Source organism: Solibacillus sp. FSL R7-0682, from assembly GCF_038005985.1.
Classification (GTDB): domain Bacteria; phylum Bacillota; class Bacilli; order Bacillales_A; family Planococcaceae; genus Solibacillus.
This window is the reverse complement of record NZ_JBBOUI010000001.1, coordinates 3,612,501-3,669,207: the sequence shown is the minus strand read 5'-3', so window position 1 is coordinate 3,669,207 and position 56,707 is coordinate 3,612,501. Positions and strand designations below refer to the sequence as shown.

The 56,707-nt window shown below is 36.6% G+C and carries 65 protein-coding genes, 1 other RNA gene, 2 pseudogenes and 1 riboswitch (1 of these 69 running past the window's edge); of the genes and pseudogenes, 45 read left to right on the top strand and 23 right to left on the bottom strand.

Annotated elements, in window-relative coordinates; translation table 11 throughout:
• Positions 1–22: the start of a site-specific integrase gene (locus MKZ17_RS18445; protein ID WP_340725184.1), read on the bottom strand. 359 nt of this gene lie to the left of the window's left edge; 22 of the gene's 381 nt are visible here — the first part of the coding sequence; its start codon is at positions 20–22; the stop codon falls past the left edge of the window.
• Positions 23–155: 133 nt separating this feature from the next.
• Here MKZ17_RS18445 and MKZ17_RS20655 point away from each other — a divergent pair.
• Both MKZ17_RS20655 and MKZ17_RS18440 read left to right on the top strand, forming a co-directional pair.
• Positions 156–224 (top strand): annotated as a pseudogene (locus MKZ17_RS20655) (M15 family metallopeptidase); the annotation flags it as partial.
• A gap of 84 nt (positions 225–308) precedes the next feature.
• A complete protein-coding gene (locus tag MKZ17_RS18440; RefSeq protein WP_340725183.1) occupies positions 309–545 on the top strand; it encodes a hypothetical protein in 237 nt (78 codons plus the stop codon).
• Between the two features lie 106 nt (positions 546–651).
• On the opposite strand, the gene catA is transcribed toward MKZ17_RS18440, so the two are convergent.
• From catA to MKZ17_RS18425, 3 genes are all read right to left on the bottom strand, one after another.
• On the bottom strand, positions 652–1,314 hold the full coding sequence (gene catA, locus MKZ17_RS18435; RefSeq protein WP_340725182.1) for a type A chloramphenicol O-acetyltransferase: 663 nt from the start codon (positions 1,312–1,314) through the stop codon (positions 652–654).
• 215 nt (positions 1,315–1,529) lie between these two features.
• On the bottom strand, positions 1,530–2,114 hold the full coding sequence (locus MKZ17_RS18430; RefSeq protein WP_340725181.1) for a hypothetical protein: 585 nt from the start codon (positions 2,112–2,114) through the stop codon (positions 1,530–1,532).
• Positions 2,115–2,424: 310 nt separating this feature from the next.
• Entirely contained in the window at positions 2,425–2,874 is a 450-nt protein-coding gene (locus MKZ17_RS18425; RefSeq protein ID WP_340725180.1) for a MarR family winged helix-turn-helix transcriptional regulator, read from the bottom strand.
• Positions 2,875–3,061: 187 nt separating this feature from the next.
• Between MKZ17_RS18425 and MKZ17_RS18420 the strand changes: the two genes are divergently transcribed.
• From MKZ17_RS18420 to MKZ17_RS18385, 8 genes and pseudogenes are all read left to right on the top strand, one after another.
• Entirely contained in the window at positions 3,062–3,916 is an 855-nt protein-coding gene (locus MKZ17_RS18420) for an alpha/beta fold hydrolase (RefSeq protein WP_340725179.1), read from the top strand.
• A gap of 282 nt (positions 3,917–4,198) precedes the next feature.
• Entirely contained in the window at positions 4,199–4,768 is a 570-nt protein-coding gene (locus MKZ17_RS18415; RefSeq protein WP_340725178.1) for a GNAT family N-acetyltransferase, read from the top strand.
• Positions 4,769–5,077: 309 nt separating this feature from the next.
• Complete coding sequence (locus MKZ17_RS18410) at positions 5,078–5,572, top strand: RNA polymerase sigma factor (RefSeq protein WP_340725177.1); 495 nt, start codon at positions 5,078–5,080, stop codon at positions 5,570–5,572.
• Complete coding sequence (locus MKZ17_RS18405) at positions 5,569–6,117, top strand: zf-HC2 domain-containing protein (protein ID WP_340725176.1); 549 nt, start codon at positions 5,569–5,571, stop codon at positions 6,115–6,117. The genes MKZ17_RS18410 and MKZ17_RS18405 overlap by 4 nt, the downstream gene beginning before the upstream one ends.
• A gap of 2 nt (positions 6,118–6,119) precedes the next feature.
• Entirely contained in the window at positions 6,120–6,806 is a 687-nt protein-coding gene (locus tag MKZ17_RS18400; RefSeq protein WP_340725175.1) for a YfjL-like protein, read from the top strand.
• Positions 6,807–7,580: 774 nt separating this feature from the next.
• Positions 7,581–8,138 (top strand): annotated as a pseudogene (locus MKZ17_RS18395) (recombinase family protein); the annotation flags it as partial.
• A gap of 260 nt (positions 8,139–8,398) precedes the next feature.
• On the top strand, positions 8,399–8,818 hold the full coding sequence (locus tag MKZ17_RS18390) for a MarR family winged helix-turn-helix transcriptional regulator (protein WP_340725173.1): 420 nt from the start codon (positions 8,399–8,401) through the stop codon (positions 8,816–8,818).
• A 19-nt stretch (positions 8,819–8,837) separates the two neighbouring features.
• The gene (locus MKZ17_RS18385; RefSeq protein WP_126992098.1) at positions 8,838–9,230 is read left to right on the top strand and encodes a rhodanese-like domain-containing protein; all 393 of its coding nucleotides are present in this window, start codon (positions 8,838–8,840) and stop codon (positions 9,228–9,230) included.
• Between the two features lie 265 nt (positions 9,231–9,495).
• Here MKZ17_RS18385 and MKZ17_RS18380 read toward each other — a convergent pair whose 3' ends face one another.
• A complete protein-coding gene (locus tag MKZ17_RS18380; protein WP_340725172.1) occupies positions 9,496–10,500 on the bottom strand; it encodes a VanZ family protein in 1,005 nt (334 codons plus the stop codon).
• Between the two features lie 220 nt (positions 10,501–10,720).
• Positions 10,721–11,059: a winged helix-turn-helix transcriptional regulator gene (locus MKZ17_RS18375; protein ID WP_126992084.1), complete on the bottom strand. Its 339-nt coding sequence runs from the start codon at positions 11,057–11,059 to the stop codon at positions 10,721–10,723.
• Between the two features lie 107 nt (positions 11,060–11,166).
• Between MKZ17_RS18375 and MKZ17_RS18370 the strand changes: the two genes are divergently transcribed.
• On the top strand, positions 11,167–11,550 hold the full coding sequence (locus tag MKZ17_RS18370) for a RidA family protein (protein WP_340725171.1): 384 nt from the start codon (positions 11,167–11,169) through the stop codon (positions 11,548–11,550).
• Between the two features lie 130 nt (positions 11,551–11,680).
• Positions 11,681–12,661 carry an alpha/beta fold hydrolase gene (locus MKZ17_RS18365; RefSeq protein WP_340725170.1) on the top strand — a complete coding sequence of 327 codons (981 nt, stop codon included), beginning with the start codon at positions 11,681–11,683 and terminating at the stop codon, positions 12,659–12,661.
• A 180-nt stretch (positions 12,662–12,841) separates the two neighbouring features.
• Here the strand turns inward: MKZ17_RS18365 and MKZ17_RS18360 are convergent, their stop codons facing one another.
• Both MKZ17_RS18360 and MKZ17_RS20650 read right to left on the bottom strand, forming a co-directional pair.
• Positions 12,842–13,003, bottom strand: coding sequence for a hypothetical protein (locus MKZ17_RS18360; protein WP_340725169.1), 162 nt, complete (start codon positions 13,001–13,003; stop codon positions 12,842–12,844).
• A 70-nt stretch (positions 13,004–13,073) separates the two neighbouring features.
• Complete coding sequence (locus MKZ17_RS20650) at positions 13,074–13,355, bottom strand: transposase family protein (RefSeq protein WP_126992089.1); 282 nt, start codon at positions 13,353–13,355, stop codon at positions 13,074–13,076.
• Positions 13,356–13,504: 149 nt separating this feature from the next.
• On the opposite strand from MKZ17_RS20650, the gene MKZ17_RS18355 reads away from it, so the two are divergent.
• Both MKZ17_RS18355 and MKZ17_RS18350 read left to right on the top strand, forming a co-directional pair.
• On the top strand, positions 13,505–14,935 hold the full coding sequence (locus MKZ17_RS18355) for a VanZ family protein (RefSeq protein ID WP_340725168.1): 1,431 nt from the start codon (positions 13,505–13,507) through the stop codon (positions 14,933–14,935).
• A 357-nt stretch (positions 14,936–15,292) separates the two neighbouring features.
• Positions 15,293–15,721 carry an NUDIX hydrolase gene (locus MKZ17_RS18350; protein WP_340725167.1) on the top strand — a complete coding sequence of 143 codons (429 nt, stop codon included), beginning with the start codon at positions 15,293–15,295 and terminating at the stop codon, positions 15,719–15,721.
• A 361-nt stretch (positions 15,722–16,082) separates the two neighbouring features.
• Here the strand turns inward: MKZ17_RS18350 and ssrS are convergent.
• The 6 genes from ssrS to MKZ17_RS18320 form a co-directional block, all read right to left on the bottom strand.
• A non-coding RNA gene (gene ssrS / locus MKZ17_RS18345) (6S RNA) lies at positions 16,083–16,274 on the bottom strand.
• Between the two features lie 68 nt (positions 16,275–16,342).
• Positions 16,343–17,074 carry a YfjL-like protein gene (locus tag MKZ17_RS18340; RefSeq protein WP_340725166.1) on the bottom strand — a complete coding sequence of 244 codons (732 nt, stop codon included), beginning with the start codon at positions 17,072–17,074 and terminating at the stop codon, positions 16,343–16,345.
• Positions 17,071–17,658, bottom strand: coding sequence for a zf-HC2 domain-containing protein (locus MKZ17_RS18335; RefSeq protein ID WP_340725165.1), 588 nt, complete (start codon positions 17,656–17,658; stop codon positions 17,071–17,073). Before MKZ17_RS18335 ends, MKZ17_RS18340 begins: the two co-directional genes overlap by 4 nt.
• A 4-nt stretch (positions 17,659–17,662) precedes the next feature.
• Positions 17,663–18,148 (bottom strand): RNA polymerase sigma factor, encoded by a 486-nt coding sequence (locus MKZ17_RS18330; protein WP_340725164.1) that lies wholly within the window; start codon positions 18,146–18,148, stop codon positions 17,663–17,665.
• Positions 18,149–18,264: 116 nt separating this feature from the next.
• Complete coding sequence (locus tag MKZ17_RS18325) at positions 18,265–18,897, bottom strand: YfbR-like 5'-deoxynucleotidase (RefSeq protein WP_340725581.1); 633 nt, start codon at positions 18,895–18,897, stop codon at positions 18,265–18,267.
• A 158-nt stretch (positions 18,898–19,055) separates the two neighbouring features.
• Positions 19,056–19,244 (bottom strand): putative motility protein, encoded by a 189-nt coding sequence (locus tag MKZ17_RS18320; protein ID WP_340725163.1) that lies wholly within the window; start codon positions 19,242–19,244, stop codon positions 19,056–19,058.
• A gap of 447 nt (positions 19,245–19,691) precedes the next feature.
• Here MKZ17_RS18320 and MKZ17_RS18315 point away from each other — a divergent pair, with 447 nt between their 5' ends.
• The 7 genes from MKZ17_RS18315 (at position 19,692) to MKZ17_RS18285 (ending at position 26,711) form a co-directional block, all read left to right on the top strand.
• The gene (locus MKZ17_RS18315) at positions 19,692–20,468 is read left to right on the top strand and encodes a LysM peptidoglycan-binding and 3D domain-containing protein (protein WP_340725162.1); all 777 of its coding nucleotides are present in this window, start codon (positions 19,692–19,694) and stop codon (positions 20,466–20,468) included.
• Positions 20,469–20,567: 99 nt separating this feature from the next.
• The gene (locus tag MKZ17_RS18310) at positions 20,568–21,110 is read left to right on the top strand and encodes a superoxide dismutase family protein (RefSeq protein ID WP_340725161.1); all 543 of its coding nucleotides are present in this window, start codon (positions 20,568–20,570) and stop codon (positions 21,108–21,110) included.
• A gap of 297 nt (positions 21,111–21,407) precedes the next feature.
• Positions 21,408–22,418 (top strand): TAXI family TRAP transporter solute-binding subunit, encoded by a 1,011-nt coding sequence (locus MKZ17_RS18305; RefSeq protein WP_340725160.1) that lies wholly within the window; start codon positions 21,408–21,410, stop codon positions 22,416–22,418.
• Between the two features lie 46 nt (positions 22,419–22,464).
• Positions 22,465–23,013, top strand: coding sequence for a DUF1850 domain-containing protein (locus tag MKZ17_RS18300; protein WP_340725159.1), 549 nt, complete (start codon positions 22,465–22,467; stop codon positions 23,011–23,013).
• Complete coding sequence (locus MKZ17_RS18295; RefSeq protein WP_340725158.1) at positions 23,006–25,021, top strand: TRAP transporter permease; 2,016 nt, start codon at positions 23,006–23,008, stop codon at positions 25,019–25,021. The genes MKZ17_RS18300 and MKZ17_RS18295 overlap by 8 nt, the downstream gene beginning before the upstream one ends.
• Positions 25,022–25,301: 280 nt before the next feature.
• Positions 25,302–25,439, top strand: coding sequence for a hypothetical protein (locus MKZ17_RS18290; RefSeq protein WP_340725157.1), 138 nt, complete (start codon positions 25,302–25,304; stop codon positions 25,437–25,439).
• A 159-nt stretch (positions 25,440–25,598) separates the two neighbouring features.
• Positions 25,599–26,711: an amidohydrolase gene (locus tag MKZ17_RS18285; protein WP_340725156.1), complete on the top strand. Its 1,113-nt coding sequence runs from the start codon at positions 25,599–25,601 to the stop codon at positions 26,709–26,711.
• A gap of 236 nt (positions 26,712–26,947) precedes the next feature.
• On the opposite strand, the gene MKZ17_RS18280 is transcribed toward MKZ17_RS18285, so the two are convergent.
• Complete coding sequence (locus MKZ17_RS18280; protein ID WP_340725155.1) at positions 26,948–27,655, bottom strand: Fe-S oxidoreductase; 708 nt, start codon at positions 27,653–27,655, stop codon at positions 26,948–26,950.
• A 114-nt stretch (positions 27,656–27,769) separates the two neighbouring features.
• Between MKZ17_RS18280 and MKZ17_RS18275 the strand changes: the two genes are divergently transcribed.
• From MKZ17_RS18275 to MKZ17_RS18210, 14 genes are all read left to right on the top strand, one after another.
• Positions 27,770–28,198, top strand: a complete 429-nt coding sequence (locus tag MKZ17_RS18275; RefSeq protein WP_340725154.1) for a DUF4395 domain-containing protein — start codon at positions 27,770–27,772, stop codon at positions 28,196–28,198.
• Between the two features lie 514 nt (positions 28,199–28,712).
• Entirely contained in the window at positions 28,713–29,027 is a 315-nt protein-coding gene (gene trxA / locus MKZ17_RS18270) for a thioredoxin (protein ID WP_340725153.1), read from the top strand.
• Positions 29,028–29,096: 69 nt separating this feature from the next.
• Positions 29,097–29,690, top strand: coding sequence for a class I SAM-dependent methyltransferase (locus tag MKZ17_RS18265; protein ID WP_340725152.1), 594 nt, complete (start codon positions 29,097–29,099; stop codon positions 29,688–29,690).
• Positions 29,691–29,924: 234 nt separating this feature from the next.
• Entirely contained in the window at positions 29,925–30,188 is a 264-nt protein-coding gene (locus MKZ17_RS18260) for a metal-sensitive transcriptional regulator (RefSeq protein WP_340725151.1), read from the top strand.
• A gap of 50 nt (positions 30,189–30,238) precedes the next feature.
• Positions 30,239–30,715, top strand: a complete 477-nt coding sequence (locus MKZ17_RS18255) for a DsrE/DsrF/DrsH-like family protein (protein ID WP_340725150.1) — start codon at positions 30,239–30,241, stop codon at positions 30,713–30,715.
• Positions 30,716–30,725: 10 nt separating this feature from the next.
• Positions 30,726–31,067: a rhodanese-like domain-containing protein gene (locus MKZ17_RS18250; protein WP_340725149.1), complete on the top strand. Its 342-nt coding sequence runs from the start codon at positions 30,726–30,728 to the stop codon at positions 31,065–31,067.
• A gap of 12 nt (positions 31,068–31,079) precedes the next feature.
• Positions 31,080–31,376: a rhodanese-like domain-containing protein gene (locus MKZ17_RS18245; protein ID WP_340725148.1), complete on the top strand. Its 297-nt coding sequence runs from the start codon at positions 31,080–31,082 to the stop codon at positions 31,374–31,376.
• 33 nt (positions 31,377–31,409) lie between these two features.
• Positions 31,410–31,970, top strand: a complete 561-nt coding sequence (locus MKZ17_RS18240; protein WP_340725147.1) for a sulfurtransferase TusA family protein — start codon at positions 31,410–31,412, stop codon at positions 31,968–31,970.
• 1 nt (position 31,971) lies between these two features.
• The gene (locus MKZ17_RS18235; RefSeq protein WP_340725146.1) at positions 31,972–32,367 is read left to right on the top strand and encodes a DsrE/DsrF/DrsH-like family protein; all 396 of its coding nucleotides are present in this window, start codon (positions 31,972–31,974) and stop codon (positions 32,365–32,367) included.
• 121 nt (positions 32,368–32,488) lie between these two features.
• Positions 32,489–33,616, top strand: a complete 1,128-nt coding sequence (locus MKZ17_RS18230) for an MBL fold metallo-hydrolase (protein ID WP_340725145.1) — start codon at positions 32,489–32,491, stop codon at positions 33,614–33,616.
• 225 nt (positions 33,617–33,841) lie between these two features.
• Positions 33,842–34,069: a sulfurtransferase TusA family protein gene (locus tag MKZ17_RS18225; protein WP_340725144.1), complete on the top strand. Its 228-nt coding sequence runs from the start codon at positions 33,842–33,844 to the stop codon at positions 34,067–34,069.
• Positions 34,070–34,131: 62 nt separating this feature from the next.
• Positions 34,132–34,914 carry a sulfite exporter TauE/SafE family protein gene (locus MKZ17_RS18220; protein ID WP_340725143.1) on the top strand — a complete coding sequence of 261 codons (783 nt, stop codon included), beginning with the start codon at positions 34,132–34,134 and terminating at the stop codon, positions 34,912–34,914.
• 74 nt (positions 34,915–34,988) lie between these two features.
• Positions 34,989–35,669: a DsbA family oxidoreductase gene (locus tag MKZ17_RS18215; protein ID WP_340725142.1), complete on the top strand. Its 681-nt coding sequence runs from the start codon at positions 34,989–34,991 to the stop codon at positions 35,667–35,669.
• A gap of 165 nt (positions 35,670–35,834) precedes the next feature.
• The gene (locus MKZ17_RS18210) at positions 35,835–36,785 is read left to right on the top strand and encodes a c-type cytochrome (protein ID WP_340725141.1); all 951 of its coding nucleotides are present in this window, start codon (positions 35,835–35,837) and stop codon (positions 36,783–36,785) included.
• A 50-nt stretch (positions 36,786–36,835) separates the two neighbouring features.
• On the opposite strand, the gene MKZ17_RS18205 is transcribed toward MKZ17_RS18210, so the two are convergent.
• The 4 genes from MKZ17_RS18205 to MKZ17_RS18190 form a co-directional block, all read right to left on the bottom strand.
• Positions 36,836–37,525, bottom strand: coding sequence for a response regulator transcription factor (locus tag MKZ17_RS18205; RefSeq protein ID WP_340725140.1), 690 nt, complete (start codon positions 37,523–37,525; stop codon positions 36,836–36,838).
• 166 nt (positions 37,526–37,691) lie between these two features.
• A complete protein-coding gene (locus tag MKZ17_RS18200) occupies positions 37,692–38,654 on the bottom strand; it encodes a DMT family transporter (RefSeq protein WP_340725139.1) in 963 nt (320 codons plus the stop codon).
• 88 nt (positions 38,655–38,742) lie between these two features.
• Positions 38,743–39,969, bottom strand: a complete 1,227-nt coding sequence (gene pepT / locus MKZ17_RS18195) for a peptidase T (RefSeq protein ID WP_340725138.1) — start codon at positions 39,967–39,969, stop codon at positions 38,743–38,745.
• Between the two features lie 99 nt (positions 39,970–40,068).
• Positions 40,069–40,749 (bottom strand): lysoplasmalogenase, encoded by a 681-nt coding sequence (locus MKZ17_RS18190; RefSeq protein ID WP_340725137.1) that lies wholly within the window; start codon positions 40,747–40,749, stop codon positions 40,069–40,071.
• An 88-nt stretch (positions 40,750–40,837) separates the two neighbouring features.
• Between MKZ17_RS18190 and MKZ17_RS18185 the strand changes: the two genes are divergently transcribed.
• Positions 40,838–42,517 (top strand): hypothetical protein, encoded by a 1,680-nt coding sequence (locus tag MKZ17_RS18185; protein WP_340725136.1) that lies wholly within the window; start codon positions 40,838–40,840, stop codon positions 42,515–42,517.
• A gap of 131 nt (positions 42,518–42,648) precedes the next feature.
• Here the strand turns inward: MKZ17_RS18185 and MKZ17_RS18180 are convergent, their stop codons facing one another.
• Entirely contained in the window at positions 42,649–43,071 is a 423-nt protein-coding gene (locus MKZ17_RS18180) for a hypothetical protein (protein ID WP_340725135.1), read from the bottom strand.
• A gap of 202 nt (positions 43,072–43,273) precedes the next feature.
• On the opposite strand from MKZ17_RS18180, the gene MKZ17_RS18175 reads away from it, so the two are divergent.
• Entirely contained in the window at positions 43,274–43,726 is a 453-nt protein-coding gene (locus MKZ17_RS18175; protein ID WP_340725134.1) for a GNAT family N-acetyltransferase, read from the top strand.
• 110 nt (positions 43,727–43,836) lie between these two features.
• Here the strand turns inward: MKZ17_RS18175 and MKZ17_RS18170 are convergent, their stop codons facing one another.
• Both MKZ17_RS18170 and MKZ17_RS18165 read right to left on the bottom strand, forming a co-directional pair.
• Entirely contained in the window at positions 43,837–44,571 is a 735-nt protein-coding gene (locus MKZ17_RS18170; protein WP_340725133.1) for an NADPH-dependent oxidoreductase, read from the bottom strand.
• An 85-nt stretch (positions 44,572–44,656) separates the two neighbouring features.
• Positions 44,657–46,183 (bottom strand): DASS family sodium-coupled anion symporter, encoded by a 1,527-nt coding sequence (locus MKZ17_RS18165; protein ID WP_340725132.1) that lies wholly within the window; start codon positions 46,181–46,183, stop codon positions 44,657–44,659.
• 408 nt (positions 46,184–46,591) lie between these two features.
• Positions 46,592–46,708, top strand: a riboswitch (SAM riboswitch).
• A gap of 119 nt (positions 46,709–46,827) precedes the next feature.
• Here MKZ17_RS18165 and MKZ17_RS18160 point away from each other — a divergent pair.
• The 3 genes from MKZ17_RS18160 (at position 46,828) to MKZ17_RS18150 (ending at position 50,031) form a co-directional block, all read left to right on the top strand.
• Complete coding sequence (locus MKZ17_RS18160) at positions 46,828–48,132, top strand: O-acetylhomoserine aminocarboxypropyltransferase/cysteine synthase family protein (protein ID WP_340725131.1); 1,305 nt, start codon at positions 46,828–46,830, stop codon at positions 48,130–48,132.
• A 174-nt stretch (positions 48,133–48,306) separates the two neighbouring features.
• On the top strand, positions 48,307–48,705 hold the full coding sequence (locus MKZ17_RS18155; RefSeq protein ID WP_340725130.1) for a hypothetical protein: 399 nt from the start codon (positions 48,307–48,309) through the stop codon (positions 48,703–48,705).
• A gap of 339 nt (positions 48,706–49,044) precedes the next feature.
• Complete coding sequence (locus tag MKZ17_RS18150; protein WP_340725129.1) at positions 49,045–50,031, top strand: homoserine dehydrogenase; 987 nt, start codon at positions 49,045–49,047, stop codon at positions 50,029–50,031.
• 67 nt (positions 50,032–50,098) lie between these two features.
• On the opposite strand, the gene MKZ17_RS18145 is transcribed toward MKZ17_RS18150, so the two are convergent.
• Complete coding sequence (locus MKZ17_RS18145; RefSeq protein ID WP_340725128.1) at positions 50,099–50,329, bottom strand: DNA-binding protein; 231 nt, start codon at positions 50,327–50,329, stop codon at positions 50,099–50,101.
• Between the two features lie 174 nt (positions 50,330–50,503).
• Between MKZ17_RS18145 and MKZ17_RS18140 the strand changes: the two genes are divergently transcribed.
• The 5 genes from MKZ17_RS18140 (at position 50,504) to MKZ17_RS18120 (ending at position 56,697) form a co-directional block, all read left to right on the top strand.
• On the top strand, positions 50,504–51,370 hold the full coding sequence (locus MKZ17_RS18140) for an EamA family transporter (protein WP_340725127.1): 867 nt from the start codon (positions 50,504–50,506) through the stop codon (positions 51,368–51,370).
• A 240-nt stretch (positions 51,371–51,610) separates the two neighbouring features.
• Complete coding sequence (locus tag MKZ17_RS18135) at positions 51,611–52,297, top strand: response regulator transcription factor (RefSeq protein WP_340725126.1); 687 nt, start codon at positions 51,611–51,613, stop codon at positions 52,295–52,297.
• A 140-nt stretch (positions 52,298–52,437) separates the two neighbouring features.
• Positions 52,438–54,627 carry a HAMP domain-containing sensor histidine kinase gene (locus tag MKZ17_RS18130; RefSeq protein ID WP_340725125.1) on the top strand — a complete coding sequence of 730 codons (2,190 nt, stop codon included), beginning with the start codon at positions 52,438–52,440 and terminating at the stop codon, positions 54,625–54,627.
• 154 nt (positions 54,628–54,781) lie between these two features.
• On the top strand, positions 54,782–55,852 hold the full coding sequence (locus MKZ17_RS18125; protein ID WP_340725124.1) for a metallophosphoesterase: 1,071 nt from the start codon (positions 54,782–54,784) through the stop codon (positions 55,850–55,852).
• A gap of 20 nt (positions 55,853–55,872) precedes the next feature.
• Complete coding sequence (locus MKZ17_RS18120; protein WP_340725123.1) at positions 55,873–56,697, top strand: undecaprenyl-diphosphate phosphatase; 825 nt, start codon at positions 55,873–55,875, stop codon at positions 56,695–56,697.
• Positions 56,698–56,707: the final 10 nt, after the last annotated feature.

The window sequence follows — 56,707 nt, the reverse complement described above, 5'->3', positions numbered from 1 at the left end:
ATAACCTTAATTCATCCATCATATCGTAGCCCAGAACGGCAAAAGTATCTGTATGCACAAGGACGTACAAGATCAGGGCAAATTGTAACTTGGACGCTTGTCAGTAATCACAGTGGTCGTTTGGCATGGGATATTGCATGTAGCCCCCGAGATCACTGTATGATATTACAACGTTAAATAAAGTCGGTGCTATTGCTCGTAAATTAGGCATTACATGGGGCGGTGTTTGGTCAAAGAACGTTGACCGTCCTCATTTTGAAGTAAAAGCAAACTGGAAAGCTCCTGCAGGTTACAAATTAGAGGGGCAAGTGATTGTACCATCTAACAGTAAATTAAAGGTGCAGTTAATTGTAAAAGATGAAACGAAGGAGGCTGAAATTGTGGCAAAAGAAACATACGAAAAAGATGCAGCACCAACAACATGGGCTGAGGATGCTGTGGAGTGGGCGAAGGAAAATGGTGTATCAGATGGTACCTATCTAAAACGGCCAGCTACACGCGAAGAAGTGATTACGATGATTTATAAAGCTCAAAATAAAAAATAGACTTAAGCCCATTACCTATTGGTAGTGGGCTTTTTATGTGTTCCAAAAATTCATTTGGGAACGTTTATTAGGTTGGTTTTGTATACTTTATAATACGTTCTATTAATTAAAAATGTACGTTTAGCCATTCATTGCAGTTGTCAGCCAATTGTTGCATTTCTTTAAAGAAATGGCTAGCGTGGTATCCATCGCAAACGGAATGATGAACTTGTAGTGAAATAGGTAACAATACTTTATCTTCTTGATTAAAATACTTACCACCTGTAATGATTGGTAACAAGTAAGTACCATCATTAAAGATATTTAAGTTAAACCCTGTGAAGCTAGTCCACGGAATACAGGAAATAGGGACTAAGTTTTGAGGTGCCTGTTTTTTCGGACTTAACTCTTTCACTTCACCATATTGTTTCATATCTTCTTGGTAACTTTTGTGGAATGAATTAAAATCCAAATTAAAATCTGTCCATAAATCAGAAAACGTTTTATCATCATTATGAAATATAGTATAGCTAGGATTCATCTGTTCCCAATAACCAAGTCTTCCCTCTTCGTCAAAACAAGTTCGAAATTCAACGTGAGAATTAACAACCTTCATAACCATATAGATAAAAGTAGGATAGAATTTAATATCCTCTACACGAGTTCTCTCTAATAGCTTTGTAATATCTATATTTGCAGTCATACTGAACGTACATCTAGTATGATTTAAAAAATGTTCAAAATAAGGCTTTCTTTCCCAAGTATTTAAGTCAATAATATTAAATTCCATATTCTTATATGCCTCCTAAATTTTTTTAGAAAATTTAAGAGGCAAGCTTCACTGTCCTCTTCATTACTTAATCACCCTCAAACAATCTAATTTACAATTATAATATATCAAAATTGCTACCATTAGTTGAATAAAAACATCCCCAAAGCGATGTTTGGGAACGATATTTGAAATGTTTGTTCAACTAAAGCCCCCGTTAGTAAAAAAATTATTTTTTAATTACTATCGTTGACACTAAATTCAACCTGTGCTTTTATTTTATATTTTTTCATTTCCCCCGTTTCCTCGTTAGCTATAACACCAAAGTCTGCAATGCCATTTACAACATAATGTCCCTCTGGAAATTCCTGATTCATAATTTGTTTCATAAACCCTATATATTCTTTTTTGTCCTGTGAACCATACCCGCCACTTCCCCTATATTCTTCACGGAGTGGTTCCCCTTTAATTAGTTTCGTGCTTAATAACGGTTCTTCCATACGGTATCCAATCTCATAATTTCTCGTAGTCTCAATCATTGGAAAAGAGAATGGCGAAGCTGAATGAAAAATTTCAATTTCTTCTTTATCGCCTGTATATTCTAATTCCGCATAAAATTTTATAGGTTCATTCCTACTGTATTCTGCATTTTCTGTCACAAGTCGATATACAAAGTCTTCTTCGATGACCTCAGCTTTTGTTTCTAAGATTTGGGTATTAGACGGTTCATTATCAACCTTCTCGTTATTGTTTTGTTGGCAACCAAACAACCCTATTGATAAAAACATAATAGGCAAAATCAATTTAATATTTTTTAACATAATCAACTTTCTCCTTTGTAAACTTAGACGGGGTTCAGCCGACAAAACGCGGATATTATACGCTAAGCAATAACCAAAAATGAACGTTTATGAAATAGTCTCGATATCTGGTGAAATTATGATGAATATAGCTTAATTTCATAACCAAAATATATACTACAATCAAACTGCCAAAAAATATAACATAATCCCTTTTTGGTTATTGATTTATTAAACCCTTATATATTAAGGTTTTTTGCCTTAACGTACAAAATGTGCGTTTTGACGGTACTACCCCTCTTAGGTATAAAGTGGATTTTTTTATATGCATCTATTTCTTACCTTCTCCATTCAGCTGATGTAATAGGCGCATGATTGTTTCGTTTATTTCATCCAGTTCCTTTTTACTCATGCCAGTAGCACCGAATAGAGATTGAGGAACACAAGATGCCTTTTCCTGGAGTGCTTGGCCAGCTTGCGTAATATGAATATTCATGACGCGTTCATCGACAGTGTCACGTCGACGCTCGATGAGACCAGCAGCTTCCATACGTTTGAGTAATGGAGTAAGTGTACCTGTATCCAGATTAAGTATTTCCCCCAGCTCTTTAATTGTTCTTTGTGGCTTTTCCCATAACGTAACTAAAACTAAATACTGAGGATAAGTAAGCTGAAGTTCATCTAGATAAGGGCGATAAAGCCGTAAGATAGCCCTCGAACAAGCGTACAAGGAGAAGCATAAATGATCTTCTAAGTTTAAATTTTGTGAATTCGTATCCATTTGTTACACCTCTATTGGTTAGTATTTCTCTCATTATAAATTTAACATACCATCAAAAAATAAAAAAGAATTTTGCACAATTTAATTGTTGACAACATATTTACAGGAGAGTAAGATGAATTCATAAAATAAGTTTTGCACAATACAATTTGGCAAAACTTAAATATAATAATTGGAGGAATTTATAATGAGTAAACTTACTGTAGGATTTGAAAATGGTACACCAATCGAGCTTCACATTGAGGATGTAGGAACTGGAAAACCGGTCGTGTTAATTCATGGTTGGCCACTTAGCGGAAGATCTTGGGAAAAACAAGTACCTGCATTGGTAGAGGTTGGATACCGCGTCATTACGTATGATCGTCGTGGATTCGGGCAATCTTCACAGCCATGGAATGGATATGAATACGATACATTTGCGGCAGACTTACACAAAATTTTGGAGCATCTAGACCTTCGTGATGTCACATTAGTTGGATTTTCAATGGGTGGCGGTGAAGTTTCTCGTTACATTGGTACTTACGGAATAGAACGTGTATCAAGAGCTGTATTGGCAGGGGCTGTACCTCCGTACCTTTACAAAACGGCGGATAATCCAAAAGGCGGATTTGATGATGCAACAATTAAAGTTTTACAAGATGGAGTAAAGGCAGATAGAATTGCCTTCTTAGATAACTTCACAACGAACTTCTTTGCTTCAGGGGACAGAACGGATTTAGTGAGTGAAGCATTCCGACTATATAATCGTGACATTGCAGCATTTGCTTCACCAAAGGGTACACTTGACTGTATCGCTGCATTTAGTAAAACCGATTTCCGTGCTGATTTAGATAAGTTCAATGTACCAACACTGATTATTCACGGTGATTCAGATGCAATCGTGCCATTAGAAGTCAGTGGGAAAAAAGCACATGAACGCATCCCGAACAGTCAGCTTGTGGTCATTAAAGGCGGACCACATGGATTTAATGCGACACATGCCGAAGAGTTCAATGCTGAACTAATTCAGTTTTTGAAATCTACTGAATCAGTTTCTCTATAATATATTCATATATAAATAATGAAGGCACCAAATTCCGTGCTTTCATTTTTATCATTATCGGTTTTCACGTGCAAAACCTACTAAGTGGAGATGGATGTAAAGGGACCTGATTTTATCAGGAGAAATTGTGATTTTGAATTTGAGTTGAGGATAGAGATAATTTCAAATGTTTTGGGGTATCAATCTAAAGATTCAGATTTGCAAAACTGTTCAGGAAAAATAAATTATGTTAGGATAAATTGGTAAGTTAAGAATAAATTGTTATATGAATTGGAGAGAGTCATGAGTAATTTTAATCTTTTATTAGTTAAAAACAGTCAAATAGAAGGGGAACGTATCTTATTACGGCCAGTTTCGTTTAATGATGCTGAAGATATGTTTGACTATACATCTGATGAAGAAACCACGCGTTTTTTATACAGTCCACATAAAGATTTGGAACAAACTCAAAGTATGATTGCAAATTATTTTGTCAAAGAGCCTATCGGTAAATATGCAATTGTCTTAAAAGATAGCAATAAAATGATAGGTGCTATTGAGTTTAGAGTGGATGACTGGAATAAAAGTGGGGATCTTGGTTTTACATTAAATAGAAAGTATTGGGGCAATGGCTATATGACTGAAGCTGGAAAACTAATACTAGATTTAGCTTTCAAAGAATTAGGGTTGGAGCGTGTACATGCAGCACATGATGTTATTAATAGTGCTTCTGCTAAAGTATTGCTTCGCTTAGGTATGCAACGTGAAGGGACCCTTCGTAAAAGCGAAATGATCAAAGGTGTATTAGCAGATAGCGCGTACTATTCGATTTTAAAAGATGAATATTTGAATGCTGGGAAAAAAGAACAATAATCGCTATTTGTTTTGGCAATTCCATTTACTAATGCATTTTTAGAAATCTACTTGTCAGATGAATTGTAATTTCAATAAGGAAGGTGTCCATTTGGGCACCTTCCTTATTTATTGGATAAGACAATCCAATTAAATATTTTTATTAACGATATTTTAAATAGTATAGGTTGGCAACTAGTCATACTTGAATATACAGCGAAATATTAGAACAATTTTGACATAAGTAATAGATAAATATTTTTCAAAAAAATGTAACGAAACAGATAACCAAGGTATTAATATTAAGAACAGCAAGAGAGAGAGGGCGTTATGAAGAAGCTTGAAGAAGAATACGAAAAAATTCATCCGAAAATCTATACGTTTTTTTATGCTAAGACAGGGAATCAGGCAACAGCTCAAGACCTTTGCCACGATACCTTTTATGAGGCATGTAAAAACATCGCATCATTTAATGGACATTCTACCTTGTCGACTTGGGTGTTCTCTATTGCGAATAATTTATTAAAAAAGTATTACCGAAAAAATAAGTATCAGCAAAGCTTAATGCAAAAACTTGCAGCTCTTCCAGATAACGAAATCCATTCACTGGAAGAGGTGGCAGAAATTAATGAAGACACAAAAATACTCTTACATCATATTTCGAAATTGGATGATGCCTCTAGGGAAATCATATTGCTACGCATATACGGAGAACTGAGTTTTGCAGAAATCGCCATTTTGATCGGCAAATCAGAGAATTATACGCGCGTGACATTTCATCGGTTGAAATTAAAGATTCAAAAATTAATGGAGGAGACTTTATGAAAAAAGAATGTGCGGTTGTGCAAGACCTTTTGCCTTTATACGAAGAAGACTTGTTGCAGCTAGAGACAAAACAATTTATCGAGGAACACTTGAAAAGTTGCCAAAAATGCCGCCAAATCGCAGAACAATCACAAATTCCTCTTCCCACGGAAGTAAACGTAAGCGGTGTTTCTAACAAAATGATTCGAAATATTACGTTGAAATTGGCGACTATACAGATTTTCTTTGTATCCATTGCTTTGATATTGGCTATCGGCACGACCATTATGAAAGACAATAGCGGCTTTATCCTGACCTATGCCCTTTTGGGTGCGGTTACGTATCTATTTTACCGATCGGCGCTCGTTGCCATCCTGCTTGCAGGAATACCGAATTTCATATGGAATTGCCTGTCATATATGACAGATTGGTTCGGCGAATTCTATGCTGAAAGTTTTTCGGAAGCTCTTCTAACAGCACTGATGTCCTTAGTTATCCACCTGCTGTTTACTTTTATTGGAATCATTATTGGCTTTTGTATACTTAAAGCAAGAGAGGAAAATTAAATATGAAAAAGAAAAGAACATACAGTGTGATTGCAATTTTATTAATTGCAGCCGTAGTATTCGCTTACATGCAAATCAGCGGAAATACAATCGACAAGAACAAAGCAAAGGAGAGCCTGGAAAATTTTTTAGAACAAACTTATCCGGACATGGACTACAAAATCAAGCGGTCTGTAGGATATGGATGGTCCGATGGCACTTATGAGTTTAAAGTGGTAAAAAAGGACCCGACTGCAGTTGAAACCACTTATACCTTCTATGTCTCCGCTTTCGAACCGTATGAAGTTTTTAGTGATACAATCCATGAATCCAAGATAGACAAAGCGGCATCCGAAAAGCTAAACGCGGAGGCAGAGCAGTATATTCTAACGCTCCTTCAGAAAAAAGTGCAGCAAGTCGATTCAGTTGATACAAATGTGGAAGTATACAACCAAATTGACGAGGAATGGACGCCGCAGTTGAAAACACCAAGGCCGATTCACATTATGCTGGAAATTGAAAAAGGCAATTTAGCGAAAGAACAAATGTTGCAACAGAGCCAGGAAATACAGAAGCAATTGAATAGTGAATCCATCAATTATATTTTAGCAGAAATAGAGTATAAAAGCGTCATGAATGGTGAAGAAATTTATGATTACTACATTAGATTTACACCGGAACAAGAATTAACAATAAAAGATGTTAATTAATACTTTATCAAAATAGATTGTGTATTGAATTTGACCTAGTTTAATACTTTTGAAATCTAATTTAATTGCTAAAAAAGCATATATTCCACAATCGGGCGCGATTGTGGAACAATTTAGATAGGAAATGATCAAACTTTTTTATAAAAATTGAACAATACTTCACAAAGAAAGAGCCCATTTTGATCAATCTTTTTTTCAAAATAGGTTCTTCTTATTTATCATAAAATACCGGTTTATGAGGTATTTTTGATCAAACTGATCAAACTTTCTTTCAAATCAACAGTATTATATACCTTGACTACTATCGATAATAAATCAGAGGAGAATAGATGAAACAATCTTTTAATGATAATAAGTGGATTATTCCTATTTCATTATTGATTGTATTACAGCCGAGACCATCTACTTCGAATTAAAATGGCCAAATCTTAGTACAACAATAAAATACCTTACATATAAGGTGGTTTCCTCGTTAAGAAGCCTCTTCTGGTTGTGCGATTTCAAATTCACCTTCTGCATACTCTTGCTCCGCATAATGGGGTAGCGTCATAAAAATGCGGATTTACAACGTTAAGCTATGAGAAACCGCACAAAACACTTGATACAACAACGATAAGAAACAAGCGTCTTATAAACGATTGTTTTTGAGACGGTTTTCATTTCAGTAATTTTAACCCGTATTACTTGCCAAATACTGTTTCAAAACTTTGCTCAAAATCTATGTTTCAAAAAGCTCCCTTTGTGATATAGATTTGTATATCAAGGGGGGAAACAATGGCTTCTTATACTTATGGCTATGCACGAGTGAGTACACGACAGCAGGAATTGAATCGACAGCTAGATTTGTTGAAGCAGTACAATTGCCACGAGATTTTAACGGAGAAATTATCTGGAACGAAAACAGATCGTCCGGAATTAAATCGGCTAAAGGATAAATTGCGACCAGGAGACATGGTAATCGTAGAAAGCTTTTCTCGATTAGGGAGAAGTACGAAGGATTTAATTGAATTAGTTGCGTATTTCGAAGAACGAGAAATTAAACTACTGAGCGTTAAAGAAAACTTTGATACTTCGACACCACAAGGGAAATTAATGATGACGGTTTTCCAAGCATTCAGCCAGTTTGAACGTGATTTAATTGTCCAGCGAACGAAGGAAGGGCTAATCAGCGCTAGAGCAAGAGGGCGTCAAGGTGGGCGTCCGAAAGTAAATGGACGTGAGCTGAAAAAAGCCATCAATTTATATAAATCTGAACAGTATAGTGTGAGTGAAATTATTGAAATGACAGGGATTAGTCGTGCTACAATTTATCGCTATTTAAAACAAGAGCAGCTCAACAGTTAACGTTGTGCATGCTCTTGTTTTGTTTGCGTTTTTCCTTAACGTTGTAAATCCGCATTTTTCTGACGGGACCCCTATACGCCCAAACTTTGATTTGGGAACGTTAAGTTTATTTTGTATGCTTTATAAAGTTAAAAGGTACATTATTTCATTGAAAATTAAATATAAAAACAAACAACTTGAAATTTAAAAATTAATCAGTTAAACTGATTATATATTTAGGTGATTATTTTTAGGGGTGAATAATTTAAATGGAAAAATGGAATCAATCTTATGGTTTTTTACTCGGAAAGGTTCTTCAGCGAATGGAAACTAAATTCGCCGAGGGGCTTGTCCCATATCACATTAATGCTAGACAATATGGAGTTCTTTTATTTATTAACGGAAACCCTTACTCATCACAAAAAGATATTTCTGAAAATCTACAAATTGATCGGACAACAATGGTAAGTCACATTGATCATTTAGAAACTTTAGGCTTTGTAGAGAGGACAAGGAATCCTAATGATAGAAGGTCCTACAGCCTTATGATTACATCAAAAGGAAAGGATTTATTGGATTCGCGTTGGGAATTTTTAAACGATATTGAATTAGAAGTTTTAGCCCCTTTAAATAATCAAGAAAGACAATTGCTAAAGGATTTTCTCATTAAAATTTGGACTACACTTTAAAACTGGAGGTAACACAATTATGAATGCACTTGATTATTTTAATGCCCGTTTGGAAGCAACTATTAGCCCTATGGATTATTTGAGATTGACACAAATAGATCCAGATAAATATTTTTTGCTGGATGTAAGAAACGGCCCACTTCATGTAAGAAGTTTAAAAATTAAGGATGCTAATGTCATACCCGAACAAGAACTGCAAGCTCGTTTAAATGAAATACCAAAAGACAAGGAAATTATTGTTTACTGTTGGGATGTCTGGTGTAACACCGCTGCCAAGGTAGCAAAGTTTTTATTAGAACGTGGATATATGGTAAAAGAGCTAACGGGGGGTATTGCAGCGTGGAAAGAAATGAACTTTCCTGTTTCAGATTCCTCTCAAGAGGTTAACATGTCTGATAGCTGTGGGTGTTAACTCTGGTGCAAAGGGAATCTAATTAAATAAAAAACAGCTAACACTTTGTAGTAGTCTTAACTGCTGGATTGAACGTTCTCTATGTGGCATTGAACTGCACCTCATTTGTTAGACATACTAACAAGGAGGTGCGGTTTTTCTATGGGGAAAATGAGCGCAGAAGATAAATTAGCAGCGGTTCATACATAAATGGTCACCGCCACAATTAAAGGCTCAATTCCTAATTCTCTGGAATCAAGTCTATTTTTTTATATGATGAGATTTTTTAGAATAGTGATTTTATCTTTTCTTTTATACTGTTAATAACCTTTTGACCAACGTTCTCTTCTGTAAGTGTCATGTCCCATATTACGGCATGAGTTATTGAATCTGCACTGTCACTATTTATTTTTATTGTTAAATTATTCACTTCATTAAGAGGGACTTCAAACGACTCTATGCCATTTTTTCCCCTTGTAGTGGTTAACCCTACCGAATAAATTACTTCTCCATCGCTGATGAACTCTATTTCAATACTCTTTGTGCTTGTAGCGTTCAAAACATCGTCAGGTATTGCAACATAACCTGTCATATATTTATATTTGCTATCTAATAGATACACGAATTCATTGGTTTTTGTATGCTCTCTATCAATTAAATTTAGTTGTGGGGCTACTTCGTTTTGGCCAATTGTAAAAGTGGACAAGTTTTCATCCCATTGGATAGACTCATCTTCTTGTACCAGGTCATTCAGGGCAATAATTTTCCCTTCGCCTTTTTCTAAATATTGATTAATACCGCCAACAATTATTATTGTTCCAAGGGCAAGCACCATGGAAAGTAATACGATTTTGATAACTCCTTTTAGATTATCTCGGTTATGAGTGACGATTCGCTGTGCTGCAAACCCTACTGCAGCACCCAATGAATTTATAATAATATCATTTATATCAAAAGCTCCTAAATGTGTAAGCATTTGAATCGTTTCAAGAATTGTTATTGATACTATAAAAACGACGATAAAGCGTTTAAAACTACAACGAAACAGGAGTGGAATAATCACGCCAAAAGGGATAAACGCTAAAAAATTCCCGTACTCAAAAAACCAGATTTGAAAGCCTTTTCCTATTGGATAATGCAATGGGATTCCTTCAGGTATTAGATTGTATCGTAAGCTAGAGTCTGTCCCCAGTAGACCTCTATTAAAACCTAGATATAAGAAATAGAGGATCAAAGCTGTATATAATGTTAACAGCACAATTGTGATTTTACGTAAATTTACTTGTTTCATAAAATGTCCTTTCTTTTCTTTGATGTAAAAGATTGCATCTTACCATTTTAAGTATGAAGTTTCAATAGGTCTTCCACTCTCCAGCAAACCTTATGGATTCCTTGCCTTGCATAAAAAATCGTTGGCATGATACTTAACAGTAAATAAGAGAAAGAATTTCTAGTAATGAAATTCGTTCTCAATTTTAAAATCTATATGATGAAACGCATAAAAAGTTTAACTAATTTTTTTGATTTTTTAAACCCCATTCACATAACTGTTCCAAAGCCGGTAATAGGGATTGTGCTTTTTGTGTAAGACTGTACTCTACTTTAGGTGGGACTTGCGGATATTCTTTTCGTACAATCATGCCGTCTGCTTCCAACTCTTTAAGCTGTGAACTTAATATTTTGAAGGTAATGGTCCCCAATTTTCTTTGCAATTCATTAAAGCGGACTGTTTCGTTTTCTGCCAAAATATAAATAATTAGCATTTTCCACTTACCACCAATAATTGATAATGTATAGCCAAAAGGTGTCTCTCGAACGTTGCCCTTCTCTACATAGTCAGACATCCCCATCTTTTTACACTATCCTTTCTAATAGTACCTATCAAAAAAGTGCGTACTATTTTTTTATTTATGACTATTTTATATTTAACCTATTCTCAAGTAAAGGAATGGTAAAAATGAAAAAAATTAAAACAGTCAACCACGATCTTTGGGATCACGGCATTTCCCAGGGGTTCAGCGTAGATGGAACAGTCTATATTTCCGGGCAGTTTTCTCATGATTCGGAAGGAGTCTTTGTCGGTGAAGGAGATATTGAAGCGCAAACTCGACAAACACTGGCAAATCTAGACCGTGTATTAGAAGGGTTTAATATTACAAGATCGAACCTTGCCTATTTGGAAATTTATTTAACGAATGCACAAGAGGATACAGGGCCAGCTATCCAAATTTTTAAAGAATATATGGGACAGCATCGCCCAGCCGGCAGCCTGATCGGTGTAAACCACTTGGCTTCTCCTGAGCAATTAATTGAAATTAGCGCTATTGCGTACACGGATTAGTTGAGTGTGAATTCACTACTTTTGTAAGTACCTTAATTTATAAACGGAGAACAAAAACACCTCAAAAGAAAACCTTGATACAGCAAGCATTTCCTCTGTATCAAGGAAATAAATGATGTCAATGGGAGTTGTGAAAGTAATTAAAGTTAAAAAGAAGTTTAGATTTTGGAAGGTTATCAAGACTATTTTATTAGCTACAGTAGCAGTGGTTATTATTTGGGTCATTTACAGCAATATAATGGCTGTGTATGAACAAAGAAAATATCCAGCAATAGGGGAATTAGTCGAAGTAAATGGCAAAAATATGCACATTTATACAAAGGGCCAAGGAGACAATACAATTGTTTTATTAAGCGGTCTTGCAACCCCAGCACCAGCACTGGATTTTGAGCCATTGATAAATGAATTGTCAAAGACTAATAAAGTAGTAGTCGTAGAACCCTTCGGATATGGTTGGAGTGATCTAACAGACAAAGAACGAACAGTTGAGAACATAGTAGAGGAAACAAGGGCTGCACTAAAAAAGTCGAACATAAAAGGTCCATATATATTGATGCCTCACTCAATTTCCGGTATATATAGTTTGTATTATGCGAATAACTATTCCGAGGAAGTTAAAGCCATCATAGGAATAGATCCAACCTTACCACAGATGTCGGAATATTTTGGTGATGACGTTTTTCCTACTATGCCTAAATATACGGAATATATGGCACCAATAGGTATTGCTCGATTATTGGCATATGTAACGCCAGATAATATTCTGCCATTATCTGAAAAGGGCACATATACAGAGGTAAACTTAAAAATGGCAAAATCTATAGTTGCTGCGAAATACATAAATAAAGCTGTAGTTAAAGAGACGAACGAGATAAAGAATAACTTTGATTTAACAACAAATATGACATTCCCTTCTGACTTACCAGTGATGATTTTTACTCCAAAAGAGCAATATGTAGAGGGGAAGTCAAAAATAGATTTTTATAATACGCAATTACAAAATATAAAAAATAATAAATTAGTAGTTCTAGAAGGTCAGCATTATTTACATTGGACTCATTATAAGGAAATGAGCGAAAATCTGAATGAATTCGTAGAGGGGTTAAAGTAGATTAGAATAATGGAAAGGGAAAAGCTAGAGATTACATCAGCGCATGTGCGACGTTATTGGCTGAAATCCGATAGTAAAAACGGTCAAGTTGGCGTGGATTATTGTGATTACCGTATCGTTTAGAACTTAAATTTAAGCATCTCTCACCAGGTAAATGTCGAAAAGCACGGTAAAGACGCTCTAAGTAAGTTGTAGAAACGTTTGAAGATCGATTTCTGAAAAGGCTGCTCTAAATAGCTGAACGAATGCATAGACAGGTTGTGTACCCTGATAAGCAATTAAAGTAGATTGTAAAACTTGATGTTCTTTTTCAGTTAACTGTTCATAGAAACGCCAAAACAAAGTATTATTCTTTTATTTCCAACTTTTTTCGTAGTAGAAACCAGTGTATCCTTTTTTAATTTTAGTTGCTCTACAGTTTTTCTAACAGTGGAGTAACTCCCTTTATAACCTTTTTTCGATTTCTTTTATTACGCTGATAGGCTGGTGCAGCAGTTATTTCCGTAAAAATAATCGTGCTACACATAGCATTCAAGCAAAACCATTTCTGCAAGCGCAGATGCAGAAAGACTTTTTTTCCTGAAATAGGTAAGTCGCGAATTTTTCGTTTCGTGCTACTATGTCGACGCGTGCTGAGTTCTTGGCATTTAGGACAACAAGCGGATTTGGATCGTGAATGGAAATAAAAAAGCATGTGAGAATACGGTACACGTCTTTTTCAGATCCTATACCCGGGTAGTGATGTATGTAAGCATTCACTGACTATGTGTAAGAACCTAATTTAGCTTGCGAAATACAGTTATATATAATAATTTGTTTACACCTTATAAGGGGAATGCATCAATGGACGTAACAAGTATAATAAGGGGTCTTTTTCCTTGGATTATAACAGCGTGTTGTATTTTTGGAATAATTGGCTTTTCATTCTTAATTTATCAGAAAAAAAGAGGTCATTTACACAAACAAAAAATATATTCTTTTATCACGCTTTTATTGTTGATTTGCTGGTTTACTATTGTGTTAGGTATAACAACATTGAGCCGAGGCGCCAATTATGAAAGTATGACCAATCTTAATCTGTATAGCGGTTATATTAATGCTTGGAATAATTGGTCTTTGACAGAATTTCAACTAATTATTTTTAATATTATAATGTTTGTTCCGTTAGGAATTTTATTACCATTTTACAATAAAAAATTTAACAGTTTTACCCCAGCACTAATAGTATCATTAGGAGTTACACTTTTGATTGAATGTATTCAATTTGTAACGCAAAAAGGTATTTTTGAATTAGATGATATATTTCATAACACATTAGGAGGTATTATTGGGTTCTATTTAATTATTGGTATTAGAGATTTTGTTCAACAAAGAAAATTGAAATCATTGATTAAAGCAATAGCACTCCCTACGATTTTTAGTATCATTTTATTAATACCGTTTACTTTCTATTCGATTAAAGAATTTGGGAACATGCCGATTCTTCCTGCTGAAAGACAAGATATGGAACATGTAACAGTTGAATCAAAATTAAATTTTTCGGATGAACCGTCAAGTGCAGCAATTTACCAAAACATAAGTGCAAATGATTTAGAGAATGGGAAGAAAATAGCTACTATTTTGAGTAATGAATATGGATTAACTCAAAAAGGAAAAATATACACAGAGAGTCGCAATCGAATTTTTAAATTCGAGGACGAATCATACAATATATACCAATTGAATTATGTCTTAACAGCTGGAACATGGACGCTTACAAATTTCGCTTCTGAAGAGCTAGAAATTTCACCAGCATTTGAGAAAACACAAAAAGAATTATTCGAAAAATGGATGAAAACAAGTAAATTGTTGCCGGATGATGTTAATTATTCTCTTCAGGGTAAAGAATTACGTTGGGATGTAATAACACCTGAATCAATCAAAAATTATAATCAAGATTTTTCGATGGGTCTTGTCATGATTACACCATCTAAAACGAAGATACCAAGTACAATCTTTTACTCAATAAACGAAAATAATTTTATAAAGAATGTCGATATTATTTCCCCTAAAAAAGCATATGAAGAGATAATAAATGGGAATTTTGAAATTTACCCAGCTTTAAGTAAAGGTGATAGTTTAAATATAACTGGGGTCGATATTTCATATGTTTATGATACAAAAGGTTATTATCAACCAGTATATAATTTTGAAGTTCATCTAAATAATGAAGATTACTTCATTAATATTCAAATACCTGCAATGATGAAATCTTTAACTAACTTGCTTCGTTAGTTGAATAAGAAGGGGGAGAATGGAGTTCTCCCTCGCAACTTAACCTGCTGCGTTAATTGAAGTATTACATTCCCAAACCGTCGTTTGGGAGTATTGCTGATCCATAACCTTGTCATGGCATTTGTTATTCCACAATCTGGGCGCGATTCTTCAATAAGAAGATAGCGTTGTTCCGTTATAGGGCCAGATTGATTCTTTTATAAATGTTACCAATAGAAGGTTTGATAAGGTTTGTAATTTAAATTACGGACAATACAGCTGATTAAGGGAACAGAATGCTGCAAAATTTAAAGGATAAATCCTTAGAATAAAGAATTTATTTAATGTAGTAGTAACTCGAATGTGAGGTGAATAAAAATGAAAGTTCAATTTTATGATATAGGTTCAGTAAATGAAGAGGATTTAAAATTTGTAGTTATAAGTGCTATTTATAAGGATCAGTGGATATATGTAAGATATAAAGATCGAAAATCCTGGGAAATTCCCGGTGGACATAGAGAACCTGGAGAACTAATTATTGAAACCGCTAAAAGAGAGTTATTTGAAGAGACAGGATGTGAAAAAGTTGATTTAGTTCCAATTTGCGACTATTCAATGGATGATTCTGTTAGTATGATTTTTGGAAGGTTATACTTTTCGAAGGTAAAGGAAATGGGCCGATTGCCAATATCAGAAATTGATGAAGTGAAATTATTCGATAATCTCCCTAATAACCTTACTTATTTAGAGATTCAACCAAAATTATTTGAAAAGACACTTACTTTCCTTGAAGATGTTTGCAATTAAAGTAACAGGTATTTAAGGTAATATGCCCCTGAATACCGCATTTGGTGCATTTTCATTATTCAACAATAGGGCGCATTTCTTTAATAAGGAAGCGAAGACGATTCGTTAGGGGACTTGACGCTCGAAGATTTAGGATTAAATGATTTATTAAATGAAGAAAATCCGGTGAGGGAAAAGGATAAAAAAGAAGATATTGTTGCAGCTTTAAATGAATTTGATTTTACCTTATAGATAAAATTTAGCACTAAGTGTAAAAAATTTTAACACCAATTTAACACCAACATCGATTTAAGTATAAAAAAAACACCCTCACCATTTCTAGTGAGGGTGCCCATAAACCATTGCTGGTATGCGCTTTATGTAAGCAGCCACATTGCCGTAGTTATTATAGAAAGTTTTAAACCACCACTCCTCAAAGTGGGTGTTCGCAAAAGTATTCCTGTCTATCCCAAGGTCAAAAGAGCTCGGGCACGCCATTCCAACTTCGATGTAAAACTCCCTGTATAAGTATAAAGGTTAAAACTTAATATTCGTACGTACAACGTAGCCTTATTGTTATAATATATTATCTGTTTTTCTTATGCAATAAAGCTTGTTTGAAGAAAAAAGTCAAATTATATGCTACTCCAAAATCGTTTTAATCGTAATTTCAGTCTTCCGCCCAAACGTCACATAGTACTTCGTTTCATAATATATTGGAGCATAACCAACCTTTTTCCCGTCACTATTATTAAATTTCTCATTCATCACAATCGTTACGTTACTGTAATTCAGTGATTCCTTATTTAATCGCTGTTGAATTTCCTTTGTGAGCTGTAAAAATTGTTCCTTCGTTTCCCCATTGTAATAAGCGGTATCAATATAGAGAAATGGTGCGATTGGTACAGGGACTTCTGGTTGCCACGTTGGCGTTTCTTTCGTGAAACCAATTGGTACACTAATAGTATAGCTCGCACTTACCGAAATCGGTAAACCTTTTAATAGTTTATTTACATAATCAGAGCCTTCTTTATTCCATAGTTCAGTCGTTTCAGTATCGGTAGAATCTGCGTGTAATGTCACGTATTCTACACTTGTTGGAAAAAGTCCATTTCCAACTTCCAATGTGTACGCCCAATTTTGCGCATGCTCCTCACTGTAATACATTAAGTCAAAGGCATATGTGCCATTTTTAAAATTGTAATGACCGTCTTGTAGTGTGTAGTTGCCTTCAGGATATTGAATTTTTAAATAATCCTGCGCAGAATTTTTTGCAATCATTTTCGAAATAAAATTGCCATTAAAACTTACGTAAAAAAATAAGACAACAACAAGGATGAGTGCTGCTGGCACGATATATAGCCATTTTTTCATAGGTGCTGCTCCTTTCTAAATGCCTTTAATAATAAGGCAACGACAATCAAGCCTAAAACCGCAAAAACTGTATGAAGAATACCAGTGAAAATCCCACCTAAAAGGGTATTGAAAAGCATTTCGATTGTCGAGTTAAAATACTGCATTTGTTCGATATACCAAGCTGAAACGGAGTGATAGGAATAAATTGTTTCGTAAATGGTCCAAATAAATATAGGAATAAAAGCGAGTAATATTGTAAGCCATACGCTTCGGTAAAAATAGTACGCAACAGCGCCTAATATAAAATACGATAAAATAAAGGCAAAGCTTTCATTTAGCATAGATGTGTTAATTGCGAAAATAAATGATAGTAACACAAATAATAGCTGATAAATTGTTAGCTTCACTTGTGCAGAACGCATCATTGCGTCAGCTGACTTATGTTTGGGTATGGAGGGAAATACTTCTAGCTCAATATTTGTAAGCCGATTACATTTTTCACAGCTTGCTATATGTGCCTCTATCCATTTCTTTGTTTCGTCTTGTACTAAATTTTCCTCAAATAAAGGTAATAAATCCTCTACAATTTTACACTCTTTCACCTTGTCATTCCTCCTCCCGCTGTAACTTCATTTTTTGGCGATGAAATGTGACACGAACGTAATTTTCGCTTTTTCCAATGAGCTGGCCGATTTCACTAAACTGAAGTTCACCTAAAAGGCGTAGTAACATAATGTCCTTTACCGGTGGTTCAAGTAGTTGAATTTTTTCAAGAAGTTTTTTAGCCTCGAGCTTCCATTCAACGAGCTGCTCGGTAGAATGGAAAACGCTTGAAGGTTTCTCGCCAAGCTTTTCAAGCAATGATTTTTCATACTTTTTTGAACGATAATACTTTTTTAATAAATGGTTGGCAATGCTAAAGAGCCAAGTAGCGAGCGAAGAATCGCCTCTATATGTGTGAATCGATTTCGCTGCCTCGAAAAAGACATCCTGAGTTAAGTCTTCGGCGGTGGTCGAATTAGATGTTTTAATATAAAAGAACGCAAATAATTTTGGCTGTATTTCTCGATAAATTTGCGCTAACTGTTCCAATCGATCACCACCATTTTAGTTATTCTATATGTATAGTACCTTGAAAAAGTTTTTCGTTACAAAAAAAGACAAAATAAAAAAGCCTTCCGTAATGGTGGGAAGTCTTCCTGTTATCATCAGTTATGTTGCGATAGTACATTTGTTGTTAATTCGGCAATATTAATCACGGTTTTTTCAGTAACGACATCTGCTAATATTTCGTGGCGGAAATAGTCGACGCTTACGGGTAAATTAATATGAAGCAATTTACTAAGTGCCGTCTCATACATATGCACGAATTCACTGTCGGTGTTCCCACGCTTTAATTCGGCAAAAGACTCATAAAATTGATCGAGTTTGTCGGCGAATTCCAAGAGTCGGCCTTCAATCGTTCCGTCCTTTCCTTCCTTCATCCGTTCAAGAAAAATTTGTTGCAGATCAGATGGTATTTCTTCACGTATAAATTTTTCCATCATTTTTTCTTCGACATGCGCAAGCATTTGCTTTAATTCTACACTTGCATGTTTGACTGGAGTCTTAATGTCTCCGATAAATACTTCTGCAAAGTCATGGTTAATCGTTTTTTCATATAATGATTTCCAATCAATCGTACTGCCAGCACGTTCTTCAAGAGTTGCAAAAAACATCGCATATTGGGACACTTTCCATGAATGGGCAGCAACATTGTGCTCCTCAAACTTAAAGCGACCAGGGCAACGAATAATTCGTTCTAAATCATTTAAGCTTGTAAAAAATGTATGAATGCCGATAAAAAATCACTCCTTTAATTATCCACCATATTTTCATTCTACTATTTGTTATACCCGAAAAATGACTTTTTAACAGTTCTTAACGGAAGTTTAACAGTAACTTCATATTAAAGAAAACACGAGTTGCGTTAAGTGCGAAGGGCAACTCGTGATTTCTTTTAAACTTGTACGTCGATTGTCTGTCCTTTGTAAGGATGTGCTGCTGGAGCTGCTTGCTGCTGAGGTAAGTCTTCCATCATTTGGACAACACCTGCTGCGCCAGTATTCATTGCTTTGTCTAAAATACTCATTTGCAAAGTTTGTTGAAGAGATGCAAGTTGCGCTGACATCATTGCATTAATTTCCATAATTATCCCTCCTTTCCTTCTATATCGGCCATTGAGGTTACAATTCGATATCGATTGAGATTGTCTTGTAATACTTACGAAAACTATTTCCCATTTATATTATGTAAATTTACTGTATTTACACTATAAATTATGAAATTTTGATAATTACAATTCAATTTATGTTATTTCTATCCAATATTTTTGCAATATTCTTGTAATGAAGCATACATAAGTACGTCACCTTCCTGCAATATGACTCAGGTAAAGTGAGGGCATAGCTAAAAGATTGATATACGGCTAGCACGCAATTCAGAAATAGTGCTCTTAAAGAGGAAGGCTGCTTAAAAGCGACGCATCGTGCGATAATGGCTGACTAATCCACCATTTGTGGAACTAAGTATAAAGCCGAAGACCAAATTCCGCTGAACCGGAATTAATTATAGAAACAATCGGAGGAAAACGGATATGAAGAATAATAAAATAATAGCTTTAACGGCTGCTTTATCAATTACAGCAACAGGTTTTGTTGCAACAAATGCTTCAGCGGAAAAATATACAATTCAACCTGGTGATACACTATATAAGATAAGTAAGAAGTTTGATACAACAGTAGAATCATTAAAAGAAATCAACCATTTAACAAGTGATTTAATTTTTGCAGACGATATGTTAGAAGTAAGCTCGAACGGGAAATTTTATATTATTGAGCCAGGCGATACATTATCTACAATCGCAGCAGCTCACAATGTAACAGTGAAGCAATTGCAGGCTTGGAATGGTATAAATACTGACTTAATTTATGCAGGTGAAACGTTATTAGTTTCAGGACCATCAAAGGAAGTCATTGTTGCAACCGAAAAAAAAGAGCAAACAACTACAACGCAACAAGCAACGAATTCAGCAAATACCACGCCAACGTCAGCTCCTACAACACAAGCTACAAGTAATGTGGCAAAAAAGATAACGGTAGAAGCAACAGCTTATACAGCATATTGTTCGGGTTGCTCTGGTGTTACAACGGATGGCACGAATTTACGTGAAAATCCTGATTTGAAAATTATATCTGTAGATCCTAATGTCATCCCACTAGGCTCAAAGGTATGGGTTGAAGGCTACGGAGAAGCCATTGCTGCAGATACAGGAGGGTCCATTAAAGGCAATAAAATTGATGTCTTTATCCCAAGTGATAAAGCTGCCAATGAGTGGGGACGTCGTACTGTGACAGTCAAAATTTTAAATTAAACGGATTTTAATCAACCGCTTAGTATAGACTGAGCGGTTTTTTAATGGACGTATAAATTCCTTTGCTCTTTGGAAATACTTTCGTTAAGGAGGGAATTTATGCGAAAGATAATTGTTATAATGACGAGTGTTCTTTTATTAAGTGGCTGCAATTGGTTTCAAAAAGAATCCTTGCCTGTAAGTGCCCCAGAGACGTTAGCTGCGAAAGCACTAATGTATAACACAAATAAAGAGCTTATAGGGGAGGTCACATTCCAAGAAACCGAAAAGGGTGTTGAGCTTGCTGCCGTAGTGAACAATTTAACACCGGGTGTACATGGAATTCATATTCATGAGGTAGGAAAATGTGATCCACCAGATTTCACTTCAGCAGGAGCCCATTTTAATCCAACTAATAAGAAACACGGTGTTGAAAATCCTTTAGGTCCTCATGTTGGTGATTTACCGAATATTACGGTGGATGATAATGGACAAGTAGAGTTGAATTTTGTAACGGCTGACTTCACATTGAAAAAAGGAGAGAAAAACTCACTTTTTGATGAGGATGGAAGTTCCCTTGTCATACATGAAAAGGCAGATGATTATAAAACAGATCCTGCAGGTAACTCTGGTGCGCGCATTGCATGTGGGGTAATCGAATAAACTGTGCTCAATATTGAGTACAGTTTTTTTATATTCATATACTAAATTCCACTTTTAGTTCACCATCAACAAAATAATATAATTTGCTTTATTTATTCCACAAAATCAATTAATACCTTCGGATATTATTATTTCAAATAAATTACATATAGAATAAATTGTATTTTTACAGATTATTTAAGCGTAAAATAGAATATAAAAAACTATTATATTTTACTTAATTTTCAATATTATTTGACTTTTAAATATTGATGTATGTAAAATAAACCCATACCTAACGGTGAGGGGGATTTATTCATGTTCAAATCAAAAAATAGGCTTTTCTTGATGCTAATAAGTGTATTGATCTTAGTTCTAGCTGCATGTGGTACCGACGACGAGACGGCATCAACTGATGAAGAATCAACAAATGGTTCTGATACTAATTCAGCGTTAGACTTTGGCAATGTTAAGTTAATGAGTGTGTTAACAGGTGGGACACAAGGTACTTACTATCCATTAGGTGGTACATTTGCAGATTTAATCACATCTGAAACAGGAGTTAAAACGACTGCTGAGGTGTCACAGGCTTCAGCTGCTAATATGACAGCGTTAGCAGAGGGTAATGGAGAAGTGGCATTCGTACAAACGGATATTGCTTACTACGCAACAAATGGAACGATGATGTTTGACGGGAAAGCAATCGATTCTGTTGTCGCATTAGGTGCGTTATATCCTGAAACAGTTCAATTAGTAACATTAGCGGACTCAGGTATTAAATCGTTTGCCGATTTAAAAGGTAAAAAGGTTTCAGTAGGTGCACCAGGTTCTGGTACTTACGCAAATGCTGAGCAATTATTAGAAATCCACGGTTTAACAATGGATGATATAAAAGCACAAAACTTAGACTTTGGTGAATCAACAGACGGTATTCAATCTGGTCAAATTGATGCAGCGTTTATTACGGCTGGTTACCCAACTGGTGCAGTAGAGGCATTAAATGCAACAAATGGTGTTTATATCGTGCCAGTTGAAGCAGATAAAGCAAAAGAACTAATCGAGAAATATCCATACTATGCAGTGGATAACATTCCTTCAGGTACATACGGCTTAGAAGCAGATGTACCAGCTGTATCTGTAGGTGCGATGTTAGCGGTTAAGAAAGATCTTCCAGATGACTTAGTTTATGCCATGACAAAAGCAATTTACGACAACACAGATAAAATCGGTCATGCAAAAGGTTCATTTATTAAAGCTGAGACTGGCTTAGACGGAATCGGTATTGAGGTACACCCAGGTGCACAACGATACTTTGATGAAGTGAAGTAGTAACTAAAGCAAGGGCCTCTGTTGCAATTCGCTTCAGAGGTCTTTTTTGATAGAAAGGATTATTGGATCTTTCAAATTAGGTGATGTAATGAAAAAAGGTTGTTTTTTTTTTCCTATATTAGTGGGTATTGTATTATACTTTACGCCTTTTCAACAAAGTATAACATTTACTGAAACACGAACCGAGCAACCATCCCGTTATTTTGTTCCGTTAAAGGGTGAAGATGAGTTTCAACTTATTTTTACGCATTCAATCCATTTAACAGATGTTATTGAAAGCTACAAGGTTTTATCTACTAATGAATTGCAATTGTTATCGATGGAATATTCAGATGTAGCGATTGGAATGCCAAGCTATGCTGAACAAGGGCAGACTTTACAATATGAAAATGGCGTCTATACATTACGTTATGAGGATGCAAAAATTAAGGAATTTACGCTACATATTGGTGATGTTGATTATAAGCTGAATGTATTTTATAAAGGTGAAATCATTTCGTTAAAGGAGCAGCTAACACGTGGGAAATCCTATGTCGTGCAAGTTCAAAATCTATCATTCTACCAAAAAATGAAAGGAGTCCAATTATATGAGTGAAAAAATGGGAGCAACAAGCTCTGAAGAGTTACATGAAAGTCTTTCGGTAGAAGAACAGCAAAAGCTACTTGAAAAATTTGATATTGAATCGAATCAACGTAGTCCGCAGAGCATAATGAAATACGTCGTTTATTTTGGGTTATTAGCATTTGCATTATTTCAATTGTATACGGCTATTTATGGACAATTTCCGGCACAAATTCAGCGTACTGTTCACTTAGGGTTTGCGTTAACCTTTGTGTTCTTATTATTCCCTGCAAGTCGAAAACTGTCCAAAAAGAAAATACCGATTTACGATTATGCTTTAGCACTTATCGCGATTTTTGTCGGAAGTTATTGGGTAATTCACTATGATCGTCTCGTTAAAAGTTTAGGAAGCTTAGAGACGTTAGATTTTTATGTTGGATTATTTGCTATCATATTAGTTTTAGAGGCAGCGCGTCGAGCGGTAGGTCTACCGATTACAATTATTGCCTCCTTATTTTTACTATATGCCTTTTTCGGACCGTATTTACCGGATTTTTTAATGCATCGTGGTCAAAGTGTGGACGCTATTGTTAATTTGATGTTTTTCTCAACGGATGGTATTTTAGGTACGCCACTAGCCGTTTCAGCCACGTATATTTTCGCCTTCTTATTATTTGGGGCATTTTTAGTTAAGACAGGTGTAGGGGAATACTTTAACGATTTAGCGATTTCAGTGGCTGGTAAATTAGTTGGAGGTCCTGCGAAAGTAGCAATTTTCTCTTCGGCATTACAAGGGACGATTTCTGGAAGCTCAGTTGCAAATGTTGTAACATCAGGGTCTTATACAATTCCTCTGATGAAGCGTCTTGGCTATGAGAAAAACTTTGCAGGTGCAGTTGAAGCATCTTCGTCGACGGGTGGTCAGTTAATGCCACCAATTATGGGAGCTGCAGCCTTCTTAATGGTTGAATTTATAGGTCGTGGTGTCACGTATTGGGATATTGCTAAAGCAGCAGCTATTCCAGCGTTGCTATATTTTGCAGGGATTTGGATTATGACACACTTTGAAGCGAAGCGATTAGGCTTACGTGGTTTAAAGGATGAAGAAATGCCTGATCGTAAATACATTTTTAAAAAGATTTATTTATTAATTCCGATTGCGTTAATTATCATTATTATGATGTTTGGTGTACCGGTAATTCACTCGGCATTATACGGAATATTAGCTTGTATCGTCGTTGGATTTATTAACCCAGATGTACGCTTTGGCTTAAAAGAAATTATCGATGCAATGGTTGATGGAGCACGTACAGCGTTAGCGGTTGCTGTCGCTACTGCTTGTGCGGGTATTATCGTCGGAGTTGTTGTAAAAACTGGATTAGGTTTATCACTAGCAAACAGTTTAGTAAAGCTTGCTGGTGGTAGCATTATTATTACTCTATTCTTCGTAATGATCGCATCTCTTATTTTAGGGATGGGGGCACCAACTACTGCAAACTACGTTATTACGTCTACAATTGCAGCGCCAGCGATTATTACACTACTTGCGCCAGATGTACCGATGAGTGCAGCACCAATTGTTGTGTTATTATCAGCTCACTTCTTCGTATTCTATTTCGGCATTATTGCGGATATCACGCCGCCAGTTGCGCTTGCCGCCTTTTCTGCTGCGGCCATTTCAGGAGGGGACCCGATTCGAACGGGTGTACACTCAGCAAAGTTGGCGATTGCAGCGTTTATTATTCCGTATATGATTGTTTTCTCGCCAGCATTACTTATGATTGACGTAACGTTATGGCAAGTCAGTTGGGTTGTCTTTACGGCAATACTAGGTATGATCGCGATTGGCGCCGGCGTAATTGGTTATTGGTACCGTCCGATTAACTGGATTGAACGTATTATTTTAATCGCAGCTGGTATTGCGATGATTTACCCAGAATCGATTTCAGATACAATTGGATTAGTTGTATTTGGTGTAATGTGGGTGCTACAAATGATGTCAAAAAATAAAGCCAGTGATTCGAAAATAGCTACTTCTTAAAAATAGATCAGTACGTGAGAAAGTGACGTACTGATTTTTTTATTTCTCTTTCGTAATGAGAAAGATGCTTAAGTCAGGAGTTAAAGTGTCCAAAAAGGGGTAATTGATTTGTGTAAGTGAATAGCTACTATTCGTATGAAAGGGTTCTAATGCATCTTGAAATTAGATAGGTTTTATACTTATTATGCATAAATAGGATATATCAATTGATTCAAATTAAAATCACTCGTATGATAGTAGTAATTAAAAATTCTGAAAATTAAAGGAGAGTGAAATTGATATGACATCAATTTTAAAGTCAATGTTAGCAACGTATATTTTGGATGAAGAAATGGATTTAGATGTGACAGAACAAATGGAAGAAGAAGTAGAAGAACTGCGTAATCAGTATCCGATTGGATTCTTTTCAAGTTTATAAGGAGTGTTAAATTGTATATGTTGAAAATGACATGGTGGAAAACGGCGTAAGTACCCGAGGATGGGCTTAGGCCGTTTTATTTTGTTTAGGCAACTATAATGATTAAAACTTGTTATGTAAGGTATAATAAAGTATCAAATAAAACTCGAGGTGCAGTACATGTTAGCGGTAAAGTCGACGGAAGAAATGATTTATGAATGGTTTCACTATTTTCATAGTTATCCAGAGGTAAGCTGGAAAGAACACAATACAACACAGAAAATTGCCGACATTTTAGATGCGATGCAGGTACGATACAAACGTTTTGAGGATGTTACAGGTCTTGTAGCTGAAATAGGTGAAGGTGACGAGGTCATTGCGGTTCGTGCCGACATTGATGCACTTTGGCAAGAAGTCGACGGTGTTATGCAGGCGAATCACTCATGCGGGCATGATGCGAATATGTCGATGGTGTTAGGTGCACTTGCTCAGTTAAAAAATGAGCCATTAAATAAACGTATTCGATTTATTTTCCAACCTGCTGAAGAAACAGGCGGGGGCGCACTTGCAATGATTGAACGAGGGGTAATGCAAGATGTTACGTACTTATTTGGTGTTCATTTACGACCGATTGAGGAGTTGCCTCTTGGGAAGGTGGCACCAGCCATTTACCACGGCTCAGCAGCATTTTTAAGTGGTACAATTACAGGTGTTGATGCTCACGGTGCACGTCCACATCAAGGAAATAATGCGATTGACGTTGTCGTTGCTATTCAGCAAATGTTGAAAAATATTTATATTGATCCATCTGAAGTGTATTCAGCAAAAATGACGAAGATCGTGGCGGATGGGGGAAGCGTTAATATTATCCCAGGTAATGCGAGCTTCTCAATCGATGTCCGTGCACAAAAAAATGAAGTATTAGCCCTTGTGCAGAGCTATATAGATAAAGGATTAAAGCAAATAGGTCAGCTATTTTCAATCGATGTTAATTGGACATGGGTAGATGTTACACCAGGCGCGGAAGTCTCTATAGATGCGGCGAGTGTAGCACATCGTTCGATTGTCGAAGCGCTTGGCGAGGAGGCATTAGCTTCTCCTGTTGTTACGCCGGGAAGTGATGATTTCCATTTTTACACGATAAAAAACCCTCAGCTAAAGGCGACAATGATTGGCGTAGGGGCGAATTTAGCGCCAGGTTTACATCACCCGAAAATGACATTTGATCATCGAGCATTAATCGACGGTTCAAAGGTCGTCGCGACTACATTAAAAAATATGGCGGGTAAATAATAAAAAGCGATGCTGCTTGTGTGATGCGGCATCGCTTTTTATTATGTTATCCAACATCGACTGCCCGTAAAGGCCCGATTGGTGAAGACTACCACTCAGTGGCAAAAGGCACCACTGAGTGAAGTTTCACTTTATCCCGCATAAACGGGCAGTAAAAAATGAGAGCTTGACTGCCCGTAAAGGCCCGATTGGTGAAGACTACCACTCAGTGGCAAAAAGCACCACTGAATGAAGTTTCACTTTATCGGACAAAATCCGCAGGGCATTAATCCGGGGATGTCTTTTGAGAAGCAGCAGCTTTTACGAACGGGGCTGTTAATAAGCTGAGATGGATTTTTCCCACCAGTATAGTTAAAAAACAGCGATTTATCAGAGAAATAACGCCATATATTTTTGTCCTCGAGCATTTCTAAATCCTCAAAGGCTCGATCTGCTAGCGCTGGATTTTCCAACAACGTATGGTAGTGCCAAAGCATGTAACCAAAAATATTTTCCCATAAAGTAAGAGGAGAAATAGTTGTTGTTTTGCGAAGCTGTGTAATAATGATGGAGGCTTTATATAATAGATCTGCCATAACACGCTCGCGCTCCTCATCCTCTACATAACGAAAGTCATTTGCATTTATATACATACCAAGCGTATGAATGCCAAATTCGTTAATGATGGCAAAGCGAATATCTTCAGGCTTTCCATCCCAAACCTCATCATAGGTTGCAAGCATATAAAATTGCATTGCTACAAACATCCCGTAACGGCGGCCGAAATGCGAAATAGCTGCGGCCTCAGTAGCGGCATTCGTAACACCCATCATTAAATTTCGGAAATCAGTTAAATAAAAATCCTTATGCAAATTGGCAAGTGTAAACAGCGGACGATCCGGCTCTTCTGTGAAAATACTGTAGGAATTTAGTTGTCGAATTTGATCATAGGAAAGTGCAGGCATTACTATCACCTTTTCTTAAAAAATAATTATTTTCTTTTACTATAACATTTCTCTTCACAAACGAGGTGAAAAACGCTAAAATAAACAAAACATATAAGAAAGGTTGGTATTTGTATGTCAAGACCGATTTCGATTCCCCGTCCACTTGTACGTGTGAATCAATGGACGATTTTTAGTTCTGTTGTTTTAACGTGGCTAACAGGGTACTACTTAATTTTAGCAATTCCTCTAATCGCTAATTTACTAGGCATATTCACGGGGTTTAATCCAATTATGCGATTTGCTAAATTATTTTTAAAAAAAGAGATGAAAGAATATATTCCTGAAGATTCTCAGCAACAAACATTTAATGCAACGATTGCATCAAGTTGTTTAGCTGGCGGATTAATCGGTTATATAATGAACTGGCCGATACTTGCGTATAGCTTTACGATTATGGTGGCAGTTGCTTCCTTTGTTGCGATACTAGGCTTCTGTATTGGTTGCTTTATTCATTTTCAGTGGAAGCAGTTTATGTATCGACGTTCGTTAAAAAATTCTTAAAAATATTAGTGAAAGTTATTGACATTGATACTGATAATCATTATCATTATAAATATAGCAAGAACTTATTTGTAATTCAGTACAAATAAGACTGAACTAACCATCTTTTCTCCAGGAGCTGGTTAGCGCAGGATAGCGTTCTAAACCCCCTCATTTAGAATGTAAGTTTGACGATGGAAGTCAGACAAAGAATTTTTTCACCCTTTATATTTTTCTTCTAAGTTATTCTTCCTTTTGGAAGGCCCGTTATTGGGAGCTGCCCGAAAAGTCAGATTAAAATCTGGTTTTAAGGCAGCTTTTTTACATAGTTCTTATTTTCTAATCCTTCTATTCTAGACTGTTTTGAACAGCTTTAAGCATTTTTCAAGTGGTCGAATTTTACGAGAAAACATATAGATTGACAATATACCTATAGGGGTATATTCTATAAAGAACCGAATTATCGGTCCAGTAAGTGAACATACTTTATGTTATTAAGTAGAACAATATTAATATTTTTTGGAGGTTATTTATTATGGCAATTGTACATGCAACAGATCAAACATTTGAAAAAGAAATTATGAACGGCGTCGTTTTAGTAGACTTTTGGGCAGCTTGGTGTGGCCCTTGTAAAATGATTGCACCTGTTTTAGAGCAAGTAGATGCAGAAATCGGAAACGAAGTGAAAATCGTAAAGGTTGATGTAGATGAAAACCAAGTGACAGCAGCACAGTATCAAATTATGTCGATCCCGTCATTACTTGTATTTGTAGACGGAGAAGTAAAAGGGAAAACAGCGGGCTTCATGCCAAAAGAAGCCTTAATCGATTTCATTCGTCAATATAAATAAGAAAAAGAGCCGTATACAAAAAAGTATATGGCTCTTCTTATCTAACTCAAAAAAGAAGGGGGCTACGATATGAATCCATGGGATCAAAAGTTTAAAGAAGAAAAGTTCATTTATGGCACCGAGCCAAATCGCTTTTTAAAAGAGCAAGTAAGTGTTTTAAAAGAAGTTACAAGTATCGCATGCTATGCAGAAGGTGAGGGACGTAATGCGGTTTTTTTAGCACAAAAAGGGAAACAAGTAACAGCATTTGACTATTCGAAAGAAGGTTTACAAAAGACGCTAAAGCTAGCGGCTGCGAATGATGTTCACGTAGAAACACAATTAACCGATTTGATAGAAGATGAACTAGAGCTTAACCAATTTGATGGAGCAGTTATGATTTTTGGACATTTTTCAAAGCAACATCAATACGAAGTTTTAGATAAAATTATTGCTTCTATAAAGTCTGGCGGGGTATTTTTACTTGAAGTGTATGAGGATGGGCAATTAAATTATGAGACAGGTGGTCCACGTTCACTTGACTATTTATATAATGAACAACAATTAGCAGATTGGGCAAATAATTTTGAGCGGTTACACTTTTATAGTGGCGAAGTCGAACGAATTGAAGGCATCGGTCATACAGGGGTATGTAAAGTATTGCAACTAATTATAAAAAAATAAGAAAGAGCGATAACTTATAATTCAACTAGAGGCTTTGACAAGTATAAAAGCCTCAGCTTTTTTGGCTATAGAGAATTTATTTTTTTAAAAAAAATTTATTGTTGACATATACCCCTATGGGTAGTAATATTGGTATCAGATAACACATACTAGTTATCTAACAAAAAGAATTATATACCTCTAACGGTAGGATTATTGGAACAGATGATGAATTTAACCAAGAGGGGTGAGATAATGCAATATGATGCAAAGGTTACTGCTCGAATGAAGAAGATTGAAGGTCAACTTAGAGGTATTTTACGCATGATGGATGAAGAAAAAGAGTGTAAAGAAGTGATTACACAGTTAAGCGCTGTTCGCTCGGCTGTTGACCGTACAATTGGCGTTATTGTCACAGATAATTTGGTTGGATGTTTAGCAAAAGAAGATGCCGAATCATCATTTGATAAAAATGCTATAGTAATGCAAGCAGTAGATCTATTAGTGAAGAGTCGGTAAAGACTTTTTATTTTTGAAATAAAAAATACCTATAGGGGTAAGGGGATAATATGGAAAAGAAAAGAACAACAATTGTTTTATTTAGTGGAGATTATGACAAGGCAATGGCAGCGTATATTATTGCAAATGGTGCAGCAGCATATGATCATGAAGTAACAATTTTCCACACATTTTGGGGCATTAATGCATTACGAAAGCAAGAGCCGGTAACAGTAAAAAAAGGCTTCTTAGAAAAAATGTTCGCTAAAATGATGCCACAAGGCGCTGAAAAGCTAGGGTTATCAAAAATGCAAATGCTAGGTATGGGTCCAAAAATGATTAAGCATGTTATGGAGAAACATAATGCTTTAACATTAACACAGTTAATCGAAATGGCGCAGGAGCAGGATATTAAACTTGTGACATGTACGATGACGATGGATTTACTTGGACTTCAAAAAGAAGAATTATTGGATGGCATTCAGTATGCTGGGGTTGCTGCATATTTAGCAGATGCAGAAGAAGGCAACGTAAACTTATTTATTTAAGAGGTGACCTATGGAAACAGCAATAATAATTGCCGTAATCGTTGCATTTTTTGCTTGGCGTATGTTACCAACAAAAGGTGTAAATAATATATCAACAGCACAGCTTAAAACAATTATTAATGATAAAGATAAAGTTTTTATCGATGTACGTACACCAGGTGAATATAAAGCACGTAATGTAAAACAATTTAAAAATATTCCACTTGGATCCGACTTTTCGAAGCTACCAAAAGATAAAGAAATCGTGGTCATTTGTCAAAGTGGTATGCGCTCGAAGCAAGCGTGTAATCAATTAAAAAAATTAGGGTATACAAAAGTAACGAATGTCCGTGGTGGCATGAGCGCTTATTAGGAGGAATTAAACATGAAAACAATTTTACCTGCAGAAGTACAGCAAAAGTTAGAAGCTGGTGAAGCTTTACATTTAATAGATGTACGTGAAGTAGCAGAAGTAGAAGAAGGACACATTCCTAACATCATTCATATTCCACTCGGCTTACTGGAATTCCGTATGCATGAACTAGATAAAAAAACGCCATACATTATGGTTTGCCGTTCTGGTGGTCGTAGTGGTCAGGCTACAGCATTCTTAGAAGCACAGGGCTTTGATGTGAAAAATATGGTGGGCGGAATGCTAGAGTGGACAGGCGAAGTAAAATAAGTTTTAAAAAATATACCTTTGTGGAGGTTTCAAATGATTAAATCAGACGTACAATTAGACGCAAAGGGCTTAGCCTGCCCAATGCCGATTGTCAAAACAAAAAAGGCGATGAACGATGTTGCTGAAGGGCAAGTATTGGAAATCCAAGCAACGGATAAAGGTTCTGTAGCCGATTTAGCTGCGTGGTCTAAAACAGTTGGTCATCAATATATTGGAACAAATGAAGAAAATGGTGTGTTCTATCACTATATACGTAAATGTAATCCAGAAACAAGCGATGCAGCGGAAAAGTCATTTGAGCATACCATTTCAAACGAAGATGCTGTTAACGGCGAAGGCTTAATTTTAGATGTGCGTGAAGCAGCAGAGTATGCTTTTGGTCATATACCAGGTGCAAAATCTATTCCAATGGGTGAATTAACTCATCGTATAAATGAATTAGATAAAGCACAAACTATTTATGTCATTTGCAGAACAGGTACACGCTCAGATTTAGCTGCACAGCAATTAGCTGAAGCAGGTTTCACAAATATCTATAACGTCTTACCTGGTATGACAGGCTACACAGGCGAATTAAAGAAAGAGGTACAATAAAATGTCAAATAAAGTAGCAATTATCGCAGCAAATGGTGGGCTTTTTGATGCCTATAAAGTATTCAATATCGCAACTGCAGCAGCAGCTTCAGAAAAGGAAGTAGCGATCTTCTTTACATTTGAAGGTTTAAACTTAATTCATAAACAAGGTATGAATGCCCTTGAAATGCCAGCAGGAAAAGAGCACTTTGCAGAAGGCTTTGCCAAAGCACAAGTACCTGCAATTCCACAATTAGTAGAGATGGCACAGGAGTTAGGTGTGACATTCATCGCTTGCCAAATGACGATGGATGTAATGGGCTTAACGAAGGAAGATTTTGTAGATGGTATTGAAGTAGGTGGGGCTGTGACATTCTTAGAATACGCGAAAGATGCAGCACCAACATTAACTTTCTAATGATTAGCAGTCGCTATTCATATATTTAAATTCTTATCCAATGGTTCTGGTAGCTAGCCTAGCTTATGCTACCTGTTCCAAAAAAATTTAATTAAAATTATACCTATGGGGGTAAAAGTAAATGACAGTAACAGCATGGACTGCTGCACAAGTTGCACGCAAAGTAATTGATAACAAAGAATTATTTATTTTAGATGTACGTAATGCAGATGCCTTTGAAGATTGGAAAATCGATGGTCATAAATTTGAATATTTAAACATCCCATACTTTGAATTATTAGAAGGTGTGGAAGAAATCTTACCAAAAATCCCTACAGATAAAGAAGTATTAGTTGTTTGTGCGAAGGAAGGTTCATCTATCATGGTGGCAGAAATGCTAGCTGATGCAGGTCATAAAGTTGCCTACCTTGAAGGTGGTATGAAATCATGGTCAATGTATCTTGAGCCAATTAAAGTAGGCGATCTAAATGGTGGTGGTGAATTATACCAATTTGTACGCTTAGGTAAAGGCTGTCTTTCTTACATGGCAATTAATGATGGTGAAGCAGCAATTATTGACGCAGTTCGCTTCACAGATGTATTCACAAAATTTGCAGAAGAAAAGGGCGTAAAAATTAAGCACGTGTTTGATACACACTTACATGCTGACCACATTTCTGGTGGTCGTCATATCGCAGCAGCAACGGGTGCAACGTATTATTTACCACCAAAAGATGCAGAAGAAGTTGTGTTTGACTATGCACCATTAACAGATGGATTAACAGTACAACTTGGTTCATCAAAAATCGAAGTAGGCGCACTGTACTCACCAGGACACACAATTGGCTCAACATCATTTGTAATTGATGGCAAGTATCTTTTAACAGGTGATATTTTATTCATCGATTCAATTGGTCGCCCTGACTTAGCAGGTCTTGCAGAAGACTGGGTAGGTGACTTACGCGAAACATTATACCGCCGTTACCGCACATTAGCAGAGGATTTAATTGTACTACCTGCGCACTTCATGATTATTGAAGAATTAAACGAGGACGGTACTGTTGCAAAACGTTTAGGTGATTTATTCGCTGAAAACCACGGATTAAATGTTGAGGATGAAGAAGTATTCCGTAAGATGGTAACAGATGGTCTTCCACCACAACCAAATGCATATCAAGAAATTCGTATTGTAAATATGGGTAAAGTAACACCAAATGATGAAGAACAAACGGAAATGGAGATTGGACCAAATCGTTGCGCAGTACGCTAATAGAAAAGGACCAGTAGATACAAATCCATTAAGTCATGCTTTATGCCTGACACCGTGTCGAGCTAAATTCAATGCTTGCCTCCTGCTCAAGAGGCAAGCAACTTAAAAATACAAAAGCTAAATAGGGTCATTTGCAAATGGCAACGCTTTTGTGACGGGCGTCTTGCACGCCTACAATAAAAGATCGCTTACAAAAAACAAAACTTACGAGAAGAGGAATTCAACATGAATATTACAAAAACTTTAGACGCAAAAGGCTTAGCTTGTCCAATGCCAATCGTACGTACGAAAAAAACAATCGATACAATTAACTCTGGTGAAATATTAGAAGTTCAAGTTACAGATAAAGGTGCTTTAAACGACTTTACAGCATGGGCTGCAGCAGGCGGACACACAATTTTGGAACAAAAAGAAGAAGCTGGTGTGTATTTCTTCTACATTCAAAAAGCATAACAGTGTAATAGCGAGTAGAGCATTGTTCTACTCGCTTTACTTTTCAGAAAGAGGGAAAACAAATGGAAATCGATTTATCGTTCACATATATAGCTGTTATTTTCGCACTTGGATTCATTGGTTCATTCGTCTCTGGCATGCTAGGCGTTGGGGGATCCATTATTAAATACCCGATGCTTTTATACATTCCACCGTTATTTGGTTTAGCGGCGTTTACTGCCCATGAAGTATCGGGTATTAGTGCCATCCAAGTATTTTTTGCGTCAATTGCTGGGGTATGGGCATATCGTAAAAGTGGTTTACTTAATAAAGATCTTATTGTCTATATGGGTGGTGCCATTTTACTTGGTAGTTTTATCGGTAGTTATGGTTCTGGATTTCTGTCAGAATCTGCAGTTAACATCGTATATGGAGTTCTAGCTGTCATTGCTGCAGTAATGATGTTTATTCCACGAAAAACAGTTGAAGATACAAAAACAATTACATTTAATAAAGTGTTAGCAAGTTCGTTAGCCTTAATCGTTGGTATTGGGTCAGGAATTGTTGGGGCAGCAGGTGGCTTTTTACTTGTCCCAATTATGTTAACAGTATTAAAAATTCCAACACGTGTGACGATTGCAACAAGTTTAGCGATTACTTTTATTTCGTCAATTGGTGGTAGTGTCGGTAAAATCATCACTGGTCAGATTGAATATTGGCCGGCATTTCTTATGATCATCGCAAGTATCATTGCAGCTCCACTTGGCGCAAAAGTAGGTCAAAAAATGAATGTTAAAATACTACAGTGGCTTTTAGCGATTATGATTGGCGCAACCGCAATTAAAATTTGGGCTGATATTTTATAATAACAGGAGCATTTAATCCCAATTATTCAACAAATTTTAAAAATTTGTATAAAAATCACTATGAGGTGTTAAAAATGAAAATTGAAATTTTTTCTGACTTTGCATGTCCATTTTGTTACATTGGTAAAAAACGTCTTGAACTGGCGATAAAAGAACTTGGTATGGAGCAGGATGTGGAAATTGAATATAAAGCATATGAATTAGATGCGGATACAAGTAAAGAGATCGCTGTTCCATTAATTCAAGAGGGTGTAGGAAGTTCAGATATGTTTCAAGCTATTCTTGATCATGCCAAGGAAGTAGGTTTGACTTACAATTTAGATAAAGTACTTGTTGGAAACACTGAAAATGCGCATCGTCTAGCAAAATGGGCGAAGAAGTATAAACGTGATGGTGAATTTATTGAAGAAGTAATGCACCGTTACTTCCAGCAAGGTTTAAATGTAAATGATTCAGAACAGCTACTGTCTGTTGTGAATCATGTTGGTTTACCTGTTGCTGAAGCAAAACAAGTACTATCATCACCTGAAGCGTATCAAGAAGAGTTGGCACGTGATCGCTACGACATTCAACAAATACCTGTAACAAGTGTGCCATTTTTTGTTTTTGAAAATCGTTATGGAATTAAAGGTGCTGAGCCATTGCATGTATTTAAAGAAACGTTACAGCAAGCAGCAAGTTATATAGAAAAACAACCAAAGCTACAAATGCAAGGGGAAACCGGTGCAAGTTGTGATATTAATGGTTGTGACTAATAAAAAGCTCATTATTTAATTATAATACTTGAATATGAAAATTTAACGAAAATATAGTTTTATTATTTAATCTGCCAAACAGACATGGCATGTAATTGACATTCCATTATTTTCAATGATTTAACTATCATAACTCCATAAAATAGTAAAAAAGGAGTGAGAATAATGGAATTTAAAACAGTTGTTATTTCTTCATTAGCAATTTTATTATCAATAAGTATCGGACTTTGGGTAAGTTCAACCTTCATTGCAGAAAAAAATTCACCTGAAGAACATGATGATTCCAAACTAGTTCAATCGATTTCAACGGAAAAAGAGGAGCAACAATTTTTAAACATTAGTATGGAAAATATTCCTGAGGATCACAAAATGTTAGATGACATTATTTATGGTTTTAATTTAGTAAATGAAACACATATTTATGCAGAAGATAAAGTTGGAGCGAACTTATCTTGTACAAGTTGTCATGCTGGGGCAGGATTAACTGAAAATGTTGCTTCACTAGTAGGAGTTATGGCAGATTATCCAAAATATATTGCACGCGCAGGCGATATTGTGACAATCGAGGAAAGAATTAATGGCTGTATGGTTCGAAGTATGAATGGAGAAAAATTTGAATCAAATTCTGAAGAGCTTGAAGCAATGGTTGCTTATTTTAAATATATATCTGAAGGAGCAACGATTGGGGAACCTAGACCATGGGCAAAATCAGTAGATATGGAACAAATTCCAACACCAGATGTAAAAAATGGTGAAGTGTTATTCGATAAATCTTGTATTTCTTGTCATGCAGCAGATGGCTCGGGTATTGGGGCGAATACGGGTCCAGCTCTATGGGGGGAAACATCATTTAATGATGGAGCGGGTTTAGCTCGTATGTCAAAGATGGCTGGATTTATTCAAGCGTACATGCCGATTGGACAGGAGTTAACTTTAACGGATCAAGAAGCATCTGATTTAGCGGCCTTTATTTTGACTCAAGATCGTCCTGAGTGGAAAAATCATGATAAAGACTGGCCAAAGGGTGGGAAACCGTCTGATATTATGACGAAAGAGCGAAGAGAGCAAGCTAAAGATGGTACGATTAATTGGGATGAAGTTTTAGCAGATTTTTAATAATAACAATAAAGAGGAATGTTTAGTAGCAAGATTCTAAACATTCCCTTTTAATTTGGTCGATGAACGAATTTATAACCGATGCCTCTCACAGTAACGATACGTGTCGGTTTTTTTGGATTATCTTCTATTTTTAGTCGAAGTTTTTTAATATGCGCATCAATCGTTCGATCTAAAATATCCTTTTCTAAATTAGGATAGAGATGTTGAAGTAAATCTTCTCGTACAATAATTTGATTTGGATGATCCATAAAAAAATAAAGGAGCATAAATTCATGTTTCGTAAGATGAATTACTCGACCGTTTAATAGTACTTCAGCTTTTCTAGGTTTAATACATAATCCTTCATAGATGATTTTTTGACAAAACAAACCGGTTCTTCTTAGCACAGCTTGGATATGGGCTAATAGTTCTTCAAACTCTACGGGCTTTGTTAAATAATCGTCTGCGCCAAGAGTAAGTGCATTAATTTTATCTGTCACTAATTGTTTTATACTGACTACAATTATGGAAACATCGGGCGCTTGTTGTTTTCTCACCCATTTACAAAAATCCTCCCCACTCATTTTAGGTAAAGCTAATTCTAAAATAATCATACAGGGGTATTCTGTATCGTATTTTAATTTACCTTCTTCGGCAGATGATGCAATAAAAACATCAAAATTATGTTGTTCTAAAAAAGCTTTTAGTTTGCTAGCCCACTCTAAATCGTCATCGATAATTAGTAGGTTCTGGTTCATCGCATTCCCTCATTAAAAGTGTATTCAAGAATAATGATACCCTGTATTGTTTGTGAAATAAATAATGAAATTCAATTTACTGCCATAGTTACACTTAATTTGAATTTTTTGTGATGATTAAATTAATGGCCAACTTTGGGTGAAAGAGAATGTCCTCGCTCATAAGTTATTGAGCAGGGACCTTAAGTTGTTTTTTTCCTAGAAGCATTGTGTGATAGCTATGTAGGAGCATACCGAGAATAATAACACCAAGTCCCATTAGTGCGATTGGTTGGGGCAGTGGAAGGCTTAATAAAATCATTTCACCAGCCATAGCAAATAATACTTCGGTTGATTGGGTAGCTTCGACTGCTGCGAGCTTGCCTTGATCGTGGCGTACCCTGTCCGTAGCGATGAAAAAGAGCACTGTTGCGATTACACCTGAAGACACAGCTACAAGTAAAGACTGAAATACTTGGCTACTTGAAGGTAAACCAACTGTAAAGAGGGCATAAATGGCTAACATAATCCAGGCAGGTAAAGAGGCGATCGTCATCCCCAATACACGTTGAAAAGGATCGACGCGACCACCACAGAGTTCCATCATTTTACGATTTCCTAATGGATAAGCAAAGGCTGCAACTACTACAGGGACAATACCTAGTAATAAGCTTTTCGTTGAAACTGATTGCGCTTGCGGTATTTGAATCATTAATATCCCAATTAAAATGATACTTGAAATGCCAAGTGAAATAAGCGGTATTTGCGCTCGAACTGGTTTGTCAGCAACCATTGTGATGAATAACGGTGCTACTAGGACACCGGCAACAATGGTAAATTGCCATGTGCCAGAAACGAGCCATCCAGGACCGAATGCTGCAGCGAATGTAAGCGGAGCGTAGAAGAGAACGAAGCCGACGAAACTCCAAATGAGCCATGCACTCGGTTTAGCCTTCATTTCGCTAGCCATAATACGGAAACCATTTTTCCCTCGTATTGCAACAATGGCAATTAAAAAAGGCATCATAAAGAAGTAACGAAGAGAGGAACTCCAAAGCCAACTACCACCCTCTAACTCCATTGAATGGTTCAATACGAATGTAACTGCGAAAAATAGTGCAGCTATAATGCCAATACATATTTCCTTCATTTCGCACCTCCAGTTTAATTTAAGAAATTTTCTGATATTAATTATACAAAAAAATGGAGTGAATGAAATCACCCCATTAGAAAAATTTTTAGTTACGTGCTTCAAATAGCTGTACAATTTCGATGATGACCTCTGTTGCCTTTTCCATTGTTTCAGCTGATACGAATTCATATTTGCCGTGCATGTTTTCGCCACCTGCGAAGATATTTGGTGTCGGTAAGCCCATGTAAGAAAGTTGAGAGCCGTCTGTACCACCACGGATTGGTTCGACGATTGGTGTAATATCGAATTTCGTGAATGCCTCTTTAACAATATCGACGATTTCCATAACTGGTTCGATTTTTTCACCCATGTTGTAGTATTGGTCTTTAATTACTACAGTGATTGCTTCTTCACCGTATAGTCCCTGCATGTCTTTACCGACTTTTTCCATATGTGCTTTTTTCTCTTCGAATTTCGCGCGGTCATGGTCACGGATAATGTATGACATTGTTGTTTCTTCAATGCCTCCGTTCATGTGCATTAAGTGAATGAAGCCTTCATAGCCTTCTGTGTTTTCTGGTACAGCATCCTTTGGCATTTCATTTTGGAAAGCGATTGCCATTGTAATCGAATTTACCATCTTATCTTTTGCAGATCCAGGGTGTATATTCGTACCACGAGTTGTTACTTTTACTCCAGCAGCATTAAAGCTTTGATATTGTAATTCACCAAGTGGGCCGCCATCCATTGTGTAAGCGTAATCTGCACCGAATTTTTCTACATCGAATTTGTGTGGACCACGCCCGATTTCTTCATCAGGCGTAAATGCAACTCGAATTTTACCGTGTTTAATGTCAGGGTTGTTCACTAAGAACTCCATCGCTGTCATAATTTCTGCGATACCTGCTTTATCATCAGCACCTAAAAGTGTGTTGCCATCCGTTGTAATTAACGTTTGTCCAACATAGTTTTTTAAATTTGGGAAGTAATCTGGTGACATGACCAAGCCGTTAAGTAAAGTAATGGCTTCGCCGTCATAGTTGTCGATTCGTTGTGGGTTTACATTTGTACCTGTGTAATCTGTAGTTGTATCAACATGTGCTAAGAATCCAATTGTTGGTACGTCCTTATCTGTATTTGACTCTAATGTTGCGAAAAGGTATCCATTTTCATCTAACGTGATGTCTGTTAAGCCGATATTTGCAAGCTCGTCTTTTAATACGTTTAGTAAATCAAATTGCTTCATCGTTGAAGGTGTTGTTGTTGAATTGAAATCTGATTGTGTATCGATTTTTACGTAGCGAACTAGGCGTTCGATTACTTTTTCTTTCATTATGAAAGCCTCCTAAAAATAAGTTGCTTCTATTGTATCACTTAATTGAGTAAGTGGGATGTTAACCGCCTATAAAAGCTGTTTGTTGAAAGCTAACAATCAATTGGGATTGAGAGCTCCCTCCGTTGGTTGAAATTCCACGCTATTACGAGTATTAAAGTATTGAGAGATGCTAAGCATTAAGAAAAATTGTGCGCCGTAATAAGTAAACATAATAAGCTCATGGGCATATGGTACGTCAAACATAAATCGGTTTGTTGCTAAAATTGAATCCGAAATGATGAATAGGCAAGCACCAATGATTGCATATTTGCATCCTGTACGGAAGGATGTCCAACCCATTGTTAAAATCACTAAAATATAAGCAATTACGGCGATAGCTAACACAGTATCTCCTTTTTGAAATACATTTCCGGCAATCCAATACACCATAAAGGCTCCATACAGACCTAATAGGATTTTAACGGAAAGTGGGGTTTTCGCTTCTTGTGTCGATCGAAAGGCGAAAATATAAAAGATGTGTCCAGTTAAGAAAAAGCACAGACCAACAATGAACCATTGCAGCGTATAATCGCCAATGGCACAAAAAATAAGCCCGATTGAAATAAGCCAGTAATAAGGAGCCTTTAATTGCACTCTTGTTGTAAATGCTAAGGCAATTAATAATATCATCGGTATTAATTTAAAAACCATTTTTACTGAGGAATCAATTGTCTGGAAAAAGAAAACATAGTAAATCCCGAATCCTAAAAATAACAGTGTGAATACTTTACGTGTCATAAATAGCCCCCTATAAATAATATTTTCTATTGTTTATGAAACTTTTAAATCGCTTATTCGTAAATAGTACAAGGAAAGGATGAGTGTTATGGGACAACTTTTATTAATTACCGTTATCGGTTCACTTATCATTACACTATTAATGGTGCCAATAACTCGAAAAGTTAAAAATCGTGAATTAACGATAAAACAATGGACGTTACTAACAAGTTTTGTATTTATTGTAAGTGTAATTTCGTTATTTGTAACGGTTTATTTATCAAAAATTGATTTAAATTGGACAATTTTGTTATATGTATTACCGGTCATTGCATTAGTTGGAGCGATTTTTGCAGTAGGTTTTGAGCAAAAAATAAAATCAATTCTAGTATTAGTAGGGATTCTAGGTGTCGCTTATTTATTAAGTGCACCATTGTTAAATGCTGAACAAAAATATAATTCATCAGAAATGAAAGAGGATATCGAAATTTCTCCATTCGATGAAACGAAAACTCCAGCAAGTGTACCACCTCAATTTGTAAAAAATAAAATGAAAAAGGCATTCGGTCAGGTGCCAAATACGAGCTATTATGAGCTCGGGAACTTACAAATTCAAAAGGTTAATGGGGAATACGTATACATTGCACCAGTAGAGTTTTCAGGATTCTTTAAATGGTTTAATGGGAAGACAACACCTGGCTACTTTACGATGAGTGCGACGGATTCAAGTGATAATCCAAAGTTCGTGCAATCAGAGATGAGCTATATTCCATCTGCGTTTTTAAATAAAAACTTAGAGCGTCATATTCGTTTGCAGCATCCAACATTAATTTTTTATGGGGATCCGCAGTTAGAAATCGATGAGGATGGGAAGCCGTTTTATATTCGCTCTTATGGTGAATTTATTTCGGCACGTAACGGCTTTGATGTAAAGGGTATTGTATTAGTGGATGCAAGTAACGGAGAAACAGAAAAAATTGCACTTGCAGATGTGCCAGAATTTATTGACGGAGCAGTATCTCCTGAAACAGTTAGTCTACAAAACAGCTACTATGGTAACTATGTACATGGCTATTGGAATAGTATGGTCGGTAAAAAAGATGTGAAGTTACCGAGTGATGAAGGTACAGAGGCCAATGTTAGCCCAATCTTTATGGAAGATGGGCAAATGTATTACTTTACTGATTTTACAAGTCCAAAGGAAGGCGTGGACTCGATGCTAGGCTATGCTTTAACGAATGCTCGTACAGGCGAGGCAACGTATTACTCAGGCAATTTAGAGGAATCCTACATGGATTCTCAAGGGGCACTACAAATCATAGAGAAGAAATTCGTGGAAAAAGAATGGCAAGGTGAAATGCCGATTCTTTATAATTTCTATGGAGAGGCGAGCTGGTTATCTGCAGTATTGGATGCAAATGGCTTCCTACAAAATTACTTCATCGTTTCTGCAGCAAATCCTGAAATTTCAGCATATGCAACAACACCAAATGAAGCGTTAAAGCTTTATAAGACTGCATTAAGTAGAGGTGGCAGTACAGTAGATGGAATTTCGAGTGCGGAAGAGGCTAAGGCCGGAGTTGAGGTAGTGCGTGTGTATAAAGAACGTGTAGGCGACTTTACAATCGTTTCGTTCTTAACGGCTACAGGTGAAAACTTCATCGTGAGCTCAGAGACTGTACCACTTGCGATTTACTTGCAAGAAGGGGATCGAGCAGTCATTACCTATGCCAAAACAGGTGAGCAGTTCCAGCCTGTTAAAGCGATGGTTATTCAAGGGTTACAATAAGCTATAGAAAAGGAGCTAGGCTAAAAGTTACGAAAACTTTTAGCCTAGCTTTTTGATATATTATCCTATTCATACTGGATAGTTGAATCTATTTTAATCAATTTCGACGTATAGATATGGTCAATCAAACCTTATTTCGCTGAATAATCTTCGATAAATTTCAGCATTTTTCTGTGACGTTTAACGATGTGCTCATCAGAATATAATGTAATCTCACGGAACTTTTGACGCTGCTCTTCAATATTTTTACGCTCTATTACGAATCGATCCTTTGGTTCATATTCAAGTATGTATATCAAATGGAATAATTGCATTAACACGACTTCCGGATTTTCAAAATTACAAACAAATTTAATTTGCCAAATATCCGTATACGAGACATATTGGTTGACGAAAGCAGTAGCTGCTTCGTACTTTTCTTTGTCGATATGAGGAGCAATTTGATGGTGGATTTCTGATAATGCCATATTAATATCGATAATTTGAAGTGAATATTTGCGCGCTGATTTCAAATGCTGGCGTTCTAAAGATTTTGTGACAAAATTAGTAGCCATTTACTTACCCCCATCATGTACTATAAGTTAATTTTATCAAATTCAACTATAAAAATCTTAGGTATAAAAGGGGATTTCATTTGAAGTGTGTATGTAAAATGTTGTGTATCTTATATAAAAAGTACTAGTTAAATCAGATGGTGTTTCAACACTAGACAGCTAATATAAAATAAGAGATCCGAATAGATCAGAGGAGTATAGCATGAATCAATCTAAAATTCGAATTACTCGGTATAACTCCAAATACGCGGAGCAAACGGTGAATATGTGGCGAGCTAGTAAGCAACAGGCTATTGGCCAAAAAGAAATTCATGACTTTGATAATCATGTTTATTTTTTAAATAATATATTACGTGAACAGTTTGATATAGATATAGCAATAATTGATGAAGAAGTTGTTGGAATGATTGCATATAATGATAGGGAAATAAACCAATTATATATTCATATAAATTATCAAGGAATCGGTATTGGTCGAACATTGCTAAATAAAGCAAAAGCACAATCAAGTGGGAAATTAACATTGTACACATTTGAAGTAAATAAGAAGGCACAACTCTTTTACGAAAAAAACGGCTTTAAAATCGTTGGTAAAGGACATGAAAACGAAGAAAATTTACCAGACATTCAATACGAATGGAGGTCCAACGATTGATTAAGCATTTTTTTATTTATTGAACGAAAAAAATGCCACTCCTTATATGAGTGACATTCTTATTAAATATAATCTAATTGCATCTATAGCTCAATAGTGGAAGGGTTACTTTATTTCCACGTATATCCTTTTGTTGCTAAGAAATCTTTAATGAATGGGCGCTTTTGATCGATTAAGAAATCGGCCATTTGCTTTGTCCATGTAGCCATTTTTTGATTCGATGAGCGGCTTGCGTAGTAGCTTTCCATTGTCGCATCATATTCGCTTAATAATGTGTCATATTTCTCTACATCATAGCTATTTTCGTGTAACACTGCAGCTACCGGTAAGCGCGGCTTCGTTTCGTTGCGTTTTGTTGGTGTTCCGATTGTCATTGCAAATAATGGGAATACGTATTTTGGTAAGTTGAATAGTTCGCTAATTTCAGCAGGATTTGTACGTGCACCACCAATATAGCAAATACCGTAACCCTTTGCTTCAGCAGCAATTACAAAGTTTTGTGCAAATAATGAAACGTCCGCAACCCCAACTAGTACGTTTTCAGCAGAATCTGCTACAATGTCAACGCCATGCTTTTGGCCAGCTACTTGCAAACGTTTGAAGTCTACACAAAATAGAAAGGAAGCGCCAGCCGTTTTAAACTGGAAATCATTTTTTGATAGCTCACCAAGCTTCGCTTTTTTCTCCTCGTCTGTTACCCAAATAACACTATATGCTTGCACGAAATGAGAGCTTGCCGCCATTTGTGCTGTTTCAATTAAATCAATAACGGTATCCTTTGAAATGATGTCACCTGTATATTTACGAACAGATGAATGGCTACGTAATAATTCTCTAGTTTCCATGTGATTTTCTCCCCCTATGTAGTAAATAAGCTTAAAGGAAAATTCCTTTAAGCTTATTTTAGACAATCTTTTGCTATTTTGTCGATTATAATAAACCGATCCATTGCCAGTATGTGGATGCTAAAATGAGAATTAATATATAGCCCACGATTGTTAATGGAATACCTGATTTTATGAAATCTTTTGTTGTGAATGCACCGGTACCGTAAGCAAGCATATTTTGCGGTGCACTTACTGGTAATAAGAAACCGAAGCAAATGACGAATTGTTGAATAAGTACGAATCCGATTTGATTTTCCACTGGCATTGGTAAGCTTAACGCAAGTGCGATAAATACTGGGATTAACGCTGATGCAAGACTTGTTGCGGATGCAAAACCAAGGTGGATAACAATGTTAAATACTGTTACTAATGCAATTGTAGCTAAAATTGGCATTGAATCTAAGCCGAGTGAACCGAATACTGTATCAGATAACCAGGCGGCACCTTTCGTATTTAACAATGTCGTTCCTAATGAAATACCTACAGCAAATACGATTAATGTACCCCAGTCAATTCGACTAGAAGCCTCCTTCCAAGTGAATACACCAACTTTTGGTGTTAATAGGAAGGCGATCGCTAAAAGCGTAATCGTTGTCGTATCAAATGGGTGCATTTTTCCTTCTGTTGCCCAGAAAACTAATAGTAAAAGAGTTGTAATAATTAGTGTGATTTCTTTACGTTTTAATGGACCAAGCTCTGCTAATTGCTTACGAATAATATCTTTACCACTAACAAGATTGTCCGTTTCGGGTTTGATTAATTTAATCATGACAAAGTAGAGAACGAATGACATAATAATTGAAAATGGTGCAGCATATAAAAACCATTCGCCCCATGAAATATCAACACCAAACTCTGAATTAATAAAACCTAATGCTACTAAGTTTTGCGCAGCGGCTGTTTTAATCCCTACATTCCAAACCGATACGGCTTGTGTTGCAGTAATAACTAATAGGGCAGCTAATTTACTTTGATTTGACAAACCAAATGCGGCTACAACGCCGAGGAGGATTGGCACTACGGCACCTGCACGAGCTGTTGCGCTTGGAACAACGAAGGCTAATACGATGGCTACTAAAATGGCACCGAATACAAGTGCATTTGTTTTTGTACCTACCATCGATAAAACCCAGAGTGCAATACGTTTATGTAGATTGGTTATTTGCATAGCAGCGGCAAGGAATAATGCTGCTCCTACTAATGCAACGGCGGAGCTACTAAATCCACCTAACGCTAATTTTAAAGCGTTACTTGTCCCCATTTGCACAGAAGGGTCTTCCATACTTGGAGCTAAACCTAAAAGAACAGCAATTAAGGCTAATATCATGGCAGAACTAACAGGATAAGTTACGGCTTCTGTTACCCATAAAATAACAGCAAACGCTAAAATTGCAAGTGCGCGTTGACCTACAACTGGAAGGTCTCCATTGTTCGGTAAAAGTACGATTGTAATAAGTGCAACGAAGGCTAACACGATCCATAGTGGCTTTAAGTTACGCTTTTGCTTTTTTGCTTCTGTTCCTGATGTTGAATCCTGCTTTTGATTATTTTGAGCTACATCTGTTCCCATAAAAATTCCTCCTTTAATTTAAAGTTTAGAAAATAGTAAATGAGAGCGTAAATATTTTCTTGGAATAAAAATTTAACAAATTTCTTCAAACAATATCTGCAATTATATAGGAAATGAAATGCAGATAAATTAAGTTATTTGTTAATTTAATTATAGCATTTGGTATTTTTGGGGTTGTTAATATTTGGTGAATTTTGTTATATCAAAACAAATAATTCGGTATTTTCTACTTAATTTAAAAATAGCAATTTTAATATGTAAAATAGAATATTTATGAAATTGATAGCGAAAAAATTAAAATGGAGAATTAGTCATAAAAAAATAATTCAGAAAATTTTCATTTTTAGGTTGACGGATGATTTTGGTCTGTTTTATACTTTGATTCATCGATGGAACATAAATCACATACTCTTATCAAGAGTGACGGAGGGAATAGGCCCTATGATGTCCGGCAACCAGTGAGTGATGAACTGACTAAGGTGCTACTTCCTACAAAATGCTTTTTTGCATTTTGAAAGATAAGAGGAGGCGAACTTGCTCATTTGCAACCCCTCTTCTTAGTGGAAGAGGGGTTTTTTACATTTAAAAAACCTTCTCAAATACACCGATTTCACCATCGAAAACATTTTAGGAGGTTAATAGCAATGACAAACTTACAACCAGAAACGTTATTACTACATGGAGGTCAAAAGCCAGATCCGGTAACAGGTGCCATTGCGGTTCCGATTTATCGTACGACTGCCTATGCTTTTAAAGATACGGCCCATGCGCAGCGATTATTTGCATTAGAAGAGCCGGGGAATATTTACTCTCGTATTATGAATCCAACCGTAGCAGCTTTCGAGGAACGTGTGGCATTACTTGAAGGAGGTACAGCTGCCGTAGGACTTTCATCTGGTGCAGCAGCAGTTGCGTTTTCGATTTTAAATGTAGCTGGTGCAGGTGATGAAATTGTCGCGGCTGGTTCATTGTACGGTGGTACGTACAATTTATTCGCGACAACATTGCCTCGCTACGGTATTACAGTGAAATTTGTTGATGAATCTGATCCGGAAAACTTCAGTGCGGCGATTACCGATAAAACGAAAGCAGTTTATGCTGAAATTATTGGTAACCCGAGCTTAAAAGTATTAGATATAGAAGCAGTGGCAAATATTGCACATGAAAATGGCTTACCACTACTAATCGATAGTACATTTGCTTCCCCATATGGAGGCAATCCGATTGAATTTGGTGCAGACGTAGTCATTCATTCCGCAACGAAGTGGATTGGCGGTCACGGCACGACCATTGGTGGGATTGTTGTCGATGCGGGGAAATTTGATTGGACTGGAGGACGTCACCCAGGTTATACAGAGCCAGATGCATCTTATCATGGGATTCGCTACGGTATTGACACTGCAAGCGCTGCATTTGCGACAAAGCTTCGTGTTCAACTATTACGTGATTTCGGACCAACCTTATCAGCGGATGCAGCATTTAACTTCTTACAAGGACTAGAGACGCTTCATTTGCGTATTGTCCGTCATAATGAAAATGCTCAAAAAGTGGCAGAGTATTTACGTAACCACCCATTCGTGGAATATGTAAACTACAACGGCTTTGAAGATTTCGAAACACATGATTTAGCGAAGAAGTATTTGAAGAATGGCTTTGGTTCCATTTTAACATTTGGTATTAAAGGTGGAAGAGAGGCAGGTCGCCAAGTAATTGATAACGTGGAATTATTCTCTCATGTAGCAAACGTAGGGGATGCCAAGTCATTAATTATTCATCCTGCTTCAACAACGCACCAACAATTATCAGCAGAGGAACTAAAAGTAGCAGGCGTATCAGAAGAGCTCATTCGCTTATCGATTGGTCTGGAAGCTGTAGAGGATATTATTGCTGATTTAGAGCAAGCGTTAGCAAAAGTGTCGAACTCAGTTGAAGCGGAAATAAACGTATAATCATATATTATAATAGTAGAAAATCGTTCTCCTTGCATCATTTCGTAAGGGAGCGAATTTTCTTAAAATTAATCCCTACTATTTTTATAAGTTTTATTGACAACGTTTAAACCAAGTAATAAAATAGGATTAATAAATAATGACTTATATTTAAAAGAAAAGGAGTTGTTCAATATGGGAAAAGTATATAGTGCACAAAACGTAGCCGCTTATATTATTTATGAATTAAACGATGCAAAAGTCTTCGTCAATCTAACTGCAATCCAACAAATTTTAGCAGATGTTAATTTAATGTGGCAGAAGGTATTTGGACACTGTGCTTTCTTAGAATCAACTCATAATCTTGCATCTGCAGGCTTTACAGTAAAAGAAGTAGCAGAAGAATATAAGGAGCACGGAACAGCACATCTTTTAAAGCCAGCAAAAGAATGGTTTTTAAAATATGGCGAATTTCAATTAGTGCAACGCCCGTATGCAGTGCCAAATTATTCTGCTAAAGAAGAAATTTTAATGAAAAAGATTCTAACTGCGTACCGTATTCGTGCATATGAGCTTGCCGATGTTGCTGTATAAGTGAAAACTAACAATCGGTTAGTTAAGAACGGTCGTTCCCTTTCTAATTGAATTTTTCCTTAATACTATACTCCCCAAAACACTAGTGATCCCCCATCACTAGTGTTTTTGATTTTATTTTATTGTAAATTAAATAAATTAAACGCTTATCGGTTTAATACTAAAAATGCTAGCTCAAAATAAGATTTAAAGGAGTATTGACCATTTACAGTAAACAAATGTCCATCTAGGAGAGATTTTTCTTGTTTTCATGTATTATATAGGATAGAATTTTCTTTAAGTTAAAATATTCTAATTATTTGTAAATATAGATGTGTAATGAATTTGGAGGAGAAAGGCATGGCAACAATTAAGGCAGCCATCTTAGGGTTTGGCACAGTAGGTCAAGGGATTTACCATATTTTAAATGAGAAGAGGCAGGAGCTTCGCGAAAAGCTAGGTGTAGAGCTAGAGGTCGCGAAGATTTTAGTGACTGATGCGAGTCGTGAGCGTGTACTCGGCACAAAGCATTTAATGACAGAAAGCATTGAAGAGGTGCTAGCTGAGCAAGGCCTACAAGTCGTATTTGAAGCAATTGTCAATGAGGAACCTGCGTTTAGCTATTTAAAGCAAGCTGTAGAGCATAAATGTCATGTTATTACAGCGAATAAGGTAATGTTTGCGAAGCGTGGAGCTGAGCTTGAAGCTTTAGCAAAGGCGAACGGCGTATTTGTTGGCTTTGAAGCGTCGGTAGCAGGTGGCGTGCCGATTATTAAAACGATGAAAAATATTTTACTTGTTAATGATGTTAGTCGTGTACAAGGAATTTTAAATGGTACGACAAATTATATATTAACGAAAATGCGTGCAGAGGGCTGGAGTTTTGAAGATGCATTAGGCGAAGCACAACGTTTAGGCTATGCAGAAGCGGATCCGTTTAACGATGTATCAGGACAGGATGCATTTAAAAAATTAATGATTCTTTCGAGCTTAGCATTTGGTGAGCAGCCAAACTGGTCAGATGTAGAAGTGATCGGTATTGATACCATTTCGGCGAAGCAAGTAAAAGAAGCAACAGAACAAGGACTACGCTATCGTCATGTAGCAGAGGTAGAAAAGCGCTCAGATGGGACAATTCACGCAAAAGTAGCCCCATTATTAGTCGATAAAGAGCATCCATTATATCCAGTAGACGATGTGTTTAACGCAGTTGCCATGGAAACGAACTATATCGGTACACTATCAATCACTGGCCCAGGGGCGGGTATGTATCCAACCGCAAGTGTCATGGTAGAGGACTACGCAGAAATTATTGGTAAACGTGCGGGTTTTACGGTAACGATATAAACTAAAGGAATCCCCACATATCCTTTGTGGGGATTCCTTTTTGATATTACCTAATAATAATTTGTCCCTAATCTTCGTCCTTTACATCGATGTCTTCAGGGACTGGGGTGTTTTTCCAAATTTCAATTTCTTCTTTAATTCGTTCAAGCTGTTCGTGATACGTGTCAAACTGGGCACTGTTAATTAAAAAGTCCTCCCCATCATGGATGGCTTTAATTCGGCCAGCATAAATGTAATGCAAAATCTGATGTTCTGGCATACCGATGTCCCGAGCTGTTTGTTCGACTGATTTATACATATTGATGCCTCCATTTTACTTCTTTCGGTGTTTGATAATTCCGGACGTAGGATAGCCGAGGCGTAAATAAAATTTAATGTTTCTTCTATTATAATCATTTTTTATAAAAACTTCATCTCGATTTGCCATTGGTACTATGATAGGATGGAGATAATTTACAGTTGAGGTGTTATGATGAATGTATTACCATTTGTTTTTGTGTTACTTGCTGCAATGCTATGGGGCACGGTAGGTACAACACAAACCTTTTTAACGGAAGGAGTTTCACCGTTTGCTGTAGCTAGTGTTCGCTCGGCTATAGGTGGTGGGATATTATTACTAGCAGTTATCGGTATGCGAAAAATTTCATTTCGTCATTGGTCATGGAAATGGACGATTCTCGCTGCGTTAGCGATTGCCTTGTTCCAAAGCTTATTTTTTTCGTCGGTCCGCTATACAGGTGTTGCAGTTGGTACTGTCGTGACAATTGGGAGTTCTCCCGTTTTTGCTGGCATTATCGAATGGCTTTTTTGGAAAATACGCCCGAGTAAATTGTGGGGAATTGCGACAGGGTTAGCGATTGTCGGATGTATATTATTGTTTACAAATCGCGGTGAGGCAGTTGTTGATCCGATAGGAGTATGCTTGGCGCTTGCAGCCGGTTTTATGTTTGCGCTGTATACGAATGTTAGTAAGCAGCTGATGCAGCGAGAAGAGACGTTGCCAGCCGTGGCGATGACCTTTACGATTTGTGCGGTCATGCTATTACCTTTTGCAGTAGGTGAAGGCTTTAGTTGGTTGAAGGAAGGGGCAAACTTTGCTGCAATGCTCTTTATGGCACTTGCAGCGACAAGTATTGCCTATTTACTATTTTTAAGTGGATTGAAGAAAGTCAGTTCTTCCGCAGCGGTGACATTAAGTTTAGCAGAGCCTTTAACAGCGGCACTTCTTGGAGTGTTTTTAGTTGGAGAATATTTAAGTCCGTTGTCATGGCTAGGGGTAAGCTTATTGCTTGGTGGAATTGTTGTGCTAACGTTTGGAGGGAGAAAAGCTACTTCATAGGGAGTAGCTTTTTATAGTTAAGGGCTTTAAAAAGAAATCTTGTAACGCATACGGGTGTAGTCGTAATTCATGTCAGGCATTGGGAAGATATTGAGCATAATAAAATGTGCAGCCTACCTTTTTAGAAAGTTACAGTAAACTTAAAATAAATCTTAAGAATTTCTTCAGAATTTAAGTAAGTAGATGTTAAGATGTCTGAACTATTATAAAGCTATAAGAAAAAGTTGGTGAGGTGAGTAGATGAATCAGCTGACGGTGCTTGTGACGGATGACGATCAGGACATTCGTGATGGGATTGAAATTTATTTGAAAAACGAAGGCTATCAGGTGTTGAAGGCAGCGGATGGACTAGAGGCTTTAGCGCTGCTCGAAGAAAATGAAGTACATTGTATGATTTTAGATATTATGATGCCGAATATGGACGGTATAACAACGACGTTTAAAATACGTGCAGAGCGAAATATTCCGATTATTATGCTTAGTGCAAAGGCGGAGCAAACAGATAAAATTCATGGTTTATCAGTAGGGGCAGATGATTATATTACAAAGCCATTTCACCCCCTTGAGCTGATGGCCCGTGTGAAATCCCAGCTTCGTCGTTACGTTGATTTAGGGAATTACGGGGAGCAAAGTAACATCGTGGCAGGACTTGAATTAGATGTAGCTGCACGGGAAGTTCGTGTTGATGGGGAGCCGGTGAAATTAACGCCAACCGAGTACAAAATTACCGAGCTTTTACTAAAAAATGCTGGCCGTGTATTTTCTATTAGTGAAATTTACGAAATTGTCTGGAATGAGCAGGCCTATAATGCAGAAAATATCGTCGCCGTACACATTCGAAAAATCCGAGAAAAAATTGAAGCTGATCCAAAAAATCCACGCTACTTAAAGGTTGTGTGGGGGTTAGGATATAAAATTGAAAAATAAAATGTTGACGTGGTTAGGAAGCGTTAGTGCATTGATCGGATTGTATTTTCTCGGAACGTATTTTTATGACTATATAACAGGACGCTTTGTGCCGGTAATGAAGCAGTTTCTGTTGTTCTTAACTTAAAGGAGGAATCGGAATGAAAAAATCTAAATTGCACCTCCAGTTAGTACTTATGTTTATTGTGACAATGGCAGTTCTAGTCGTTTTTTCACAAGGTGGTCGCTACTTTGGGAAATCATATTATGAAACGAACTCGTTTGATTCTGAATCAGAGAGCTTTACATCGGAACTTTCCCGTTATGTATTGAATCCCTTAACAGAGGAAGATTTAAAGGAAGTCTTAATAGTAAACGACGATGAAGTCGAACATTACCGTACGTATTATGGCTCACTTGCTGAGCAAATTCAAAATATAAAGGATCAATATGCAGGCGATTTGGATGCGGCACAAGATGCAGATGTAAAGCAAGCGCTTGAACAAGAGCGAGATGCCAAAATTGAAGATATTAAAAAGAATTTTGAAGATGATGAGTATGTGAAGTCGAAAATTGTAACGATGAAGCAAAAGGTTGTAAAAGAAGTTTTAGAGGAGCAAAATCGCAATAAAAAAGAATTTTTAAATGGTTATAAAAATTATGCATACCAATTTCAAAATGAGAAAACGGGTGAATCTTTTTCTAAAGGAGATGTAAGTAAATCATCTGTTTATAAAGATAAATTTGAAGCAGGAGATCTTCCAGTCGTTACCCATCACATCAACTTATATGAATACGAGCACATTGGGTATTTAGATAAAACCTATACAATTGAAAAAGACTTAGCAGATTATTCCGGAATGTTTACCATTCCTAAGTCACTTCTCGCAAAAACAGATTATGGAGAAAACTCATTAGTCTTTGAAATTACGAAATATATATATTATTTAATCTTATTGTTGGGGATTTTAAGCTTTGTTTTATTAATGTCCAAGCTAGAGCCTTCTAAAAAGCCTTTTTTAATCGATTCACAATTACGTCAATTCATGGAAAGATTACCAATTGATGTGGCAATTGCCGTAACAGTTCTTGTAGCGTATATTGCGATGCTGTTTATCGAAAGTATTATAGGTTCCATGCAACTACTTCCTTATTTATTCCTTGACTCCCATGTGAATATTTTTGGCGATATCCTTGTTTTATTTATTGGATATGGGCTATTTATTGTTTCGGTTTATTTCGTTGTGTGGGTTTGGGAGCGTATTCGTTTACAAGCAGACCTTGACAAGCTCTGGCAGGAGACATTCCTTTCGAAATTAGTCAATGCAAGTATTGCAATGTTTGAAAACCGTTCAATGGGGCTTCAATCACTCATTTTACTTCTTGTTGTGTATTTAGGGGGCTTTGGGTTAGCGGTTGTTACGCTATCGGCTTCTGGTGAGGCTTTCCTACTTTATGTGATGCTATTTGTACTATTCTTTATGCCAACACTCTTTATTTTCATGCGTCGAATTGGTTATTTGAACCGCATTATGAGACATACAGAGGATATGGCGTATGGGCGCTTAACGAATGATTTGAAGGTTAAGGGTAAATCCCCACTTGCTAAGCACGCGGAAAATTTAAATGGTTTACGAGAGGGTGTTCGCACGAGTATTCAAGAGCAGGCCAAGAGTGAACGTTTGAAAACAGAGCTGATTACGAATGTAAGTCACGATTTACGTACACCGTTAACTTCAATTATAACGTATACGGATTTATTAAAAAATCCAGACATTTCTGAGGAAGAGCGTAAGAAATATATTGCGATTTTAGATGCAAAATCGAGTCGTTTAAAAACATTAATTGAAGATTTATTTGAAGTATCAAAAATGGCGAGTGGCAATATTGAAATATCGAAGCAGCGTATTGACTTAGCACAGCTACTTAAGCAGGCTGTTGGAGAACACGAAGAAGATTATGCAGCGGCTCATTTAGATTTAAGGGTTAATATTTCAGAACAACCGATTTTTGCTTATGTGGATGGTCAAAAATGGTGGCGTGTCATTGATAATTTAATTGTCAACGCGAGAAAATATTCACTTGAAGGTACGCGAGTTTATGTGAATTTAAAAATGAATGCCGGGAATGCAGAGCTGACGGTGAAAAATGTGGCAAAATATGAGTTGCATGAGGATGCGAGCGAATTAATCGAGCGCTTCAAGCGTGCAGATACGTCGCGTCATACAGAAGGCTCAGGCTTAGGTCTGGCAATTTCGCAATCAATTGTGGATTTACATGGAGGCTCAATGGATGTCGCGGTAGATGGGGACTTATTTAAAGTAACCGTTACTGTGCGAGCAGATAAGTGAAGCTAAGATTAATAGTAGTGTTCCGCTAAATATGAAAAGCTACGGCAGGATGAATATCTTGCTGTAGCTTTTTTGTATCTATAAAAGAAGCAAGTATAGTAAAATAGCAGATAACAAAAAAATGACAATACATATATGTGAGGAGCTTTATAAAATGCGGATTTTAATGGGCATATTTATCCTTGCCATCTATGGTGGGATTACGTTTTACCTCGGCTGGAATTTACGTACTTGGCTTTTAGCAATCCAACAATTTCGTTGGCCAATTGCTTATTGGATTGGGCTATATGCTATTTCGTTTGGCTACTTTATTGGCAAGCTGCATCCACTGTTAACACCATTCAGCATAGTCGGAAGTTATTGGATGTTCTTTTTGCAGTATGGTCTAATTTTATGTGTTATCGCGAATTTACTTATCGCGTTTACCCCCCTTACGACGAAGCTTGTTGGAACAGGGGTTATTAGTGTACTTATTGTATTACTTATTGTTGGTACGTATTTTGCATATTCCCCGGTTATCAGAAATGCTACAATTGAAATCGACAAACCTGGTGAGGATATGCGCGTCGTCATGGCTTCGGATTTCCATCTTGGTGTTCTTTCTGGAAAAGGGCATTTAGAAAAGTTTGTACAGCTTTCTAATGAAAAAAATCCGGACCTTGTGTTATTGCCGGGAGATATTGTCGATGATAGCCCAAAACGTTTTATTAATAAAGGGATGGGCGATGTTATGCAGCAACTTCAGGCAACATATGGTGTGTATGGGGTGCCGGGCAATCACGAGTATTATGGTAACGAAATGGAACAATTTAGAGAAGCTATGGAAAAGGCAAACGTACAAATTTTAATGGATGAAACCATTTTAGTTGGAGAACGTTTTTATTTGACAGGACGTGAGGATTTAACTAATAAAAATCGCTTGCCGTTGAGTAAGCTAAAGCCTGAAGATAATGCTTTACCTTGGTTTGTAATGAACCATACACCGAATGACTTAGATGAGCCAGCGAATTTAGGTGTAGATTTCCACGTTTCAGGACATACCCATAAAGGGCAAATGTGGCCGAATCATCTTATAACAGAGCGTATTTTTGAGCTTGATTACGGACAACGTGGAAAAAATGATATGCACGCACTTGTATCAAGTGGTTTCGGCTTTTGGGGACCTCCGACTCGTATAGGAAGTCGCTCAGAATTATGGGTAATAGATATTCAATTTGCGAAGTAGGTTCGCGTTAGGAGACAACAATGGAATGGATTGAACTGTTAAAAGCACTTATTTTAGGATTTGTGGAAGGAATGACAGAGTTTGCACCAGTTTCATCAACGGGTCATATGATCATTGTCGATGATATGTGGCTGCAAACAAAGGAATTTTTAGGGTCAGGCTCAGCGAATACGTTTAAAATTGTTATTCAGCTTGGTTCGATATTGGCGGTAGTAGTGGTCATGTGGAAGCGCATGCTCAGCTTAATTGGGCTTTATAAAATGGAAGGGCAAAAGTCATCGCACTTTAATCTTGGGCATGTTTTTATTGGGATATTGCCAGCAGGTATTTTTGGCGTATTATTCGAAGATTTTATTGATGAAAACTTATTTAGTATTAATACTGTAATCGTGGGACTTATTATCGGAGCGATTTTCATGATTATTGCTGATAGATTTGGACCGAAAAAGCCTGCAATTACGTCGTTAGATGCGATTTCGTATAGTAAGGCATTTAAGATAGGGCTTATTCAATGTTTATCATTATGGCCAGGCTTTTCACGATCAGGCTCGACTATTTCAGGAGGGGTACTACTTGGATTAGATCATAAAACAGCAGCGGACTTCACGTTTATAATGGCAGTCCCAATTATGGCTGGGGCAAGTGGATTGTCACTTGTTAAAAACTGGGATCAAATTAATGCGGATCATTTATCCTTTTATATTGTCGGTTTTATTAGTGCCTTTGTGTTTGCGCTAATATCTATTAAGTTTTTCTTAAAGCTTATTTCAAAGGTAAAGCTAACACCGTTTGCGATTTATCGAATTGTACTTGCGGTCGTATTAATTTTTATATTAGCAATATAATGATAGAGAA

Coding starts and splice junctions, on each gene's coding strand:
- catA (WP_340725182.1), bottom strand. CDS start 1,314: ATGGAATTTAATATTATTGACTTAAATACTTGGGAAAGAAAGCCTTAT.
- MKZ17_RS18430 (WP_340725181.1), bottom strand. CDS start 2,114: ATGTTAAAAAATATTAAATTGATTTTGCCTATTATGTTTTTATCAATA.
- MKZ17_RS18425 (WP_340725180.1), bottom strand. CDS start 2,874: ATGGATACGAATTCACAAAATTTAAACTTAGAAGATCATTTATGCTTC.
- MKZ17_RS18420 (WP_340725179.1), top strand. CDS start 3,062: ATGAGTAAACTTACTGTAGGATTTGAAAATGGTACACCAATCGAGCTT.
- MKZ17_RS18415 (WP_340725178.1), top strand. CDS start 4,199: ATGAGTAATTTTAATCTTTTATTAGTTAAAAACAGTCAAATAGAAGGG.
- MKZ17_RS18410 (WP_340725177.1), top strand. CDS start 5,078: ATGAAGAAGCTTGAAGAAGAATACGAAAAAATTCATCCGAAAATCTAT.
- MKZ17_RS18405 (WP_340725176.1), top strand. CDS start 5,569: ATGAAAAAAGAATGTGCGGTTGTGCAAGACCTTTTGCCTTTATACGAA.
- MKZ17_RS18400 (WP_340725175.1), top strand. CDS start 6,120: ATGAAAAAGAAAAGAACATACAGTGTGATTGCAATTTTATTAATTGCA.
- MKZ17_RS18390 (WP_340725173.1), top strand. CDS start 8,399: ATGGAAAAATGGAATCAATCTTATGGTTTTTTACTCGGAAAGGTTCTT.
- MKZ17_RS18385 (WP_126992098.1), top strand. CDS start 8,838: ATGAATGCACTTGATTATTTTAATGCCCGTTTGGAAGCAACTATTAGC.
- MKZ17_RS18380 (WP_340725172.1), bottom strand. CDS start 10,500: ATGAAACAAGTAAATTTACGTAAAATCACAATTGTGCTGTTAACATTA.
- MKZ17_RS18375 (WP_126992084.1), bottom strand. CDS start 11,059: ATGGGGATGTCTGACTATGTAGAGAAGGGCAACGTTCGAGAGACACCT.
- MKZ17_RS18370 (WP_340725171.1), top strand. CDS start 11,167: ATGAAAAAAATTAAAACAGTCAACCACGATCTTTGGGATCACGGCATT.
- MKZ17_RS20650 (WP_126992089.1), bottom strand. CDS start 13,355: ATGCTTTTTTATTTCCATTCACGATCCAAATCCGCTTGTTGTCCTAAA.
- MKZ17_RS18355 (WP_340725168.1), top strand. CDS start 13,505: ATGGACGTAACAAGTATAATAAGGGGTCTTTTTCCTTGGATTATAACA.
- MKZ17_RS18350 (WP_340725167.1), top strand. CDS start 15,293: ATGAAAGTTCAATTTTATGATATAGGTTCAGTAAATGAAGAGGATTTA.
- MKZ17_RS18340 (WP_340725166.1), bottom strand. CDS start 17,074: ATGAAAAAATGGCTATATATCGTGCCAGCAGCACTCATCCTTGTTGTT.
- MKZ17_RS18320 (WP_340725163.1), bottom strand. CDS start 19,244: ATGGAAATTAATGCAATGATGTCAGCGCAACTTGCATCTCTTCAACAA.
- MKZ17_RS18315 (WP_340725162.1), top strand. CDS start 19,692: ATGAAGAATAATAAAATAATAGCTTTAACGGCTGCTTTATCAATTACA.
- MKZ17_RS18310 (WP_340725161.1), top strand. CDS start 20,568: ATGCGAAAGATAATTGTTATAATGACGAGTGTTCTTTTATTAAGTGGC.
- MKZ17_RS18305 (WP_340725160.1), top strand. CDS start 21,408: ATGTTCAAATCAAAAAATAGGCTTTTCTTGATGCTAATAAGTGTATTG.
- MKZ17_RS18295 (WP_340725158.1), top strand. CDS start 23,006: ATGAGTGAAAAAATGGGAGCAACAAGCTCTGAAGAGTTACATGAAAGT.
- MKZ17_RS18290 (WP_340725157.1), top strand. CDS start 25,302: ATGACATCAATTTTAAAGTCAATGTTAGCAACGTATATTTTGGATGAA.
- MKZ17_RS18285 (WP_340725156.1), top strand. CDS start 25,599: ATGTTAGCGGTAAAGTCGACGGAAGAAATGATTTATGAATGGTTTCAC.
- MKZ17_RS18280 (WP_340725155.1), bottom strand. CDS start 27,655: ATGCCTGCACTTTCCTATGATCAAATTCGACAACTAAATTCCTACAGT.
- MKZ17_RS18275 (WP_340725154.1), top strand. CDS start 27,770: ATGTCAAGACCGATTTCGATTCCCCGTCCACTTGTACGTGTGAATCAA.
- trxA (WP_340725153.1), top strand. CDS start 28,713: ATGGCAATTGTACATGCAACAGATCAAACATTTGAAAAAGAAATTATG.
- MKZ17_RS18265 (WP_340725152.1), top strand. CDS start 29,097: ATGAATCCATGGGATCAAAAGTTTAAAGAAGAAAAGTTCATTTATGGC.
- MKZ17_RS18260 (WP_340725151.1), top strand. CDS start 29,925: ATGCAATATGATGCAAAGGTTACTGCTCGAATGAAGAAGATTGAAGGT.
- MKZ17_RS18255 (WP_340725150.1), top strand. CDS start 30,239: ATGGAAAAGAAAAGAACAACAATTGTTTTATTTAGTGGAGATTATGAC.
- MKZ17_RS18250 (WP_340725149.1), top strand. CDS start 30,726: ATGGAAACAGCAATAATAATTGCCGTAATCGTTGCATTTTTTGCTTGG.
- MKZ17_RS18245 (WP_340725148.1), top strand. CDS start 31,080: ATGAAAACAATTTTACCTGCAGAAGTACAGCAAAAGTTAGAAGCTGGT.
- MKZ17_RS18240 (WP_340725147.1), top strand. CDS start 31,410: ATGATTAAATCAGACGTACAATTAGACGCAAAGGGCTTAGCCTGCCCA.
- MKZ17_RS18235 (WP_340725146.1), top strand. CDS start 31,972: ATGTCAAATAAAGTAGCAATTATCGCAGCAAATGGTGGGCTTTTTGAT.
- MKZ17_RS18230 (WP_340725145.1), top strand. CDS start 32,489: ATGACAGTAACAGCATGGACTGCTGCACAAGTTGCACGCAAAGTAATT.
- MKZ17_RS18225 (WP_340725144.1), top strand. CDS start 33,842: ATGAATATTACAAAAACTTTAGACGCAAAAGGCTTAGCTTGTCCAATG.
- MKZ17_RS18220 (WP_340725143.1), top strand. CDS start 34,132: ATGGAAATCGATTTATCGTTCACATATATAGCTGTTATTTTCGCACTT.
- MKZ17_RS18215 (WP_340725142.1), top strand. CDS start 34,989: ATGAAAATTGAAATTTTTTCTGACTTTGCATGTCCATTTTGTTACATT.
- MKZ17_RS18210 (WP_340725141.1), top strand. CDS start 35,835: ATGGAATTTAAAACAGTTGTTATTTCTTCATTAGCAATTTTATTATCA.
- MKZ17_RS18205 (WP_340725140.1), bottom strand. CDS start 37,525: ATGAACCAGAACCTACTAATTATCGATGACGATTTAGAGTGGGCTAGC.
- MKZ17_RS18200 (WP_340725139.1), bottom strand. CDS start 38,654: ATGAAGGAAATATGTATTGGCATTATAGCTGCACTATTTTTCGCAGTT.
- pepT (WP_340725138.1), bottom strand. CDS start 39,969: ATGAAAGAAAAAGTAATCGAACGCCTAGTTCGCTACGTAAAAATCGAT.
- MKZ17_RS18190 (WP_340725137.1), bottom strand. CDS start 40,749: ATGACACGTAAAGTATTCACACTGTTATTTTTAGGATTCGGGATTTAC.
- MKZ17_RS18185 (WP_340725136.1), top strand. CDS start 40,838: ATGGGACAACTTTTATTAATTACCGTTATCGGTTCACTTATCATTACA.
- MKZ17_RS18180 (WP_340725135.1), bottom strand. CDS start 43,071: ATGGCTACTAATTTTGTCACAAAATCTTTAGAACGCCAGCATTTGAAA.
- MKZ17_RS18175 (WP_340725134.1), top strand. CDS start 43,274: ATGAATCAATCTAAAATTCGAATTACTCGGTATAACTCCAAATACGCG.
- MKZ17_RS18170 (WP_340725133.1), bottom strand. CDS start 44,571: ATGGAAACTAGAGAATTATTACGTAGCCATTCATCTGTTCGTAAATAT.
- MKZ17_RS18165 (WP_340725132.1), bottom strand. CDS start 46,183: ATGGGAACAGATGTAGCTCAAAATAATCAAAAGCAGGATTCAACATCA.
- MKZ17_RS18160 (WP_340725131.1), top strand. CDS start 46,828: ATGACAAACTTACAACCAGAAACGTTATTACTACATGGAGGTCAAAAG.
- MKZ17_RS18155 (WP_340725130.1), top strand. CDS start 48,307: ATGGGAAAAGTATATAGTGCACAAAACGTAGCCGCTTATATTATTTAT.
- MKZ17_RS18150 (WP_340725129.1), top strand. CDS start 49,045: ATGGCAACAATTAAGGCAGCCATCTTAGGGTTTGGCACAGTAGGTCAA.
- MKZ17_RS18145 (WP_340725128.1), bottom strand. CDS start 50,329: ATGTATAAATCAGTCGAACAAACAGCTCGGGACATCGGTATGCCAGAA.
- MKZ17_RS18140 (WP_340725127.1), top strand. CDS start 50,504: ATGAATGTATTACCATTTGTTTTTGTGTTACTTGCTGCAATGCTATGG.
- MKZ17_RS18135 (WP_340725126.1), top strand. CDS start 51,611: ATGAATCAGCTGACGGTGCTTGTGACGGATGACGATCAGGACATTCGT.
- MKZ17_RS18130 (WP_340725125.1), top strand. CDS start 52,438: ATGAAAAAATCTAAATTGCACCTCCAGTTAGTACTTATGTTTATTGTG.
- MKZ17_RS18125 (WP_340725124.1), top strand. CDS start 54,782: ATGCGGATTTTAATGGGCATATTTATCCTTGCCATCTATGGTGGGATT.
- MKZ17_RS18120 (WP_340725123.1), top strand. CDS start 55,873: ATGGAATGGATTGAACTGTTAAAAGCACTTATTTTAGGATTTGTGGAA.